General features: G+C 63.9%; 53 protein-coding genes and 2 pseudogenes (1 of these 55 only partly in view). 27 read left to right on the forward strand and 28 right to left on the reverse strand.

Going from position 1 to position 56,235, the window contains the following annotated elements; all coding sequences use genetic code 11:
* Positions 1-182 (reverse strand): annotated as a pseudogene (locus O7A60_RS09760) (adenosine kinase); the annotation flags it as partial.
* Between the two features lie 276 nt (positions 183-458).
* Here O7A60_RS09760 and O7A60_RS09765 point away from each other — a divergent pair.
* Positions 459-1,361, forward strand: a complete 903-nt coding sequence (locus O7A60_RS09765; protein ID WP_337106064.1) for an EamA family transporter — start codon at positions 459-461, stop codon at positions 1,359-1,361.
* A gap of 120 nt (positions 1,362-1,481) precedes the next feature.
* On the forward strand, positions 1,482-2,192 hold the full coding sequence (locus O7A60_RS09770; protein WP_337106065.1) for a sulfate transporter family protein: 711 nt from the start codon (positions 1,482-1,484) through the stop codon (positions 2,190-2,192).
* A gap of 4 nt (positions 2,193-2,196) precedes the next feature.
* On the opposite strand, the gene O7A60_RS09775 is transcribed toward O7A60_RS09770, so the two are convergent.
* The 6 genes from O7A60_RS09775 to O7A60_RS09800 all read right to left on the reverse strand — a co-directional run bounded on the left by O7A60_RS09775 (position 2,197) and on the right by O7A60_RS09800 (position 6,869).
* Positions 2,197-3,195: a proline racemase family protein gene (locus O7A60_RS09775; RefSeq protein ID WP_337106067.1), complete on the reverse strand. Its 999-nt coding sequence runs from the start codon at positions 3,193-3,195 to the stop codon at positions 2,197-2,199.
* Positions 3,196-3,206: 11 nt separating this feature from the next.
* Positions 3,207-4,010, reverse strand: coding sequence for an isocitrate lyase/PEP mutase family protein (locus O7A60_RS09780; RefSeq protein WP_337106068.1), 804 nt, complete (start codon positions 4,008-4,010; stop codon positions 3,207-3,209).
* A gap of 75 nt (positions 4,011-4,085) precedes the next feature.
* A complete protein-coding gene (locus O7A60_RS09785; protein WP_337106069.1) occupies positions 4,086-4,937 on the reverse strand; it encodes a hypothetical protein in 852 nt (283 codons plus the stop codon).
* Positions 4,938-5,091: 154 nt separating this feature from the next.
* Positions 5,092-5,667, reverse strand: coding sequence for an HAD family hydrolase (locus O7A60_RS09790; protein ID WP_337106070.1), 576 nt, complete (start codon positions 5,665-5,667; stop codon positions 5,092-5,094).
* Positions 5,668-5,816: 149 nt separating this feature from the next.
* Complete coding sequence (gene dut, locus O7A60_RS09795) at positions 5,817-6,302, reverse strand: dUTP diphosphatase (RefSeq protein ID WP_140760788.1); 486 nt, start codon at positions 6,300-6,302, stop codon at positions 5,817-5,819.
* A gap of 96 nt (positions 6,303-6,398) precedes the next feature.
* Complete coding sequence (locus O7A60_RS09800; protein ID WP_337106072.1) at positions 6,399-6,869, reverse strand: Lrp/AsnC family transcriptional regulator; 471 nt, start codon at positions 6,867-6,869, stop codon at positions 6,399-6,401.
* 113 nt (positions 6,870-6,982) lie between these two features.
* Here O7A60_RS09800 and O7A60_RS09805 point away from each other — a divergent pair, with 113 nt between their 5' ends.
* The 3 genes and pseudogenes from O7A60_RS09805 to O7A60_RS09815 all read left to right on the forward strand — a co-directional run bounded on the left by O7A60_RS09805 (position 6,983) and on the right by O7A60_RS09815 (position 9,604).
* On the forward strand, positions 6,983-7,231 hold the full coding sequence (locus O7A60_RS09805; protein ID WP_337106073.1) for a DUF6356 family protein: 249 nt from the start codon (positions 6,983-6,985) through the stop codon (positions 7,229-7,231).
* A gap of 15 nt (positions 7,232-7,246) precedes the next feature.
* Positions 7,247-8,048: pseudogene (locus O7A60_RS09810) on the forward strand (class II glutamine amidotransferase).
* A gap of 182 nt (positions 8,049-8,230) precedes the next feature.
* Positions 8,231-9,604, forward strand: a complete 1,374-nt coding sequence (locus tag O7A60_RS09815) for an amidase (protein ID WP_337106074.1) — start codon at positions 8,231-8,233, stop codon at positions 9,602-9,604.
* Here O7A60_RS09815 and O7A60_RS09820 read toward each other — a convergent pair.
* Complete coding sequence (locus tag O7A60_RS09820; protein WP_337106076.1) at positions 9,598-10,671, reverse strand: NAD(P)/FAD-dependent oxidoreductase; 1,074 nt, start codon at positions 10,669-10,671, stop codon at positions 9,598-9,600. The two genes, O7A60_RS09815 and O7A60_RS09820, sit on opposite strands and share 7 nt — an antisense overlap.
* A 119-nt stretch (positions 10,672-10,790) precedes the next feature.
* Here O7A60_RS09820 and O7A60_RS09825 point away from each other — a divergent pair, with 119 nt between their 5' ends.
* The 3 genes from O7A60_RS09825 (at position 10,791) to O7A60_RS09835 (ending at position 14,006) form a co-directional block, all read left to right on the forward strand.
* Complete coding sequence (locus O7A60_RS09825; protein WP_337106077.1) at positions 10,791-11,387, forward strand: TetR/AcrR family transcriptional regulator; 597 nt, start codon at positions 10,791-10,793, stop codon at positions 11,385-11,387.
* On the forward strand, positions 11,384-12,313 hold the full coding sequence (locus tag O7A60_RS09830) for a haloalkane dehalogenase (protein WP_337106078.1): 930 nt from the start codon (positions 11,384-11,386) through the stop codon (positions 12,311-12,313). The genes O7A60_RS09825 and O7A60_RS09830 overlap by 4 nt, the downstream gene beginning before the upstream one ends.
* Positions 12,314-12,413: 100 nt before the next feature.
* The gene (locus O7A60_RS09835; protein ID WP_337106079.1) at positions 12,414-14,006 is read left to right on the forward strand and encodes a peptide chain release factor 3; all 1,593 of its coding nucleotides are present in this window, start codon (positions 12,414-12,416) and stop codon (positions 14,004-14,006) included.
* Positions 14,007-14,054: 48 nt separating this feature from the next.
* Here the strand turns inward: O7A60_RS09835 and O7A60_RS09840 are convergent, their stop codons facing one another.
* Complete coding sequence (locus O7A60_RS09840) at positions 14,055-14,525, reverse strand: VOC family protein (protein WP_027142181.1); 471 nt, start codon at positions 14,523-14,525, stop codon at positions 14,055-14,057.
* Between the two features lie 247 nt (positions 14,526-14,772).
* Here O7A60_RS09840 and ilvD point away from each other — a divergent pair, with 247 nt between their 5' ends.
* A complete protein-coding gene (gene ilvD / locus O7A60_RS09845) occupies positions 14,773-16,617 on the forward strand; it encodes a dihydroxy-acid dehydratase (protein ID WP_337106080.1) in 1,845 nt (614 codons plus the stop codon).
* Positions 16,618-16,774: 157 nt separating this feature from the next.
* On the opposite strand, the gene O7A60_RS09850 is transcribed toward ilvD, so the two are convergent.
* A complete protein-coding gene (locus O7A60_RS09850) occupies positions 16,775-18,529 on the reverse strand; it encodes an ABC transporter ATP-binding protein (protein ID WP_337106081.1) in 1,755 nt (584 codons plus the stop codon).
* A 150-nt stretch (positions 18,530-18,679) separates the two neighbouring features.
* On the opposite strand from O7A60_RS09850, the gene O7A60_RS09855 reads away from it, so the two are divergent.
* Together O7A60_RS09855 and O7A60_RS09860 are read left to right on the forward strand one after the other, a co-directional pair.
* On the forward strand, positions 18,680-19,960 hold the full coding sequence (locus tag O7A60_RS09855) for an amidohydrolase family protein (RefSeq protein ID WP_337106082.1): 1,281 nt from the start codon (positions 18,680-18,682) through the stop codon (positions 19,958-19,960).
* Between the two features lie 82 nt (positions 19,961-20,042).
* A complete protein-coding gene (locus O7A60_RS09860) occupies positions 20,043-20,966 on the forward strand; it encodes a DMT family transporter (protein ID WP_337106083.1) in 924 nt (307 codons plus the stop codon).
* A gap of 135 nt (positions 20,967-21,101) precedes the next feature.
* Here the strand turns inward: O7A60_RS09860 and O7A60_RS09865 are convergent, their stop codons facing one another.
* Complete coding sequence (locus tag O7A60_RS09865) at positions 21,102-22,004, reverse strand: phosphotransferase family protein (RefSeq protein ID WP_337106084.1); 903 nt, start codon at positions 22,002-22,004, stop codon at positions 21,102-21,104.
* A gap of 93 nt (positions 22,005-22,097) precedes the next feature.
* Here O7A60_RS09865 and O7A60_RS09870 point away from each other — a divergent pair, with 93 nt between their 5' ends.
* Positions 22,098-22,730 carry a class I SAM-dependent DNA methyltransferase gene (locus tag O7A60_RS09870; protein WP_337106085.1) on the forward strand — a complete coding sequence of 211 codons (633 nt, stop codon included), beginning with the start codon at positions 22,098-22,100 and terminating at the stop codon, positions 22,728-22,730.
* Here O7A60_RS09870 and O7A60_RS09875 read toward each other — a convergent pair.
* Complete coding sequence (locus O7A60_RS09875) at positions 22,727-25,180, reverse strand: GcvT family protein (RefSeq protein ID WP_337106086.1); 2,454 nt, start codon at positions 25,178-25,180, stop codon at positions 22,727-22,729. The genes O7A60_RS09870 and O7A60_RS09875 overlap by 4 nt on opposite strands.
* Positions 25,177-26,064 (reverse strand): phosphotransferase family protein, encoded by an 888-nt coding sequence (locus tag O7A60_RS09880; RefSeq protein WP_337106087.1) that lies wholly within the window; start codon positions 26,062-26,064, stop codon positions 25,177-25,179. The genes O7A60_RS09875 and O7A60_RS09880 overlap by 4 nt, the downstream gene beginning before the upstream one ends.
* Before the next feature lie 419 nt (positions 26,065-26,483).
* On the opposite strand from O7A60_RS09880, the gene O7A60_RS09885 reads away from it, so the two are divergent.
* A complete protein-coding gene (locus tag O7A60_RS09885) occupies positions 26,484-27,260 on the forward strand; it encodes a DeoR/GlpR family DNA-binding transcription regulator (protein ID WP_337106088.1) in 777 nt (258 codons plus the stop codon).
* Between the two features lie 122 nt (positions 27,261-27,382).
* Here O7A60_RS09885 and O7A60_RS09890 read toward each other — a convergent pair whose 3' ends face one another.
* Positions 27,383-28,744 carry a sensor histidine kinase gene (locus tag O7A60_RS09890; protein ID WP_337106089.1) on the reverse strand — a complete coding sequence of 454 codons (1,362 nt, stop codon included), beginning with the start codon at positions 28,742-28,744 and terminating at the stop codon, positions 27,383-27,385.
* A 10-nt stretch (positions 28,745-28,754) separates the two neighbouring features.
* Complete coding sequence (locus O7A60_RS09895) at positions 28,755-29,435, reverse strand: response regulator transcription factor (RefSeq protein ID WP_337106090.1); 681 nt, start codon at positions 29,433-29,435, stop codon at positions 28,755-28,757.
* A 493-nt stretch (positions 29,436-29,928) separates the two neighbouring features.
* Here O7A60_RS09895 and O7A60_RS09900 point away from each other — a divergent pair, with 493 nt between their 5' ends.
* The 8 genes from O7A60_RS09900 (at position 29,929) to O7A60_RS09935 (ending at position 37,891) form a co-directional block, all read left to right on the forward strand.
* Positions 29,929-30,324 carry a class I SAM-dependent methyltransferase gene (locus tag O7A60_RS09900; protein WP_337106091.1) on the forward strand — a complete coding sequence of 132 codons (396 nt, stop codon included), beginning with the start codon at positions 29,929-29,931 and terminating at the stop codon, positions 30,322-30,324.
* Positions 30,321-30,938: a DedA family protein gene (locus O7A60_RS09905; RefSeq protein ID WP_337106092.1), complete on the forward strand. Its 618-nt coding sequence runs from the start codon at positions 30,321-30,323 to the stop codon at positions 30,936-30,938. Before O7A60_RS09900 ends, O7A60_RS09905 begins: the two co-directional genes overlap by 4 nt.
* 81 nt (positions 30,939-31,019) lie before the next feature.
* Positions 31,020-31,931: a LysR family transcriptional regulator gene (locus tag O7A60_RS09910; RefSeq protein ID WP_027142168.1), complete on the forward strand. Its 912-nt coding sequence runs from the start codon at positions 31,020-31,022 to the stop codon at positions 31,929-31,931.
* A gap of 206 nt (positions 31,932-32,137) precedes the next feature.
* A complete protein-coding gene (locus O7A60_RS09915) occupies positions 32,138-33,292 on the forward strand; it encodes an ABC transporter substrate-binding protein (protein ID WP_337106093.1) in 1,155 nt (384 codons plus the stop codon).
* Positions 33,293-33,489: 197 nt separating this feature from the next.
* On the forward strand, positions 33,490-34,488 hold the full coding sequence (locus O7A60_RS09920; RefSeq protein WP_337106094.1) for an ABC transporter ATP-binding protein: 999 nt from the start codon (positions 33,490-33,492) through the stop codon (positions 34,486-34,488).
* Between the two features lie 100 nt (positions 34,489-34,588).
* Positions 34,589-35,554, forward strand: coding sequence for an ABC transporter permease (locus O7A60_RS09925; protein WP_415926813.1), 966 nt, complete (start codon positions 34,589-34,591; stop codon positions 35,552-35,554).
* Positions 35,544-36,359 (forward strand): ABC transporter permease, encoded by an 816-nt coding sequence (locus O7A60_RS09930; RefSeq protein ID WP_337106095.1) that lies wholly within the window; start codon positions 35,544-35,546, stop codon positions 36,357-36,359. The genes O7A60_RS09925 and O7A60_RS09930 overlap by 11 nt, the downstream gene beginning before the upstream one ends.
* Positions 36,360-36,463: 104 nt before the next feature.
* Positions 36,464-37,891: a gamma-aminobutyraldehyde dehydrogenase gene (locus tag O7A60_RS09935; protein WP_140746290.1), complete on the forward strand. Its 1,428-nt coding sequence runs from the start codon at positions 36,464-36,466 to the stop codon at positions 37,889-37,891.
* 151 nt (positions 37,892-38,042) lie between these two features.
* Here the strand turns inward: O7A60_RS09935 and O7A60_RS09940 are convergent, their stop codons facing one another.
* From O7A60_RS09940 to O7A60_RS09990, 11 genes are all read right to left on the reverse strand, one after another.
* Positions 38,043-38,357, reverse strand: a complete 315-nt coding sequence (locus O7A60_RS09940; RefSeq protein ID WP_337106096.1) for a hypothetical protein — start codon at positions 38,355-38,357, stop codon at positions 38,043-38,045.
* Positions 38,358-38,399: 42 nt separating this feature from the next.
* Entirely contained in the window at positions 38,400-38,762 is a 363-nt protein-coding gene (locus tag O7A60_RS09945; protein ID WP_135862229.1) for a nuclear transport factor 2 family protein, read from the reverse strand.
* An 83-nt stretch (positions 38,763-38,845) separates the two neighbouring features.
* Complete coding sequence (locus O7A60_RS09950) at positions 38,846-39,325, reverse strand: carboxymuconolactone decarboxylase family protein (protein ID WP_140716557.1); 480 nt, start codon at positions 39,323-39,325, stop codon at positions 38,846-38,848.
* A gap of 109 nt (positions 39,326-39,434) precedes the next feature.
* Positions 39,435-40,988, reverse strand: coding sequence for an alpha/beta fold hydrolase (locus tag O7A60_RS09955; protein ID WP_337106097.1), 1,554 nt, complete (start codon positions 40,986-40,988; stop codon positions 39,435-39,437).
* A gap of 105 nt (positions 40,989-41,093) precedes the next feature.
* Positions 41,094-41,405 carry a formate dehydrogenase subunit delta gene (locus O7A60_RS09960; protein WP_027142158.1) on the reverse strand — a complete coding sequence of 104 codons (312 nt, stop codon included), beginning with the start codon at positions 41,403-41,405 and terminating at the stop codon, positions 41,094-41,096.
* Entirely contained in the window at positions 41,395-42,225 is an 831-nt protein-coding gene (gene fdhD, locus O7A60_RS09965) for a formate dehydrogenase accessory sulfurtransferase FdhD (RefSeq protein ID WP_337106098.1), read from the reverse strand. The genes O7A60_RS09960 and fdhD overlap by 11 nt, the downstream gene beginning before the upstream one ends.
* Before the next feature lie 3 nt (positions 42,226-42,228).
* On the reverse strand, positions 42,229-45,141 hold the full coding sequence (gene fdhF / locus O7A60_RS09970; RefSeq protein WP_337106099.1) for a formate dehydrogenase subunit alpha: 2,913 nt from the start codon (positions 45,139-45,141) through the stop codon (positions 42,229-42,231).
* A 10-nt stretch (positions 45,142-45,151) separates the two neighbouring features.
* The gene (locus O7A60_RS09975) at positions 45,152-46,708 is read right to left on the reverse strand and encodes a formate dehydrogenase beta subunit (RefSeq protein WP_027142155.1); all 1,557 of its coding nucleotides are present in this window, start codon (positions 46,706-46,708) and stop codon (positions 45,152-45,154) included.
* Entirely contained in the window at positions 46,705-47,184 is a 480-nt protein-coding gene (locus tag O7A60_RS09980) for a formate dehydrogenase subunit gamma (RefSeq protein ID WP_337106100.1), read from the reverse strand. The genes O7A60_RS09975 and O7A60_RS09980 overlap by 4 nt, the downstream gene beginning before the upstream one ends.
* Positions 47,185-47,316: 132 nt before the next feature.
* Entirely contained in the window at positions 47,317-48,216 is a 900-nt protein-coding gene (locus O7A60_RS09985) for a LysR family transcriptional regulator (RefSeq protein WP_337106101.1), read from the reverse strand.
* Between the two features lie 94 nt (positions 48,217-48,310).
* On the reverse strand, positions 48,311-48,688 hold the full coding sequence (locus O7A60_RS09990) for a VOC family protein (RefSeq protein WP_337106102.1): 378 nt from the start codon (positions 48,686-48,688) through the stop codon (positions 48,311-48,313).
* A gap of 226 nt (positions 48,689-48,914) precedes the next feature.
* Between O7A60_RS09990 and O7A60_RS09995 the strand changes: the two genes are divergently transcribed.
* From O7A60_RS09995 to O7A60_RS10005, 3 genes are all read left to right on the forward strand, one after another.
* Positions 48,915-49,556: a DUF47 domain-containing protein gene (locus O7A60_RS09995; RefSeq protein ID WP_027142151.1), complete on the forward strand. Its 642-nt coding sequence runs from the start codon at positions 48,915-48,917 to the stop codon at positions 49,554-49,556.
* A gap of 3 nt (positions 49,557-49,559) precedes the next feature.
* Positions 49,560-50,564 carry an inorganic phosphate transporter gene (locus O7A60_RS10000; protein ID WP_337106103.1) on the forward strand — a complete coding sequence of 335 codons (1,005 nt, stop codon included), beginning with the start codon at positions 49,560-49,562 and terminating at the stop codon, positions 50,562-50,564.
* A 75-nt stretch (positions 50,565-50,639) separates the two neighbouring features.
* Positions 50,640-51,809, forward strand: coding sequence for an Mrp/NBP35 family ATP-binding protein (locus O7A60_RS10005; protein ID WP_337106104.1), 1,170 nt, complete (start codon positions 50,640-50,642; stop codon positions 51,807-51,809).
* An 11-nt stretch (positions 51,810-51,820) separates the two neighbouring features.
* Here O7A60_RS10005 and O7A60_RS10010 read toward each other — a convergent pair whose 3' ends face one another.
* Entirely contained in the window at positions 51,821-52,270 is a 450-nt protein-coding gene (locus tag O7A60_RS10010) for an SRPBCC family protein (RefSeq protein WP_027142148.1), read from the reverse strand.
* A gap of 150 nt (positions 52,271-52,420) precedes the next feature.
* Here O7A60_RS10010 and O7A60_RS10015 point away from each other — a divergent pair, with 150 nt between their 5' ends.
* Entirely contained in the window at positions 52,421-54,226 is a 1,806-nt protein-coding gene (locus O7A60_RS10015) for an IlvD/Edd family dehydratase (protein ID WP_337106106.1), read from the forward strand.
* A gap of 22 nt (positions 54,227-54,248) precedes the next feature.
* Here O7A60_RS10015 and O7A60_RS10020 read toward each other — a convergent pair whose 3' ends face one another.
* Positions 54,249-54,401: a hypothetical protein gene (locus O7A60_RS10020; RefSeq protein ID WP_337106107.1), complete on the reverse strand. Its 153-nt coding sequence runs from the start codon at positions 54,399-54,401 to the stop codon at positions 54,249-54,251.
* Positions 54,402-54,483: 82 nt separating this feature from the next.
* Between O7A60_RS10020 and O7A60_RS10025 the strand changes: the two genes are divergently transcribed.
* Both O7A60_RS10025 and chrA read left to right on the forward strand, forming a co-directional pair.
* A complete protein-coding gene (locus tag O7A60_RS10025; RefSeq protein WP_337106278.1) occupies positions 54,484-55,302 on the forward strand; it encodes a sulfurtransferase/chromate resistance protein in 819 nt (272 codons plus the stop codon).
* On the forward strand, positions 55,299-56,235 hold the 5' portion of the coding sequence (gene chrA / locus O7A60_RS10030) for a chromate efflux transporter (protein ID WP_337106108.1). Its footprint extends 455 nt past the window's final position; the window shows 937 of its 1,392 coding nt (coding positions 1-937); it begins with the start codon at positions 55,299-55,301; its stop codon lies off the right edge, out of view. Before O7A60_RS10025 ends, chrA begins: the two co-directional genes overlap by 4 nt.

A 56,235-nucleotide genomic window follows, 5' to 3' on the forward strand; every position in this document is an offset into this window, starting at 1 on the left:
GCACTGCCGCCGGAGGCCTCGATCGCCGGGCCCATGCGGCTGTAGAGCAATTCGGCGCGGTGGGTGTCGATAAGGTTCATCGCGCCCTTGATGATGCCGTTGGTCTCGAGGAAGTCCTCCTCGCACTGGGCGATGATGTCGACAATCGCATTGCCGATGCAAAGCACGTCATAATCCGGCATCAATGTCTCCGCCAAAAACCCGAGCCGGCTTCTCGCCATGCCCGCGCGGGTCTACAGCATGACCCTGAAAACTGGCAACCGATTTTCTGTCGTTGCCGGCATAGCGGCGAGGCCCGTCCTTTGCCGAAGAAGCCCGCGACTGCGCGCCTGCATGACAGTTCTGCAGTTGGTTTTCGTTGTACCCAGGCGTTACGACAATTCGATCGTGGCCGAAGCATTTCGCCGTGACGTTGCCTAAAAGGGCTTGTTCAATCCCGATCCGAAGGCGGCAAGCCCATGTTTGCAAAGAGCGATACGACCACCGACCTGGCGTTGCTCGGCGTGCTGGCGGTGCTGTGGGGCGCGTCCTACACCTTCATCAAGATCGGCGTCGAGACCATCCCGCCCATCACCTTCATCGCCGCCCGCACCCTGATCGCGGGCGCCATCCTGTTCGCCATCATCCGCTGGCGCGGGCTTGCCATGCCGGGCGACGCGGCAAGCTGGCGCCGCTTCGCCTTCCAGGCCTGCCTCAACAGCGTCGTCCCGTTCACGCTGATCGCCGCCGCCGAGCGTTCGGTCGACGCCGGCCTTGCCACCATCCTCAACGCCACCTCGCCGATCTTCACCTTCCTGCTGACCGCGCTCATCACCCGCCATGAGCCGGTGACGGCGCGCAAGCTGGTCGGCGTCGGCGCAGGCATTGCCGGCATCTGCCTGATCGTCGGCACGCAGGCGCTTGGCGGCATCGGCCACCAGCTCTGGGCACAGCTAGCCATCGTCGCGGCGACCGTGTGCTATGCGGGCGCCGCGATCTTCGGCCGTGGCTTCAAGGGCCTCGATCCGATGCTTCCCGCCGCCGGTTCGATGCTGTGTGGCGCCGTCATGCTGGTGCCGCTCAGCCTGGCGGTCGACCAGCCGTGGACGCTGGCGCCTTCGGCGGCTTCCATCCTCGCTTTGCTCGGCCTGTCCGTGTTTTCGACGGCACTGGCTTTCGTCATCTATTTCCGTCTGATCCACACGCTGGGGTCGGTCGGCACGACGTCTCAGGCCTATCTGCGCGTGCCGATCGGCGTCGGCATCGGTGCCGTGTTCCTCGGTGAAAGCCTGGGCCCCACGGCCTGGCTCGGCATGGGTTTTGTCGTTGTCGGCGTGGCTGCCATGACCATACCGGTCCGCAAGCCAGGCTTTGCCCGATAGGCAGATCTTTGGAGCATACGATGGCCGGCAACGGCCCGCGCTTGTGCTCGCGGGCCGCACTGCCTATCTCGGGAACGTCCTGCCTTGTGGCTGTGTCCGCTGACCTTGGGGTGAAGCACGGTGATTTTCGACGCTGCCCGCACCGCGGCCCTGGAGTTGCTCTCGCCTCCGTTTCGCTCCGTGTTCATCAAGACGCTTGGCCTGACCCTGCTGGCGCTGGTCGCCCTGTGGTTCGGCCTGACCAGCCTTGTCGAATGGCTGGCCCTGCCGTGGCTCCAGACATCGTTGCCCGGCATACCGTCCTGGGCCGGGTGGCTGGGCGGACTAATCGCCGCCATCGCGTTGGCCTTCGGCATGGCGCTGCTGGTCGCGCCGGTCACGGCCGTCATCGCCGGCCTGTTCCTCGACGATGTCGCCGAAGTGGTCGAGCGCACCGACTACCCCGGCGACCCGGCCGGACGCGCCATGCCGGCATTGCGATCGCTGGTGCTGGCGATAAAATTCTTTGGCGTCGTCATCCTGGGCAACATCGTCGCCTTGCTGCTTCTGCTGGTGCCGGGCATCAACATCGCCGCCTTCTTCATCGTCAACGGCTACCTGCTCGGACGCGAATTCTTCGAATTCGCCGCCATGCGCTTTCGCCCGGAGGAAGATGCGAGGGCCCTGCGCAGGCGGTATGCCGGCACGGTGTTTCTCTCCGGGCTGGTTATCGCGGCCTTCCTCGCCGTGCCGCTGCTCAACCTGCTGACGCCGCTCTTCGCCGCCGCCATGATGGTGCATCTGCACAAGGCGGTCTCGGCACGGGAAGCGGCCCGTCCCGCACGCGGTTGAGCCTTCAGCGCAAGAGAAAGCCGCGCCCCAGCTCGTCGTCCGGTTCGACAATGAATTCGGCTCGTCCGGAATAATAGGCGCGGCCGCCGACGCGGGCGACAATCGCTTCGTGCGGGCCGGCCTTCTCCGTTCGCGCCACGGCCCCGGAAAAGCGCGAGCCGGCGATGCTTTCGAAAATGCGCATCTGCCCGATGGCGATCTCGCCCTTGGCGTGCATGGCTGCCAGCCGGGCGGTGACGCCGGAACCGGTCGGCGAACGGTCGACCTCCGCCTCGGCGAAGACGCAGACATTCCTGGTGACTTCCCCGGAAAAGGCGTCCTTTCCATCGGTCAGGATGGTGCCATAGAGGAAGGCAAGGTCATCATGATCGGGATGCGACAGCGGAAACACGGCCTTGAGCCGGTTCGTCAGCGCGGTTGCCGCGTCGACGAAATCGCGTACGCGATCGCGGCCGAACTCCAGCCCGAACTGATGACAGTCGGCCAGTGCGTAAAAGGCGCCGCCATAGGCGACATCGAAACCGATCTTGCCATATTCCGTCAGCTCGATCTGTTGATCGCCAGCAAACAGGAAGGCCGGCACGCTCTCGAACGACACCGAACCGGCCTTGCCGTCGCTGACCGCGACCGAGGCGACGACCAGGCCGCACGGCGCCTCGATGTTCACGGTGGTGAACGGCTCCTGTTTCGCCACCAGCCCTTGATCGATCGCGTAGCGGCCAAGCGCGACGATGGCGTGGCCGCACATGGTCGAATAACCTTCATTGTGCATGAACAGCACGGCGAGGTCGGCGCCGGGCAAATCGGGCTCGACCAGCAGGGCGCCATACATGTCGTAATGGCCGCGCGGTTCGAAGATCAGCAGTTTGCGCAAATGATCGAGATGATCGCGCACATAGGCGCGCTTCTCCAGGATGGTGCCCTTGGGAATACTGGGATAGCCGCCCGTGACGATTCGAAGCGGCTCGCCGCCCGTATGCATGTCGACGACAGTAAGGTTCATCCGGGCCCGTCCTAGCCCTGGGGTTGGCCGTACAGCGCCTGCAGCTTGCCGAACGGCATGGCGGCGCGGGTGAAGCCGAACGTGCCGTCCTGCTGGATTTCGCGCGCCGCCGTCTCCAGCATGCCGTAGGCGAAATTGGTCAGCCACGGCCCAAGCGAGATTCGTTTCGCGCCGGCCACGGCTAGGTCGGCCATGGTAAAGCCGGGCCTCGCCATGACATTGACCGGCTTGCCGACCGCCGAGCAGATCGTGCGCACCATCTCGACGTCGCCGACGCCCGGCGCATAGAGCACGTCGGCGCCGGCCTTTTCGAAAGCCTGCAGCCGCTTGATCGTGTCGTCGAGGTCGGACTTGCCCCAGAGGAAATTCTCGGCTCGCGCCGTGAACACGAAATCGCGCTTCAGCGCCCGCGCCGCCTCCACCGCGGCGGCGACACGTTCGACCGCGTGCGAAAATTCATAGATGGGCTTGTCCGGATCGCCGGTGTGGTCCTCGATCGAGCAGCCGGCAAGCCCGGCGGCTTCCGCCGCGAAAATGGTCTCGGCGGCCTGTTCGGGGCTGTCGCCCTTGCCCTTCTCGAGATCGGCCGAAACCGGCAGTTCGGTCGCGGCCGTCACCTCGCGGCAATGATGGATCATCTGGTCGAAGCTCACGGCCCCGTCCGGCAGGCCGCGCGAAAAGGCAAAGCCGGCGCTGGTCGTGGCCAGCGCCTTGAAGCCGAAGGAGCCAAGCAGCTTCGTCGTGCCCGGATCCCAGGGATTGGGCATGACGAAGGTCGAGGCATGCAGGTCGCGAAAAATCTTGCCCTTGTCCATGAATGCTCCCCCATGACGAGTGTCGGGGCGGATGCTACCGCGCTGTTCGTGGCCGGGCAAACGAATGCGGTTGGTTCAGAAGCGTTTCTCGTTGTCTGCTGCCAATTTCTCGAAAGCGTCGGAATCGGCGACATAGCGCGCCGTTTTCTTGTCCCAGCGGTAGGTTACGGAAATGTCGTTCGAGACGGCCTTCTGGGCCGGTTCGTCGCAAGTCTCTTCGCCAGGCACTGTCTTGTCGGTTATCGTCGCCTTGATCGCTGCGTAGGGCGAGCCATCGCTCAAAGCCTGGAAGGTCAGGTCCTGGGAGCGCCGGTAGGAACAGACATTTTCGTCGAACGTGTTGATGAGGTCGATCAGCTCAAAACGGTCGTCTCGCACCAGGATAAGCGGCGTCGACATGTAGCCCTGGTTCGAATTGAAATGCGTGCTGGAGATCATCAGCGCATCGTCACTGGCGCCGAGCGAAAGTTTGCCGGGGTGGCGAAAGAAGGTGAAACGGTCGGTCGCCACATTGACGGCATCGAGCAGCTTCGGTTTGCCGGTGAGGTCATAAAGCGCCAGCACCGCATAGCCCTCCGTGCTGTCGGGCGACTCGCCGAGGTCGAACAGCATGGCCAGCCGGTCCTTGCCGCCGGCTTTGATGCCAAGCACGCCGGCGCTGAAAACGCTCGGTGCGTCTGGTGGCGAGCTGTCATTGTCGGGACCGGCAATGTGCCGCATCTCGATCGGCGAGGAGCCGACATAATAATCGCCCTTCGCCGTCAGATCCGGAACGACCATCCTGATGAGATCGGCATAGGTCGTATCGGCGTGGCCGGCGATGGGTTTGCCGAGGTCCGGGCTGGCGGCATCCTGGGCGCCGGCCGCGCCGCACAGCAATGGCAGCAACAGGCAGGCAAGGACGAGCCGATGCAAAAATCCTGACATGCTTGATATCGTCCCCTCACCCCAAGCGCCGCGAAGCTAACATGACTTGCCGGGCCGCGCAGCTACAGCATGTCGCGGCGAATAGGATTCGCCCGACCTGCTGTAAGCTTCTGATTTTATGCATGTCGTCATCCCGGCCTACACGGCCGGCGAATCAGTGGATCGGCACCAGCCCGGCGAGTTCGCGCACATCATCGAACAGGATACCGCCGGCCTGGATCAGGCCGTCGCGGTCGGTATAGGGGTCGCCATGATAGGAAAACACCCGCATGCCTGCGGCGATGCCGGCCTGTGTGCCGGCGACGCTGTCCTCGATGACGATGCAGTCGGCGGGCGCGAAGCCCATGGTCCTGGCGGCGTGCAGGAACAGGTCGGGGAACGGCTTGCCGCGCGATACCATGGTGGCGCTGAACATGGCATGTTCGAACAGCGGCAACAGCCCGGTCTGGCCAAGGGTTATGTGCATCTTGGAGATCCTTGCCGAGGTGGCGACGCAATAGGCGATGCCGGCCGCGCGGACCGCCTCGATGAACTCCCGGACATAAGGGATCGCCTCGACGCCATGGCGAACAGATCCGGCAGGCCGGCATTCCAGCGCTCGACGAAATCGGCGCCGAGCCTGACGTTGGTCGTCTCTTCGATCTCTTTCTGCACTGACACCATGCTGCGGCCGGAGAAGTTCTTGCGGCAATATTCGAAGGTCGCGGGATAGCCGGTCGCGCTTAGCCATTCGGCAAGGCGCCGGTTGGCGAGGTTCTCGGTATCGACCAGGATCCCGTCGCAGTCGAAGATGACGAGCTTTGGCAGCGGCCGTGTTTCAGTCATATTGGATCAGTCTACGCGACAAATCGGTTCGATATGCCGAAACACAGCCATGCATCAGGCGGTGCCGGTCGATCCGAATCCGCCCGAGCCGCGCGCCGTGCCGCCGGCCAGCGAACGCTCTTCCACCGCCACCTGCGTCACGGCGGCGAAAACGATTTGGGCGATCCGCATGCCGCGCGTCACGGCGAAGTCCTCGTCGCCGAGATTGACCAGCAGCACCTTCACTTCGCCGCGATAGTCGCTGTCGACCGTGCCCGGTGAATTGAGGACGGTAAGGCCATGTTTGAAGGCAAGGCCGGAGCGTGGTCGCACCTGGCCTTCCATGCCCTCGGGAATTTCCAGGATCAGCCCGGTCGGCACCAAGGCGCGTTTGCCCGGCAGGATCAGAAGCGGCCGGTCTTCGGGCACCGCCGCGCGCAAATCCATGCCGGCGGCACCGGCGCTTTCATAAGCGGGAAGCGGAAGACCCTCACCATGCGGCAACCTGACGAAGCCGACGGTCGGACCGATGACGGAAGGTGTTTGAAGGGCTGCGCGCATAAAATCGATCCTATCGGCGCGATTGCCGATTCGGTCAACTCGACCGCAGGGCTATCAACGGCTTTCTTTCGGGCATCACTGTGGCCTGACGACGGTTCAACGCACTTCCATCGGAACCACCGTCGTCTCCTTGATCTCCTCCATGACGAAGGAGGCGGAAACATCCGACAAGGCCACCTTGGCGATCAGCCGCTGGTAGAGCCGGTCATAGGCTTTCACGTCGGCGACGCGGGCGCGCAGCACATAGTCGAGATCGCCGGACATGCGGTAGACGCCGATGATCTCGGGCAAGCCCGCCACCGCGGCGCGGAATTTCTGCAGCCAGTCCGGGTCGTGGTTGGATGTGCGGATCAGGATGAACACCGAAAGGCCAAGTCCGAGCTTCTCGGCATCGACCAGCGCCACGCGGCCGGTGATGACGCCAGCTTCCTCCAGCCGCTTGACGCGCCGCCAGCAGGCATTGCGCGACAAGGCCGCCCGCTCCGACAACTGGTCGACCGACAAGGTGCCGTCGCGTTGCAGTTCGGCGAGCAATTTCCGATCAATTTCGTCGATTGCCAGTGTCATGTGGGATATTTGTCCCATGAAGTCGCAAAATACAAGGATATTTTGGGACCAATGAACCGGTGAGGCGTGTCAGGATACTCATATCGGAACGCAAGCGCTGAAGGGGAACCAGCATGTCGGTCGCAAGGATTTTCACCGCTCATCCGGCCAAGGTCGGCGAAACCTATTTCGGCCATATGGCCTTCGCCGCATGGTTTTCGTCGCGCCTGCTGATGGCGGCGGCAGCAGCATTTGTTCACGCTTTCTTGCCATTTCTCTTTGAGACTACCGCCAGCCGAATCATTCGCGAGCTCTACGAGCGGACGCACAACAGAGGCACACACGCGATCAACGAGCCCGCTGCTCTTCCGGATCGCGCCTAAAGGAAGACGGAAGCGATGTGCCGGTGGGCGGCCTATCTCGGTGAAGCGGTCTTTCTCGAAGACATCCTCACGGCGCCCTGTCACTCGCTGATCGCCCAGAGCCACTGCGCCCAGGAAGCGAAGTCGCCGACCAATGGCGATGGTTTCGGCCTTGCCTGGTACGGCGACCGGCCGGAGCCCGGTCTCTACCGCGACATCCTGCCAGCGTGGTCCGATCCCAACCTGAAGAGCCTGTGCCGGCAGATCAAATCCGGCCTGTTTCTCGCCCATGTGCGCGCCTCGACCGGCGGCGCCACCAGCCGCATGAATTGCCATCCGTTCATCTCCGGCCGCTGGTCGTTCATGCACAACGGCCAGATCGGCGGTTTTGAGAGGATTCGCCGCGCGCTGGAGAACTCGCTGTCCGACGCCGTCTTCGACCAGCGCGAAGGCACCACCGATTCCGAACTGTTTTTTCTCCTCATGATCGACGAAGGATTGGCCGCTGATCCGCAAGGCGCCGTCTCGCGCGCCACCTCCCGCGTGCTCGAAGCCTCGCGCCGCGCTGGTCTCGAGCCGGCGCTGAAATTGACCGCCGCCTTCTCCGACGGGACAGGCGCTGTATGCGGTACGCTATGCCACTGACGTCCAGGCGCCGACGCTCTACACGTCCATCTTCCGCAAGGGCGCTGGCCGCAGCATCGTTTCCGAACCCTTCGATCGAGAGGGCGGCGACTGGCAGGCGATCCCGCCATCGAGCTTCGTCACCATGACAAGGGACGGCATCGACATTCGTCCGTTCGCTCCGGTCGCGGCGAAGCTGGCGCTGGTTGGGTAAGTCTTCTTCGCCGATGTCTCAAATCGGCAATGCTGGCAGGACAGAGGGGGGCGCCGTAGAGTGCCGACCTCAACGCAATCCCAATCAAGCGCCCACCTCCAATGAATGCTCAACTCCGCTTGAAGCCGCGCCGCTATCCGCCATTTGATGAGGCAGGCGGCAAGCAAGCCGGAGCCTTGATCATGAACCTTGCCTTTTCCACAGCCACCGATCTCGCCGCCGCCATCGCCGCGCGCAAGATCTCCGCCGTCGAAGCGCTCGACGCCCACTTCGCGCAGATCGACAGGCACAATCCTGCCGTCAACGCTGTCATCTCGCTCGACAGGGAAGGGGCTCGCGAGCGTGCCGGGAAGGCCGACGCGGCACTGGCGCGCGGTGCCACACCTGGGCCGCTGCACGGCGTCCCCTTCACGCTGAAGGACATGCACGAGACATCTGGGATGAAAACCACGGTAGGCTTCCCGCCCTTCGCCAACTATGTGGCGAAAGAGGACAGCCCGGTCGTTAACAGGTTGAAGGCAGCCGGCGGTGTGCTGATGGCCAAGACCAATGTCGCCACCATGCTCTCCGACTGGCAATCGGACAATCCGCTGTTCGGCCGCACCAGCAATCCCTGGAATCTCCAGCGCACCTCGGGCGGATCCAGCGGCGGCGCCGCTGCCGCCGTCTGCACAGGCATGACACCGTTCGACATCGGCACCGACATGCAGGACTCGATCCGCCTTCCCGCGGCGTTCTGCGGCGTCTACGGCCTGAAGCCGACGGAACATCGCGTTTCGCTGGCCGGCGCCTTTCCGGATCCAGGCGGTGCGGCGCGAAGCGTGCGGCTGATGTCCTGTCTCGGCCCACTGGCGCGCAGCATCGACGATTTGGCGTTGATCTATCGGATCATCGCCGGCCCGGACGACCGCGACACCGACCTTGCGCCGGTGCCGGTCGAGGCCATGCCGAAGCTCGACCTCCAAACTTTGCGCATCGCTTTCGCGCCCTCCTTTCCCGGGTTCCCAGTGGCCGGCGGCATCAGTGCAGCGGTCGAAAATCTCGCAAGACGACTGCAAGACGCCGGCGCCATCATCGAGGAAGCGAAACTGCCCAAGCTCGACCTGCACGACGATCTCGCCCAGGGCGGCGCGCTGATCGGCATGATGATGGAGGCGGCGCAGCAGGAACCGCCGGAGGAGCCGGCATCGGTCTCGCGCTGGTTTGAGGCACTGGCCCGCCGCGACAAATCCATTCTCGCCTGGGACCGTTTTTTCGAGGATTGGGACGCGCTGCTCTGCCCGGTCGCCATGACCACGGCATTCCCGCATTGTGCGCCGGGCACTGCGATCAAAATCGACGGCAAGGACCAGAGCTACTGGATGTTGCCGGCCTACGGAGCCGTCTTCAACTACAGCGGCCACCCGGCGCTTTCGATACCTTGCGGGCAGGACAGCGACGGCCTGCCGATCGGCCTGCAGCTTGTCGGCGGACGCTGGTCGGAGGCGCGGCTGCTCGCCATGGGCAAGGGGATGGCGCCCTTGACCGGCGGCTTCAGTCGTCCGCCCGGCTATTGAGCGAAGCGCGACAGTCCGTAAGGCGCCAGCAGCGGGTCGCGCTCGCCGCCAAGGATTTCGCGCGTGGCGAACAGGCCGACGACCGGCGCCAGCGTGATGCCGGAATGCATGACCGCGATGTAGACGCCATCCATGCCCTCGGCGCGGCCGATGATCGGAAAGCCGTCGATCGGTGTCGGCCGGTAGCCGACCGTGTGGAAATCCAGCTCAAGTCCGTCGCTGTCGCGCAACATGGCTTTCGTGGCCGCGAACAACGCGCTGGCGGTGGCTTTGGCATCCATCCCCGGATCGGCGCCGCCGAAGTCCGAGCCGGCGATGATACGGCCTTCCGCCGTCTGGCGCATGTGCAGCCGCTCGGCCAGCACCAGCCCGTTGAGCAGCTTCTTGTATGGCCGCGAATGGACGATCAGGCCGGGCGGGGTCTCGATCGGCAGGTTGATGCCGGCGGTCGCGGCAATGTCCGGCGAGCCGACGCCTGCCGCGATCACCACCTCGTCGGCGGCAATCAGCCCATGCGATGTGCCCACGCCGGTTATCCTGCCATTGGTCTGGATCAGCGCCATGACCGTACTGGAACGGATGCGCGCGCCGCGCTGTTCGGCATCGGCCAGCAGGGCCTTGGTGGCTGCGACCGGCTCGGCAACACCTTCTTCGGCGACATGCAAAGCGAAATCCGGCGGTTCGGCGAGATTCGGCTCGATACGCGCCGCGCTGGCACGATCGACGCGCTCGATGCCGTAGCCCCAGGCTGAATGCTCCGCGGCATAGGTTTCCATATCCGCCGCCGAAAGATCCCAGCACAGGCCGCCGCACCAGTTGAGCGGCAGGCCGGGCAGGTCTCTCGCCAACCGAGACCATTCGGCCATGGCGCGGCTGCGCAGCCGGAAATAAGGCTCCGGATTGCCCCAGCTGGCATTGATCCAGGCAAAGGAATTGGGCGTCGCGACACCCCCGGCCTCGCTGTCGGCGACGACCGTTACTTGGGCGCCCGCTTTGGTCAGGTGCCAGGCAATCGACGCACCGATGATGCCCAAGCCGATGACGATCACTTGTTTGCCGGCGCTCATGTTCGCTCCTGATCCAAGGGTGACATGTCATCCAAGTGCCATCCTGTCCGCCGTTTGCCAACATCGAATGCCGTAAAAAGGCAGCTTGACATAAATACGTACGTACGTATTATATGGCCATGGCTAGGCAATCACTCCGCGAAAAACTCCTCGATGCCGGTTTCCAGACCATCTGGGGCTCGGGCTATGCCGCCGCCGGCGTGCGCGACATCGTCGCCGCGGCTGACGCCCGGCCGGGCTCCTTCACAAACCATTTTGCCTCCAAGGAGCAATTTGTTGGCGAAGTGGTCGACCGCTATTTCGCCTACGTCAGCGGACTGGTCGAAACAGCGCTGGCGCAGGATGGGACCCCGCCTGTCGGCAGGCTGCGCCGTTATCTCGATCTCATCACCTCGAAGCTTGAGGCGCATGATTGGGCGCGCGGCTGCATGATCGGCAATCTCAGTCTTGAGACCGCCGTGCACAGCGAACCGCTGCGCCTGCGGCTGGTCGCTATCTTCGAGCGCTGGCGTCAGCCCTTCGCGGCCTGCATCGCCGAAGGCCAGGCGACCGGTGACATCACGAGAGCCTTCGACGCCGAGGACCTTGCCGACTTCCTGCTGTCGTCCTGGCAAGGCGCCATGCTGCGTATGAAGGTCGAGCGTAGCCCCGAGCCGCTCGAGCGGTTCAAGAAGATCATCTTCAGCACAGTCTTTGGAAAGGAGCCGATCCCATGACTTCGAAAGCCGACCTGCCTCAGGCGGGCCTCGCCGCACCGAGACGTTCGCAAATCGCCGTCCTCGATTCGACCATGTCCTTTGTCGAGGCCGGCGCGTCCGGTCCGACCGTGCTGTTCCTGCATGGCAATCCGACCTCGTCGCATATCTGGCGCAACATCATCCCGCACGTGGCGCCGTTCGGGCGCTGCATCGCGCCCGACCTGATCGGCTATGGCCAATCCGGCAAGCCCGATATCGACTATCGCTTCTTCGACCATGTCCGCTACCTCGACGCCTTTCTCGACGCGCTCGACATCAGGGACATGGTTCTGGTCGCCCAGGATTGGGGTACTGCCCTGGCCTTCCATCTTGCGGCGCGGTGGCCGCGCCGCGTTCTCGGCCTCGCCTTCATGGAGTTCATCCGGCCCTTCGAGCGTTGGGAGGACTTTCACCAGCGTCCGCAAGCTCGCGAAATGTTCAAGGCGTTGCGTACACCCGATATCGGCGAGAAGCTGGTCCTGGAAGACAATGTCTTCGTCGAAAAATTGCTGCCGGCCTCGGTGCTGCGCACAATGAGCGACGAAGAGATGGCCGTCTACCGGGCGCCGTTCCCGACGCCGCGATCGCGCAGGCCGGTGCTGCGTCTGCCCCGGGAATTGCCGATCGAGGGCCAGCCCGCCGACGTCGCCGCCATCAGGGAACACGACCATCGGGCGCTGCGGCTGTCCACCTATCCGAAATTGCTGTTCGCCGGCGATCCAGGCGCGCTTATCTCACCGCAGGCCGCACGCGAATTCGCGGCCAACTTGAAGAACTGCCGTTTCATCGATCTCGGGCCTGGCGCGCACTACCTGCAGGAGGATCATGCCGACACGATCGGCAGCGCCATTGCCGGCTGGCTTCCGGGGGTCGTTCAGGCGGGCCGCATGAACGAACCCGCCTGAAGCAAGCCATGCAACCGGCGGCGTTCACGCCGCCGGACCGGTCGACAGCCCGGCGCTGCGCTGCTAGAAGCCCGGCCTGTCACACGGAAATCCCAAGAGAATGCCCGAAATTATTCCAGAGGAAGTAGCGCGCCGCCGCACTTTCGCGATCATCGCCCACCCCGACGCGGGCAAGACGACGCTGACCGAAAAGCTGCTGCTGTTCGGCGGCGCCATCCAGCTTGCCGGCGAGGTCAAGGCCAAGAAGGACCGCATCCAGACGCGTTCCGACTGGATGAAGATCGAGCGCGAGCGCGGCATTTCTGTCGTCACCTCGGTGATGACGTTCGAATATGAGGACAACGTCTTCAACCTGCTCGACACGCCGGGCCACGAGGATTTCGCCGACGACACCTATCGCACGCTGTCGGCGGTCGACTCAGCCGTCATGGTCATTGACGCCGCCAAGGGCATCGAGCCGCGCACGCTGAAGCTGTTCGAGGTCTGCAGGCTGCGCGACATCCCGATCATCACCTTCGTCAACAAGATGGACCGTGAAAGCCGCGATCCGTTCGAGATTTTGGACGAGATCGAGCAGAAGTTGGCGCTGGACACCGCGCCCATCACCTGGCCGATCGGCCGTGGCAAGACTTTTTCCGGCACCTATCACCTGGCGCTGAACGCCGTGCGCAAGGGCGACGACGAGAAGGAACGCACGCCGGTCAAGGGTCCCGATTCCAACCGCGTTGCCGGCCTGCTGCCGGAAAACGAGCGCGAGGCTTTCATCGAGGAACTGGAGCTCGCGCGCGAAGCCTGCCGCCCGCTCGACATCGACGCTTTTCGCGAGGGCCATCTGACGCCGGTCTATTTCGGCTCGGCGCTGCGCAATTATGGCGTGCGCGACCTGATCGAGGCGCTTGGCGCCTTTGGTCCGCCACCGCGCGCGCAGGAGGCCGACACCCGCACCATCGAGGCGACGGAGGAGAAAATGACCTCCTTCGTCTTCAAGATCCAGGCCAACATGGATCCCAACCACCGCGACCGCATCGCCTTCGTGCGCGTCTGCTCGGGCAAGCTCGAGCGCGGCATGAAGGCCAAGCTGGTGCGCACGGGAAAGCCGATGAGCCTCTCGGCGCCGCAATTCTTCTTCGCCCGTACCCGTGTCACCGCCGACGAAGCCTTCGCCGGCGATGTCGTCGGCATCCCCAACCACGGCACGCTGCGCATCGGCGACACGCTGACCGAGGGCGAGGAAATCCTGTTTCGCGGCGTGCCGAATTTCGCCCCGGAAATCCTGCGTCGTGTCCGCCTCGGCGACGCGATGAAAGCGAAAAAACTCAAGGAAGCGCTGCACCAGATGGCCGAGGAAGGCGTCGTTCAGCTGTTCTCGCCAGAGGACGGCTCACCGGCCATCGTCGGCGTCGTCGGCGCACTGCAGCTCGATGTGCTGAAAGAGCGTCTGAATTTCGAATACACGCTGCCCGTCGAATTCGAAATGTCGCGCTTTTCGGTCTGCCGCTGGATCTCGGCCGATGACAAGGCCGAGGTGCTTCGCTTCATCGAGGCGCATCGCGGCGACATCGCCCGCGACCTCGACAACGACCCGGTGTTCTTGGCCCAGCACGCCTTCTCGCTGAACTACGAAGCCGAGCGCTGGAAAGCGATCCGCTTCGCCACGATCAAGGATTATCAGGTTCGCGACAAAGCGGCGTGATTCTAGTGAGTAGTGAGTAGTGATCCATTACTCACTACTCACTTACGATCACCCTTTCGCCGCCGCCTCCAATTTGGCGATATCGATCTTGCCCATCTGCATCATCGCTGACATCACCCGGCCGGCCTTGGCCCTGTCAGGGTCCTGAAGCAGTCGCGGCAATTGCTCCGGCACGACCTGCCAGGAAACGCCGAACTTGTCCTTCAGCCAGCTGCATCGGCCGGGTTCGCCGCCGCCTTCGGTGAGTTTGCTCCAGAAATGATCGACCTCGTCCTGCGTCTTGCAGTCGATCGAGAGGGACATGGCCTCCGTGAACTTGTATTGCGGGCCGCCATTGAGCGCCTGGAACTGCACGCCGTCGAGCTCGAACGATGCCACCAGCACTTTGCCTTCCGAAGCATGGCCCTGCGGCCAGCGCGTGACGCTCAGCACCTTCGAATTCTTGAAGATGGATACGTAATGGTTCATGGCCTCTTCGGCCTGGTCGTCGAACCACAGGAAGGTGGTGATCTTTTGCATGTCGTGCTCCTCGGTTGCTTCTTGCTGCCACAATGAAACGGCTGGCTCCCGGAATGGCGCCATTTATTGCCGTCCGCCCAAGGACGGCCATGAGACGCCCGATCCGACAATGGCATCGAATTTTCCTGGAGAATCTGGCGCATTGCAAAATTGTGGCCAGACCATAGTTGCGCGTCTATAACCCCTGCGATCAAAATTCAGCGCCGCCGCGCCATTCTCGGCCGCGGCCAGCCACCAAGGAAAAAACATGCCCGCCTACCGTTCCCGCACCACCACCCATGGCCGCAACATGGCCGGCGCCCGCGGCCTGTGGCGCGCCACAGGCATGAAGGATAGTGATTTCGGCAAGCCGATCATCGCGGTGGTCAATTCCTTCACCCAGTTCGTGCCCGGCCATGTTCATCTGAAGGACCTCGGCCAGCTGGTCGCGCGCGAGATCGAGAAGGCCGGCGGTGTCGCTAAGGAATTCAACACCATCGCGGTCGACGATGGCATCGCCATGGGCCATGACGGCATGCTCTATTCGCTGCCGTCGCGCGAGCTGATCGCCGATTCCGTCGAATACATGGTCAATGCGCACTGCGCCGACGCCATGGTCTGCATCTCCAACTGCGACAAGATCACCCCCGGCATGCTGATGGCCTCGCTGCGCCTCAACATCCCGACCGTGTTCGTCTCCGGCGGGCCGATGGAAGCCGGCAAGGTCGTGCTGGCCGGCAAGACGCAGGCGCTCGACCTGGTCGACGCCATGGTGGCCGCTGCCGACGACAAGATCTCCGACGAGGACGTCAAGGTCATCGAGCGCTCGGCCTGCCCGACCTGCGGCTCCTGCTCGGGCATGTTCACCGCCAACTCGATGAACTGCCTGACCGAGGCACTCGGCCTGTCGCTGCCCGGCAACGGCTCGACGCTGGCCACACATGCCGACCGCAAGCGTCTGTTCGTCGAGGCCGGCCATCTCGTCGTCGATCTCGCCCAGCGCTACTACGAGCAGGATGACGAGAGTGCATTGCCGCGCAGCATCGCTTCCAAGGGTGCGTTCGAGAACGCCATGACGCTCGACATCGCCATGGGCGGCTCGACCAACACCGTGCTGCACATCCTGGCCGCCGCCCATGAGGGCGAGGTCGACTTCACCATGGAGGACATCGACCGGCTGTCGCGGCGGGTGCCTGTCCTTTGCAAGGTGGCGCCGGCCAAGTCCGACGTGCACATGGAAGACGTCCATCGCGCCGGCGGCATCATGGCCATCCTCGGCCAGCTCGACGAGGCCGGACTGCTCAATCGCGATCTGCCGACGGTGCATACCGCCAGCCTCGGCGAAGCGCTTGACCATTGGGATATTTCGCGCACCTCGAGCCAGAATGTGCGCGACTTTTTCCTCGCCGCTCCCGGCGGCGTGCCGACACAGGTCGCCTTCAGCCAGGACCGCCGCTGGGACGAGCTCGACACGAACCGCGAAACCGGCGTCATCCGCTCGGCGAAGACGCCTTTCTCGAAAGATGGCGGCCTTGCCGTGCTGAAAGGCAATCTGGCGCTCGACGGCTGCATCGTGAAGACGGCCGGCGTCGACGAGTCGATCCTGAAATTCACCGGTCCGGCGCGCGTCTTCGAGAGCCAGGACGCTTCGGTCAAGGCGATCCTTGCCAATGAGATCAAGGCCGGCGATGTCGTCGTCATCCGCTATGAGGGACCGCGCGGCGGCCCCGGCATGCAGGAAATGCTCTATCCGACCAGCTATCTGAAGTCGAAGGGCCTGGGCAAGGCCTGCGCGCTGGTCACCGATGGCCGCTTCTCCGGCGGCACCTCGGGCCTGTCCATCGGCCATGCTTCCCCTGAAGCGGCGGAAGGCGGGCTGATCGGGCTGGTGCAGGAGGGCGATACGATCGAGATCGATATCCCGAACCGCACCATCCGCCTCGCCGTGGACGACGCGGAACTCGATGCGCGCCGCGCCGCCATGGAGGCCAAGGGCGCGGACGCCTGGAAGCCGCAGGAAAAGCGCAAGCGCAAGGTGACGACCGCGCTGCGCGCCTACGCTGCCTTCGCCACCAGTGCCGACAAGGGGGCCGTGAGGCACGTGCCGGAGTAAGGGCGGTTCTTTCTTCTCCCCTTGTTGTGGGAGAAGGTGGCCTCGCGAAGCGAGGTCGGATGAGGGGTGCTCCGACGGCACTCCGTCACCCATCCCTCAACCGTCTCGGCGCTGCGCGCCGATCCACCTTCTCCCACAAGGGGAGAAGGAAAAAACCTCACGGCATCAGCTGATACTCATAAAGCTTCTGGTAAAGCCCGCCTTGCCCCAGCAGGGTCTTGTGCGGGCCGCTTTCCACCACCTTGCCGGCTTCCAGCACTACGATCGTGTCGGCCTGGTGCACGGTCGACAAGCGGTGGGCGATGACGATCGTGGTGCGCCCCTCCGTCAGCTGTTGCAGCGCATCGCGGAACAGCGCCTCGGATTCGGCGTCGAGCGCGCTCGTCGCTTCGTCCAGCAGCAGGATTTCGGCATTGCGCAGCATGGCGCGGGCGATCGAGATGCGCTGGCGCTGGCCGCCCGACAAAAGGCCGCCATTCTCGCCGACATCCGTCTCGTAGCCTTTCGCCTGCGCGATGATGAAGTCATGCGCGTTGGCCGCCTTGGCCGCCGCGATCACCTCGTCGTCGGTCGCATCCTGCCGCCCAAGCCGGATATTGTGCATGATCGTGCCGGCAAACAGGAACGTGTCCTGGCTGACATAGGCGATCTTTTCCCTAAGCGAGGCGAGCGTGGCATAGGAAATGTCCTGTCCGTCAAGCAGCACCCTGCCGCTCTTCGGGTCATATAGGCGCATGATGAGGTTCAGGATCGTCGACTTGCCGCCGCCGGAGGGGCCGACCAGCGCCGTCATCTTGCCGGCCGCAAGAGTCATGTCGAACCGGTCAAGCACTGGCGGGCCATTCTGATAGGCGAAGCTGACGGCGTCGAACCGGATCTCGCCAGGTCCGGCATGAAGCGGCCTTGCATCCGGCTTCTCGGCCAATGTCAGAGGCTCGTCGGCCAACTGGAACATCATGCGCACGCCGACAATGCCGCTTTCCAGGGAGATACGGACACGTGCGAGGCGCTTTGCCGGTTCATAGGCAAGCAGCAGCGCCGCGATGAAGGCCATGATGTTGCCAGGCATCTGGCCGCCCTTCAGAACCAGTAAGCCGCTGACCATGACGGCGCCGGCGATCGCCAGGCCGGCCAGCGTTTCCATCACCGGATTGGTCACCGCTTCCAGCGCGGCGATGTTGTTGGCCCGGTCCTCGACGTCGGACACCGCCCTGTACATGCGCTTGCGCATCAAGCCTTCGAGGTTGAAGGATTTGACCACGCGCACGCCGATCGCGGTTTCCTGCATCACCTGGACGATCTGACCGACCGAGCGGAACTCCATGGCGGCGAACTTGCGCACACGCTTCAGGATGAGGTTGACGCCATAGATGGCCAGCGGACCGACGACGAAGCAGATCAGCGACAGCGCCGGCTGCTGCCAGACCATGACCCCAATCAAGGCAGCGAGCGTCACCAGGTCGCGCACATAGGAGGTGACGATGAGGTCAAGCACGTTGCGCGCCGCCTGGGCATTGTTGGTCATGCGGGTGATCAGGTCGGACGACGAGGTCGAGTGGTAGAATTCGATGCCTTGCGCCAGGATGCGGTCGTAGATCTTGCGCTGCCGTTCGGCGATGATGGCGTTGCCGACCCGGCTCATGAAGTAGGCCTGGACGAAGTTGGCGATGCCCTTGACGATGAAGATCGCGGCGACCGCCACGGCAATCATGTTGACGCGATCGACCCTTTTGTCGATCACGAATTCATTGGTTATTTCGCGCAGTATCCAGGCGCTGGCGGCCGTCATACCGGCCACCACCAGCATCGACAGGATGGCGGCGGCGTAGCCGGCCCTGTGCTGCCGGAACGATTCCCTGAGCAGTCTTGCGACGAGGCGCTGGTTTTCCGTCGAGCGGAAGAAGCGAAACAACGGCTGATCCTTGATGCCGGGACGACGAAGGCGGCTTATAGAGGGAGTTGCCGCCGGAGGGAACCTTTGCCGCCATGGAAAGAAACCGCTGCGGCAGGCTATCTTTTGAGACACGATGCAACTGTGATTCTTCAAGCGGGATGATGAGAGATGGATTTCGACCTAATCGTTCGTGGCGGCACACTGCCGGATGGCGGCATTGCCGACATCGGCATCAGCGGCGAGACGATCGCGGCGATCGAGCCGAAGCTCGAGGGTTCCGCGCGGACCGAGGTCGACGCCCGTGGCAATCTGGTGTCGCCGCCCTTCGTCGATCCGCATTTCCATATGGACGCCACGCTGTCCTACGGCATTCCGCGCATCAACGCGTCGGGCACGCTGCTCGAGGGCATTGCGCTGTGGGGCGAACTGAAGCCGCTCTTGACGCACGAAGCTGTGCGCGATCGGGCGCTCGCCTATTGCGACTGGGCGGTGTCGATGGGGCTGCTGGCCATCCGCACCCATGTCGATGTCTGCGACGACAGGCTGCTGGCGGTCGAGGCGCTGCTGGAGGTCAAGAAGGCCGTCGCCCCTTATATCGATCTGCAACTGGTGGCCTTCCCGCAGGACGGGTTCTATCGCTCGCCGACGGCGCGCCAAAATACCATTCGCGCGCTGGACATGGGGGTCGACATCGTCGGCGGCATTCCGCATTTCGAGCGCACCATGGCCGACGGCAGGCGCTCGGTGACCGAATTGTGCGAGATCGCGGCAAAACGCGGCCTCATGGTCGACCTGCATTGCGACGAGACAGATGACCCGCTGTCGCGTCACATCGAGCAATTGGCCTATGAAACGCAGCGCCTCGGCCTGCAGGGCAGGGTGGCCGGTTCGCACCTCACCTCCATGCATTCGATGGACAATTACTACGTCTCGAAACTGTTGCCGCTGATCGCCGAGGCCGGGGTTTCGGCGATACCCAACCCGCTGATCAACATCATGCTGCAGGGCCGTCACGACACGTTCCCGAAGCGGCGTGGCATGACGCGGGTCAAGGAAATGCAGGCGCTGGGCATCCGTGTCGGCTGGGGCCAGGATTGCGTGCTCGATCCCTGGTATTCGCTGGGCACCGCCGACATGCTCGACGTCGCCTTCATGGGCCTGCATGTCGCCCAGATGTCGAGCCCCGCCGACATGGCGCGCTGCTTCGACATGGTCACCAACGTCAACGCCGCGATCATGGGCCTTGATCATCTTGGCCTGGCTGTCGGCAAGCGCGCCAGCCTGGTGATCCTCGATGCCGGCAATCCGATCGAGGCCCTGCGCCTGCGCGCCGAGCGCATCTGCGTCATCGCCAGGGGCAAGGTGGTGGCGGAGCGGACAAGGCAGGATACCAGGCTTTCGATCTCCGGCAGGCCGTCGCAGGTGAACCGGCGGCACAAATCCGGGTAGATACAGCCGATTCCCGCGGCTGGTCTTACCGTTTCTTCGATTCCCACTCGTCAAAGTTGGCGCTTGAGTCTAGGAGCCGGGCATGGTTGAGCCCGTCGCCCGGAATTCGATGGTCAGGAATGTGCTTCTGGCCGGCATCCTGCTGATGCTGGCGGGCGACTTTCTGTTCGCACTGAACGACGCGATGGGCAAATGGCTGGTCACCAGCTTTTCCGTCGGCCAGGTGGTGCTGATCCGCTCTATCGGCGCCTTCATCGTGCTCGGCCCGATGATCGCCAACCAGGGCGCTGGCAGACTGTTCCAGATGGAACGGCCCGGGCTGCAGGTCCTGCGCGTGGTGGCGACGACGCTGGACACCGCTTTGTTCTACGCCGCCGTCGTCTTTCTGCCGCTTGCCGATGTGATGAGCTTCTACATGGCCGGCCCGATCTATGTGGCGGCGCTATCGCATTTCCTGCTTGGCGAAAAGGTCGGCTGGCGCCGCTGGGTGGCGATCCTGCTTGGCTTCTGCGGCGTGGTGATCATGCTGAAACCGTCCTCTGCCGCGTTTTCACTGTCGTCGGGTTTCGCGCTTGTCGGCAGCCTTGCCTTCGCATTCGCCATCATCCTCAACCGGCGCCTGCGCGGCACCAGCGACACCAATCTGGTGACATGGCAGACGATCGGCACGCTGTTGGTTGGCGGCGTGCTGACCATCGGTGCCTGGCAGACGCCGTCGGCGCTCGATCTCGGCGCCATGCTGCTGCTCGGCATCGTCTCCTGCGGTGCGCATCTGATGATCACGCGGGCGCTGAAACTGGCGCCGGCCTCGACACTGGCGCCGCTGCACTACACGCTGCTCCTGTGGGCGGTGGTGTTCGGGCTGGTGTTCTTCGGCGACGTTCCCGGCCCGCGCATCCTGATCGGCTCCGGCATCATCGTTCTGGCCGGCCTGTTCATCTTCCATCGCCAGAAAGTGGTCGACATCACGGTGCCGCCGGAGAACGTGCCGAAGGGTGTGAACTAATGCATGTCGCCCGGAAGTGTACTCGGTTCCGGGACAACGACATGCATAAAATCAGAAGCTTACAGCATGTCGCGGCGAATCCTGTTCGCCGCGACATGCTGTAGGGCCCGGATTTCGGGTGTCCAAAGCCGCGCTTTAGCCCTGGCGTACCGCAGCAAGGTGCCGCAAAAATTCCTCTGTCTCCATGAGTGCCTTGCAGCGTGCGAAGCGGCCGTCGGCATAGGCGCGGAAATCGTCGGCCGGATTGTTGTTGGCGAGCTGGATCAGCCCCCACAGCGTCCACAACAGGTCGCACATCGCCTTGTAGATGACGACGCGGCCGCGCTCCGCCGGCTTCGCCTCGCCACCGAAATAGGCGCGCATCAACTCCTCGTCCTGGGCCGCGTCGAACTTGCCTTCGACGCTGAGATCGCCGAGGTCCCAGAGGGGGTCGTTCATCCCGGAATATTCCCAGTCGACGATCCACATCCGCTCGCCCGTATCGAGAAAATTTTCGCACAGCGGATCGCAATGGCAGGCGACGAGGGGCAAGGCATGGACGGCCAGGGCCGAGCGCACGCTGCCGGCCGCGCGCACCACGTCATGATAGCCGGCGGGCAGGGCGACATCCCTGGTCGACAGCACCTTGAGATAGTCGTCGATCATCGAAAACAGCTCGAAGCGGAACGGGAATACCGCGCCGGACGCGTGCAGCTTGTGGAAGGCCTCGGCCGCCCGGGCCGGACTGCCCTGCCGCTCCCTGAATTTCTCCGGCGACATCGTCTCGGCATCGGCGATGTAGCGCGTCACCATCAGGCCCGTGGCGGCATCGGCATGCAGCACCTCGGGACTGACGCCGGCCTTCGCCGCCTCGCGCGCCGCCACCGCTTCGTTGGCGCGGTTGATGTATTCCTCGGTGCCTTTGCCCGGAATGCGCAGGCAGTAATCGCCGGCCTTGAAGACGAGGTTGGTGAGGCCGCCAAGCCGTTCCAGCGGCCCGGTGTAGCCAGCCAGCACCGGAATGGCGGCAAGTCTTGCCCGCGCCTCGTCTGTCACCATGCCTGCGTCCCCACGCGCTATTTCTTTGCGACAACGGTTCCACAATTTTCGCCGTTTGGCTATCATCCGGCAAGACAGGGAGTTTGTGGACACGTGACGGACGGCAAACATCAAGGCGCGCTCGGCGAGGCCTACGCGGCCAAGCGCCCGGAAGAGGTAGCGGCACTCTATGACAGGTGGTCGCAAACTTATGACGCCGATATGTCGGCCGCCGGCTACCGCCACCCGACGATCTGCCTTGCCTTGCTGGCCCGCCATCTGCCGCGCGGTTCAGCCCCGCTGCTCGACGCCGGGGCAGGTACCGGGCTGATCGGCGAATGGCTCGACATTGCCGGCTATCCCCAGGTCGAGGCGCTCGACATCTCACAGGGCATGCTGGATCAGGCCGCGCGCAAGGGCGTCTATTCGGCGCTGCATTGCCTGGCACTCGGCGGTGACCTGCCTTTTGCCAACGACACCTATGCCGGCATCATCTCGGCCGGTGTGTTCACCTCGGGTCATGTCGGCGCCGACGGTTTGGACGAACTGATCCGCATCTGCCGGCCGGGCGGAGTGATCGTGCTGACGGTCAAGAACACGTTGTGGGATCAGGGCTTTGCCGCGCGCATCGCCGAACTCGAGGCGCAAGGCCTAGCCGTCCGCATTGAGGAAACACGTCCCTACGTCTCGATGCCTGGCGAGGCCGATACCGTCCCCAGCCGTGGCCTCGCTTTGCGCGTGAGTTAAGCCTTCACGCGCTCCATTGCCGGGTCGTATAGCGGCTCAAGACAGATTTGAGCCGGCGTCCGCTGCATCGCGACCACCAGTTCATAGCTGCCCGAGGCGAGGAAATCATCGTTCACCCCCTCGGCGTTGCGCACATAGCCGTAACCGATGTTCTTGCCGACCGTGTAGCCGTAGCCGCCGCTGGTCAAATAGCCGACCGGCTCGCCATTGCGCAGTATGGTCTCGCGGCCGAGCAGCACGATCTCCGGATCGTCGACCGTAAAGCCGGCAAAGCGCTTCGTCAGGGACGCGCCGCCAACTTTCTCAAGTGCGCGTCGTCCGACGAAGTCGGTGTTCTTACGCAGCTTTACGGCCCAGCCCAGCCCGGCCTCCAGCGGTGTGTCATTGGGCGTGATGTCGGAGCCCCAGGCGCGATAGCCCTTCTCCAGCCGCAGCGATTCCAGCGCGCGGTAGGCGATCGGCCGGATGTCGTGCTTCCCGCCGGCCGCCATCAGCGCGTCGAAGACTTCGCCGGTGGCGGCGATCGGCACATGCAGCTCCCAGCCCAGTTCGCCGACATAGGTGACACGCAGCGCCCGGACCGTGTGACCCGCGACGACGATTTCCCGCACATGGCCGAACGGGAAGCCGGCATTCGACACATCAGCATTGGTCACGGCCGAAAGCACATCGCGGGCGCGCGGCCCCATCAGCGACAGCGTGCCGAAATCCTCGGTGACATCGGCGAGCTGGGCATCGAGGCCTCCGCCAATATGGTCGCTGATCCACGAGGCGTCATGGGTGCGGAAACCGGTGCCGGTGACGATGTAGAATTTTTCCTCGGCCAGCCGCGACACGGTCAGGTCGGCCTCGATGCCGCCGCGCGTATTGAGGAGTTGCGTGTAGGTCAGCCGGCCGACCGGCTTGCTGACGTCGTTGGCGCAGATCCAGTCAAGGGCCTTGGCCGCGTCGGGGCCGCTCAGCTCATATTTGGCGAAGGACGACTGGTCGAAGATGCCGACATGCTCGCGCACGTGCCGGTGCTCGTCGCCGACGGCGGCGAACCAGTTCTGCCGGCCCATCGAATAGAGGTCCTTTGGCTCGACGCCCTTCGGCGCGAACCAGTTCGGCCGCTCCCAACCGAGCTTCGAGCCGAACACGGCGCGTTGCTGCTTCAACCGCTCATACAGCGGCGAGACGATGCGCGGCCGGCCGCTGACGTACTCTTCGTGCGGGAAGCCGATCGTGTAGTGCTTACCGTAGGCTTCCAGCGTGCGCTCGCACACCCATTGCCGGTCGCGGTGCAGGTTGGAAAAGCGCCTGATGTCGACCACCCACAGGTCGAGCGGCGCCTCGCCGTCGACCACCCATTGCGCCAGCACCCAGCCGGCGCCGCCGCCCGAGGCGATACCGAAAGCGTTGAAGCCGGCACCGACGAACATGTTGGCGCATTCGGGCGCCACGCCGAGGATGAAATTGCCGTCGGGCGTGAAGCTTTCCGGCCCGTTGATCATCTGCTTGACGCCGACCGTCTCCAGCGCCGGCACGCGCGCGATCGCCTGAGCCATGTGCTGCTCGAAATGATCGTAATCGTCGTCGAACAGCCGGAACTCCCAGTCGTCGGGCACGTCGCCTCCGGGGAGACCGGTTGTCCAGGCCTGCGGGTTCGGCTCATAGCCGCCCATCACCAGCCCGCCGACCTCTTCCTTGAAATAGGTGCGCCGATCGGGGTCGCGCAGCGTCGGCGCGTCAGTCGCCAGCCCCGCGATTTTCTCGGTGATGATGTACTGGTGCTTCACCGGCTGCAGCGGCACGTTGATGCCGGCCATGGCGCCGACCTGCCGCGCCCATTGCCCAGCGCAGTTCACCACCTTGTCGCAGGCAATGTCGCCTTGATTGGTCTTCACCGCCGCGATGCGGTCGCCCTTCATCTCGAAGCCGGTGACACGCACCCCCTCGTAGAGCTTGGCGCGATGCATGCGCGCGCCCTTGGCCAGCGACTGCGTGATGTCGGAAGGACTCGCCTGGCCGTCGGTCGGCAGCCAGGACGCGCCCACCAGATCGCCGGTCTCCATCAGCGGCCACATCGCCTTGACCTCCGCGGGCGACAGAAGCTGCATGTCCATGCCGAAGCTTCTCGCCGTCGTCGCCAGCCTTTTGTACTCGGTCCAGCGGTCGGCATTGGTGGCGAGCCTGAGGCAGCCGGTCATTTTCCAGCCGGTGGCGAGCCCGGTCTCGGCTTCCAGCCCCTTGTAGAGGTCGACGGAGTATTTCAGTACCCGCGTGATCGAGGCCGACGAGCGCAATTGCCCGACCAGTCCGGCGGCATGCCAGGTCGAGCCCGAGGTCAGCTTGCCCTGTTCGAGCAGCACCACGTCGGCCTTGTGGTCGCGCGCCAGATGATAGGCCGTCGAACAGCCGATGATGCCGCCGCCGATGACGACGATCGCGGCCTGGCTAGGCAAGGTCATGATTTCAGGATCCCGTATTTTGTCCGGTAGCTTTCCAGCGCCGCGTCGAGCCTCACCAGGTTTTCCTCGGTGTAGGCGACGTAGTCGATGCCGGGCGCGTCGAGATAGAGTTCCGACACCATGCTCCACATCGCTTCGCGCAGCAGCGAGGCGCATTGCATGGCGGCGTGCGAGCGGCGGATCGCCTCATCCGGTTCCTTCATGAAATAGGCGGTCAGGAAGGCGAAGGATTCCTCATCGCTCATGCCGGCGTTCGAAGCGACGCCGGCGAGGTCGAACATCGCCGTGTTGAAGCCGGCATATTCGAAATCAATCAGCCACAGCCTGCTGCCGTCGTCGAGAATATTGGCAGGCAGAAGATCATTGTGGCCAAAGACGATCGGCAGCAATTTCTGGGCGCGCTCCAGTTCGTCGGCCAGCGCCAGGAAGCGCGGCAGGTCACCGCGCTTGCGGCTGTCGCCTTCTTCAAGCGTGCGCGCATAGTCGCGGATGACGTGGAACACCCAGAACATGAAGCCCGCGCCGGAGATATGGTTGGGCATCTCCCGGTGGAAGCCGCGCATCAGCGCCGCGACGCGGCCGAGATTGGCGCGCACGTCCTCGGCCAGATAGGTTTTGGCGCCAAGAAACGCCGTCACCAGGATTCCTGGTTCGGCATAATGGACCGCCGGCGCGAACCCGGCGGCGTGAGCCGCCCGCGCGGTCATCACCTCGCGTTCGCGGAAGACATGGTGGAACGGATAATCCTGGCCGAAGCGCACGACATGTTTGCCGGCCGTGTCGGTGACCACATAATTCGCGTTGCTCAAGCCGCCGGGCAGCGGCGCGATCTCGATGGCGCCTGTCCAGCAGGGCAGGGCGCGGATGCGGTCTTCGGCAATCACGGGATCATCCCTGGTTTGCTGGGCTGGTTTGCCGGGTTTCGCCAAGGCGCCACGGGCAGCGCAACGACGGCTGGGAGAGACGCAAACGATCTCGTCGGTGCGGGACGCCAGGATCGGTATCCCGCACCGCACCGACGAGCCCCTTGGCCAGGTTTTTGAGCCCGGCATCCGCCCCCGCGGATCTGAAAATTCCTTGCGCCAGACACGTTGCAGGCTGCCTGGTCAATGAGTTGCGGCTCTGCCAATCACCCTCCCGCTGCAGCTCCGAACCCCTGTTGACGTTGGATTTCACGCCAGGGTTGCTCTTCTGTCAATAAAAAGATGTGACTTCTTTTGGGTATTTTGCCCGAAAGCATGGGCAATTCCTTTAAAAGCGTTAGGAATGCCTTGGAAACGGGCAAATTCCGGGACGCGCGCATATGATCCACTCGAAACGGCATAGCGAGATCCTGCGGCTGCTGCAGGAAGAGGGAACCGTCACCATCGCCAGCCTGGCCGACCGGTTGGGCGTTTCCCTCGAAACCGTGCGGCGGGACGTCAAGCCGCTCACCGGCGACGGCTCGGTTCTGAAGATGCATGGCGCCATTGGCCTGCCGTCGATGATCGGCGAAGCGCCGTTCGAACGGCGCATGCGCGAGCATGCCGATGCCAAGCGGGTCATCGCACGCATGGTTGCCGCCACCATCCGCGACGGCGAATCGATCATGCTCGACACCGGCACCACGACTTCGTTCCTGGCGCGCGAACTGCTCGGCCACCGGCGCCTGACGGTCGTCACCAACTCGTCTGATATTGCCCGCACGCTGGCCACCATCAACGGCAACAAGGTCTATATGGCCGGCGGCGAGCTGCGCAGCGATTCAGGAGCCGCGTTCGGGACGTCGGCGATCGAGTTCGTCAGCCGCTTCTCGGTCAGCCACGCCATCATTTCCACCGGCGCCGTGGATGCGGTGACGGGTGTCATGGACTTTGATCTGGACGAGGCGGAATTCGCCCGCATGGTGCTGTCGCGCGGCCAGCGCTCGCTCGTCGTCACCGACCACACGAAGTTCGGCCGCCAGGGCCTGGTTCAGGTCTGCGGCTTCGACGGCTTTTCCGAACTCGCCACCGATCGCGCGCCGCCGCATGACATTGCCGCCGCCCTCGCACAGGCCGGCGCGCGGCTCAGCATCGCCGGCGGCGACGCGGGAATTTAGCCAAAGGCGATGGTGTGCATCAGGCGTGCCGCGTCTCCGGCGGCATAGACGCCGGAATTCGTTGTCTGCTGTCTGTCATCGACTGATGTCGTCGCGGGCGTCCGTGTGAACTCGCGGCGACGCTATGCCGCCAACGCGCGAAAACTCATCCTGAAGCAGGCGCGGCTGGGCTTGCCGTCGAGGATTTCGATGCGCCCGCCATGGAGATGCATGGTCTCCTGCACGAGGTTGAGGCCGAGTCCGGCGCCATGGTCCTGCGGGCGCAATCGGTAGAAGGGTTCGAAGATGCGCTCCCGCTCCCCCGGCGGCACGCCGTCGCCTTCGTCCCGCACCTCGATGATGGCGGGCGTTGTGACGCTGACGGTGATCTTGCCGGCGCGGCCGCCATGCTCGATGGCGTTCTGCACGATGTTGGTCACCGCACGTTCGATCGCGGTGCGGTCGCCGGTGGCAAAAAGCGTGTCCCTCTCCGGCTCGAACGACATCTCGTATCCGGCCGAGAATGCCATCGGCGCGAGGTCGACGATGACGCCTCGCGCAATCGCCACGAGATCGACCCTTTCGAAAGGCGATGTCTGCCGGTCGAGACGCTGCAGGTCGAGCAACTGGTCGGTCAGCGTCGAGAGCCGTGCTGCATCCTGCAGCAGCCGTGCCCGTTCCGGTGTCGCCGGCAGCGAGGCGAGGCGCGTGTTGAGGATGGCGACCGGTGTCCTGAGCTCATGAGCGGCGTCGGTGAGAAAACGTTTGTGGCGCTCATAGCCCCTGTCGAGCCGTGCAAGGGCCGCATTCACCGCCTTGACCAGCGGTGTCACCTCTGTCGGTACGTCCTTCAGCGGCAGCTGGACACCGCGTTGGTCGATGTCGATGCGTTCAGCCTCAGCGGCTGCATGGCCCAGGCCCGAAAGGGCGCCACGCACCACCCAGGGCGTCGCGAACAGCGTGGCCAGCGCCATCAGCCCGGCGAGCGGCAATATGCCTTGCAGGAAGAATTGCGGCGCCTGGTCGAGCAGGCGCAACAGCGAAAGCCCGCCCTTGGTGCCGGTGAAGATCTGGACATTGCCGGCCGCCGTATCGGTCCAGCGAATCTTCCCCTCCGGCGGCGCGGTTTGCCCGATTGCGTGGTCGATACGGGCGTCGTTGATAGTGTCCAGCAATCCGGCGAAAGGCTGGAAGATGGGCGGCATGGTGCCCTCCTGCAGCCGCTGGCCCTGCTTGTCTCGGATGATGAACCAGAGATCGGGGACCTCGGATCGCAGCTTCGTCAGGTCCGAGGTCTCGCGCAGGATGAGCTTCCCGCCTGCGTCACGCGCCACCGCATCCGCCAGCACGTCCATTGTGCCGTCCTCATAATCGTGCGGAATGAGCCCGGTGGCGAGCAATGCGACGAGAATGCCGACGATGATCAGCGTCAGCATCGCGCATTGCAGCAAGGCGATGCGCAGCACCAGGCTCCATTTCAGCGAACGCGGGCGCTTGAGGCTCATGGCATGGCGCTCATGTCGTCTCGCGCAGGAGATAGCCGACGCCGCGAATGCCGTTGATCGTCACGCCGGCATCGGCATCGGCATCGGCGAGCTTGCGGCGCAGGCGCGAGACATGGGTGTCGAGGGCGTTGGACTGGATCTCGTCGTCGAGGCCGAACACCGCCTCCATCAGCGCCTCGCGTTGCACCATGCGGCCGGTGCGCCGCATCAGCGCCTCCAGCACCAGGAGTTCGCGGCGCGGCAGGCTGAGCGGTTCGGCACGGATCGACGCTTCGCGATGCCCGACATCGAGCACCAGACCGCCGGCACGGATGAATTGCGACCGCATCGGTGCCGGGCGCCTGAGCAGCGCGCGCAGGCGAGCCAGCAGTTCCTCGAAGGCGAATGGTTTCGCCAGATAGTCGTCCGCGCCCATGTCCAGCCCATCGACCTTGTCCGACGTGTCGCCTCTCGCCGTCAGCATCAGCACTGGCGTGGTGTTCTTGGCCGAACGCAATCTGGGCACCAGCGACAACCCGTCGCCATCCGGCAACTGGCGGTCGAGCAGGATCGCGTCGTAGCTGTCGGCGGCAACGAAGCCTTCCGCCTCGTTGAGCGAACCGGCGTGATCGACCACCATGTCGTGGCGCTTCAGCGCGGCACGCAAGGCAGAGACCATTTCAGGCTCGTCCTCGACCAGCAAGATTCGCATCGACAATTCTCCAGCAGCAGCTTCGGGCGCTACCGCGCCAACATTGCGCAAACATGGCAAAGCCGAACGGGCCCGGGTCGACAAACGCTTTCTTTGCCTTCGAGATCGCGCAATGTCTATGCAACCCAGTCGCGGCAAACAGCACCGGTCGGCACGAATCGCCCATGCCGGCGTGAAGGCGTCGGGCCCGAATATGCAACAGGTCGGGCCCGACGTTGAAACGAAATGGCGCTGAAACGAATCAGTTGGCCACACAATCTGGCGTGCTGTTGTCCGGGATTGCGGTTACCATGCCTGCAAATGATGCTCTGTCTTTCCTCGTGGCGTGGACCGTGGCGCCGTTCAGGGTCGGCTCCGTCACGCCGTCCAGCTCCAGCCTGGCGGCATTGATGACGCGCGACATCGGACCCGAGACGGGTCCCGTGTTGGAGCTCGGTCCAGGAACCGGCCGTTCACGCGAGCGCTGCTGTCGCGCGGGGTTAAGGAGGAAGATTTGACGCTGATCGAATCCGATCCGGATTTTGCCGCACTGCTCAAGCGTCGCTTTCCGGCCGCCCGGATATTCGAGATGGATGCTGTCGGTCTGCGCCATCTGTCGCTCTCTCACCGGCCGGTGATTGGTGCTGCCGTCAGCGGCTTGCCTTTCCGGCTGATCTCGCCGCGCAGGACGCTCGCCATTCTCGAAGGTGTTTTCGCCAACCTTCGCCCAGGCGGAGCGCTCTATCAGTTCACGCTTGGACGGCGCTGCCCGTTCGACCAGTCGCTGCTCGACAGGCTCGATCTCGAGGTCACGCGGGTTGGCCATACCTTTCGCAACTTCCCGCCGGCGACGGTCTATCGCATCGCCAGGATCAAGACGTCAGAAACATACGACTGGCGCTTCGCATGACGGGACCGTTGTCGGCCATTCTCGGCTTCGGCCTGTTCGGCGTCTTCTGCCTCGCCTTCACCGAAAAGATCCTGCCGATTCCGCCCTCGCATGTGTTGCTGCTGTTCCTCGGTATGACGGCGGCGCCTGACCATGCGACGCTGGCGATCCTGCTGGCGGTGACGACTTCCGCCTCCTTCGCCGGCTGCCTTGTCTGGTATGCGGTCGGCCGCCGGATCGGCTTCGACCGTGCCGACAGGCTGATCGGACGAGCCGGCAGATATGTCTTCCTGCGCCCCGAAACCTATCGCAAGCTTGGCCAGGCCTATCGCCGCAATCATGTCAGGGTGTCCTTGCTGGCACAGTTCATCCCGACGGTGCGCAATTACCTGCCGATCGCTGCTGGCGCGCTTTGTCTGCCTGCCTTGCCTTTCGCGGCTGCGACACTGCTTGGCGCCACCATATGGAATGCGGCCTTTCTCCTGACCGGTTACCTCATGCGCGGCAGTGGCCAGGATTCCTTCGCGATTGGCCTGCGCATCATCGTCATCGTCGTGGCGCTTGAGACGGCCTTCATGCTTGCGTTGCGCTATGGCCCGACATGGCGACGCCGCATCAGGCTGATGCTCGGCTGACCGCGCTGCACTAATCTCCGGTCACGGGATAAGCTCCGCAGCCGGCTTTCCTTCGCTTGCCTGCCGGTGTTTAGTCCGGCCATGGCCTTCACCATTCGACAGTTGCAGTTCTTCATCGCCGTTGCCGAGCAAGGTACGGTGTCGCGCGCGGCGCAAAACCTCTCCATTTCGCAATCGTCGGTCACCGAGGCGATCAAGGAACTTGAAAGCGATCTTGGCGTCGAATTGTTCGAGCGCCATCCGCGCGGCCTCAACATCACCCACAAGGGCCACCAGTTCCTGCGTCACGCGACAAAGATTCTCGCTGACGTGTCCGACGCGCGCCGCTCTTTTTCCGGCGAACAGGCCGTGGCGGGCGGGCGGCTGCAACTCGGCGTCACCTCGCTGGTCGCCGGCTATGTGCTGTCGGATCTGCTTTCACGCTACCGCCGCGCCTATCCGGGCGTCGAGGTCTCGGCCATAGAGGACAATGGCGACTACCTCGAACACCTGCTGATCGGTGGCAAGCTCGACATTGCCGTCATGGTCACCTCCAATTTGCGCGACCGCACTGCCCTGCAATCGGAAATCCTCGAAGTCTCGGCCTATCGGCTGTGGCTGCCGCTCGGCCATCCCTTGGCTGGCGCCGACATTATCGGCATCGGCGATATCGCCTCCGAACCGCTGATCATGCTGACCGTCGACGAGATCGAGGAGAACACCGGCAAGCTGCTGACGGCGATCGGCGCCAGGCCGCATGTCGCCTTCCGCACCCGTTCCGTGGAAGCCGTGCGCAGCCTGGTCGCCACCGGCGCCGGCGTGGCACTGCTCCCTGACCTTGTCTACCGGCCCTGGTCGCTGGAAGGCGACCGCATCGAATCGCGCGACATTTCGGGTTCCTTGCCGGTGGTGCAGGTTGGCATGGTCTGGCGGCGAGGCTCCGGCCTGGCCGCCGCGGCGCGCGACTTCATCGGCCTTGCCCAGTCGCAGCGGATGGTGCGCCAGCGTCTGTGATAGAGCTATCGGAAAAACCGATATCGGCCTTCTGATAAATGAATTTGCGAAACCGGAATTTTCAAAGCACCTTCCGTTTCAGGGACACAAGCTGCCATCAGAGCGGCGTCAAGTCCAACGGACGAGCTGACAAGTTTTTCAGTCCGCGCGTGATCCTGCGAAAACCGGAGCGGTTTCTGGATCACGCGCCAAAATGGGAGTCGATAATGAATTCATTCCTGAAGTCGTGCACTGCTTTGACGGTCGCGCTGACCCTCTCCGGTCAGGCCATCGCCCAGGTCAAGGAACTCGGCAAGGGCGAGGGCGAGGTCAACATCGTCGCCTGGCCGGGCTATATCGAGCGCGGCGAGACCGACAAGGGCTATGACTGGGTCACCGCCTTCGAGAAGGACAGCGGCTGCAAGGTCAACGTCAAGACCGCCAACACCTCGGATGAGATGGTCTCGCTGATGAACGAGGGCGGCTTCGACCTCGTCACCGCGTCGGGCGATGCCTCGCTGCGCCTCGTCGCTGGCAAGCGCGTGCAGCCGATCAACACCGATCTCATCCCGGGCTGGAAAACGGTCGACGACCGGCTGAAGGACGCGCCCTGGTTTACTGTCGGCGGCGTTCATTACGGCGTGCCCTATCAGTGGGGACTGAACATCCTGATGTACAACACCGAGGTGTTCAAGGAAGCGCCGAAGAGCTGGAACGTCGTCTTCGAGGAGATGAAGCTGCCGGACGGCAAGTCCAACAAGGGTCGCGTCCAGGCCTATGACGGACCGATCCACATCGCCGACGCCGCCAATTACCTGATGTTCCACAAGCCGGAACTCGGCATCAAGGACCCATACGAATTGAACGAGGACCAGTACAAGGCGGCGCTCGAATTGCTGCGCGTCCAGCGCACGCTGGTTGGCCGCTACTGGCATGATGCCGCCATCCAGGTCGACGATTTCCAGAATGAAGGCGTGGTTGCTTCGGGCTCGTGGCCCTATCAGGTCAACACGCTGGTCGCCGCCAAGAAGCCGGTCGCCTCGACCGTACCGGAAGAAGGCGTCACCGGCTGGGCCGACACCACCATGATGGAAGCCGACGCGGCGCACCCGAACTGCGCCTACATGTGGCTCGAGCATTCGCTGGCGCCGAAGGTGCAGGGCGATGTCTCCGCCTGGTTCGGCTCGCTGCCGGTCGTGCCCGCCGCCTGCAAGGGCAACGAGTTGCTCGGCGAGGAAGGCTGCAAGACCAACGGCTACGACAATTTCGACAAGATCAAGTTCTGGAAGACGCCGGTCTCGAAATGCGTCACCCAGAACGACCAGTGCGTGCCCTACTATCGCTGGGTGTCGGATTATATCGGCGTCATCGGCGGACGGTAATTTTCGCCTCGCTTCGCCGATAGCTCGGCGCCGCCCCTTCACCCTTCCCCTCTCCCCGTCAAGAACGGGGAGAGGGGATCGTCAGCGTTGAAGCACGTCCCTTCTCCTCGTCTCTATACGGGGAGAAGGTGCCGGCAGGCGGATGAGGGGCAGCGCCAACGCCCGAGATTTTGACGAGCCTAACAGATCGGGATCCCATGACCCCAGCCGTTTCCTTTCAAAGAGTCTCGCGCCATTTCGGCAGCGTTCGCGCCGTCGACGCGGTCGACCTCGACATCGTGCCGGGCGAATTCTTCGCCATGCTCGGGCCGTCCGGGTCCGGCAAGACCACGTGTCTGCGCCTGATCGCCGGCTTCGAGCAGCCGACGGCGGGTTCGATCTCGATCTTCGGCGAGCGTGCCGAAGGCGTGCCGCCCTACCGCCGGAACGTCAACACCGTGTTCCAGGACTACGCGCTGTTCCCGCATCTCAATGTGCTCGACAACGTCGCCTACGGGCTGATGGTCAAGCGCGTGAGCAAGGCCGAGCGGCACAAGGCGGCGGAAGAAGCGCTCTCGCTGGTGCGACTGCCCGGCTACGGCGCCCGGCGGCCCGGCCAGCTCTCCGGCGGCCAGCGCCAGCGTGTCGCGCTCGCCCGCGCGCTGGTCAACCAGCCCAAGGTGCTGCTGCTCGACGAGCCGCTCGGCGCGCTCGACCTCAAGCTGCGTGAAAACATGCAGGAGGAGCTGAAATCGCTGCAGAAGGCGCTCGGCATCACCTTCGTCTTCGTTACCCATGACCAGGGCGAGGCGCTGTCGATGGCCGACCGCGTCGCCGTCTTCAACGATGGCAAGATCATGCAGATCGGCACGCCGGAGGACATCTATCAGCGGCCGAGCACGCGCTTTGTCGCTGATTTCGTCGGTTCCTCGAACGTGCTGCCGCCGGATTTCGTCCAGCGTTATTCCGGCCAGCACCGCTGGGGCAGCCTGCGGCCTGAATCCATTCGCGTCGGCCGTGCCGCGAGCGGCGAGGGCGTCGCCGCGCGTCTCGTCTCGACCAATTATCTCGGTGCCACCACCCGGCTGGCGCTCGATGCCGAGGGGTTGAAACTGCACGCCGTGGTGCCGGCCGGCACTGCCCTGCCGGCGGAGGGCGAGGCGGTGGTGCTGACGTTCAATCGCGAGCACCTGCATCTTATGGACGAGCCGGCATGATTGACGTTTGCGTGAAGCACCCCCCTCTGTCCGGCAGGACAGAGGGGGGTGTGAAGGCTCTCGGCCTTGCCGCCATTGATCTAATCGACAGGGTGGCGCCGTGACCATCGTCGCCCTCAACGCCAACCCTCCACCCGCCATCCTGCCCGGCAGCGGCGGTCCGCGCGGTGCGCTCTCCGACCTTTTCTGGCGCCAGCCAAAAGTCCTGCTGCTCCTTATGCTGCTGCCGCCGGTGCTGTGGCTCGGCATCGTCTATATCGGCTCGCTGTTCGCGCTTTTGGCGCAGAGCTTTTTCTCCATCGACGAGTTCTCCGGCCTCATCAACCGCCAGTTCACGCTGAAGACCTATGGCGACCTGTTACAGGCCGCCAATCTCGACATCATCCTGCGTACGGTGACGATGGCGGCCCTGGTCACGCTGGCTTCGGCCATCGTCGCCTTCCCGATTGCCTACTACGCGGCGCGCTATGCACGCGGCCGCTGGAAGGCACTGTTCTATCTCGGCGTCATGCTGCCTCTGTGGTCGAGCTATCTGGTCAAGATCTATGCCTGGAAGCTGATCCTGGCCAAGGAAGGCATTTTGACCTGGCTGCTCACCAAGCTGTACTTGTTGTGGCTGCTCGACGCCTGGCTATCGCTGCCCGTGGTCGGTGGCAATTCGCTGTCGGTATCGTTCACCGGCACTTTCATCGTCTTCGTCTATGTCTGGCTGCCTTTCATGATCCTGCCCGTTCAGGCGGCCCTCGAGCGCGTGCCCGGCAATCTGGTCGAGGCGTCGTCCGATCTCGGCGCCTCGCCCGGCCAGACCTTCCGCAACGTGCTGTTTCCGCTGGCGCTGCCTGGCATCGTCGCCGGCTCGATCTTCACCTTCTCGCTGACATTGGGCGATTACATCATCCCGCAGATCATCGGGACGTCGCGCCTGTTCATCGGCCAGGCCGTCTATTCGCAGCAAGGCACGGCCGGCAACATTCCGCTGGCCGCCGCCTTCACCGTGGTGCCCATCGTCATCATGGGCTTCTATCTCTGGGGCGCCAAGCGCATGGGGGCCTTCGATGCGCTCTGACCCTGGTCAATCCGCTCCGCTCGGCCTGAAGGCCGCCGCTGCCTGCGGCCTGCTCTTCCTGCATTTGCCGATCCTGCTGATCTTCGTCTACGCCTTCACCACCGAGGAGAAGAGTTTCGTCTGGCCGCCGCCCGGGCTGACCACGCAATGGTTCGCCGTCACCTGGAACCGGCCCGATGTCTGGGAAGCGCTGTCGCTGTCGATCCGCGTCGCCGCCATCTCGACCACGATTGCACTGGTGCTCGGCACGCTGTGCGCCGCCGCCGTGTCGCGGACGAAATTCTTCGGCCGCGAAACCATCTCGCTGCTGGTCATCCTGCCGATCGCGCTGCCCGGCATCATCACCGGCATCGCGCTGCGTTCGGCCTTCGCGCTGGCAGACATCCCGTTCTCGTTCTGGACGATCGTGCTTGGCCACGCCACTTTCTGCGTGGTCGTGGTCTACAACAACGCCGTCGCTCGTTTCCGCCGCACCTCGGGCTCGATGATCGAGGCCTCGATGGATCTCGGCGCCGACGGCTTCCAGACCTTTCGCCATGTCGTGCTGCCCAATATCGCCACCGCATTGCTCGCCGGCGGCATGCTGGCCTTTGCCCTTTCCTTCGACGAGGTCATCGTCACCACCTTCACCGCCGGCCAGCAGCAGACGGTGCCGATCTGGATGCTGGAGGAACTGATCCGTCCGCGCCAGCGTCCGGTCACCAACGTCGTGGCCATGGTCGTCGTCCTGGTGACGCTGCTGCCGATCCTGTTTGCCTATTACCTGACCCGCGACGGCGACCAGATCGCCGGCAGCGGGAAATGAAAAACAGCGAATAGGGAGTAGCGAGTAGCGAATAGGGAAAATCGACAGCCAAACCCTACTCGCTATTCGCTACTCACTATTCGCTCCTTTCAAGGGAGACCCCAATGGACACCCAGATGCTGATCGGCTCCAAATTCGAGAAGGGCGCCGAGACCGAGGAGCCGATCCTCAATCCGAAGACCGGGGCGACCATTCTCAACCTGCCCGAAGCCAGTCAGGCACAGATCGAGGCCGCCGTGGCGGCAGCGGGACAAGCGTTCGTCTTGTGGTCTCGCACCACGCCGGCGCAGCGCTCCGGCTACCTGCTCAAAATTGCCGACCGCATCGAGGCCGAGGCCAAGGAATTTGCCACGCTCGAGGCGCTGAACTGCGGCAAGCCGATCAACGCCGTGCTCAATGACGAAATCCCGGCCATCGTCGACTGCTACCGCTTCTTCGCCGGCGCGGTCCGCTCCATGCCGGGTGTGGTCGCGGGCGAATACCTGCCCGGCCACACCTCGATGGTGCGGCGCGATCCGATCGGCATCGTCGCTTCGATCGCGCCATGGAATTATCCGCTGATGATGATGGCCTGGAAGCTGGCGCCGGCGATCGCCGGCGGCAACACCGTCGTCTTCAAGCCGTCGGAGCAGACGCCGCTGACGGCGCTGAAGCTGGCAAGGATTCTGGCCGAAGTGCTGCCCGAGGGCGTCGTCAATGTCGTGCTTGGCCGGGGCGACAGCGTCGGCAACACGCTGATCAACCATCCCAAGGTCAATATGATCTCGATCACCGGTGACGTCGCCACCGGCAAGAAGGTGCTGCAGGCCGCCGCCAAATCGGTCAAGCGCACGCATCTCGAACTTGGTGGCAAGGCGCCGGTCATCGTCTTCGACGACGCCGATCTCGGCGCCGTCGTCAAGGGCTTGCGCGCCTTCGGCTACTACAATGCCGGCCAGGACTGCACCGCCGCCTGCCGCATCTATGCCGGCAAGAAGATCTACGACAAGCTGGTCGCCGATCTGTCCTCCGCCGTCTCGACCATCAAATACAACCAACCCGACGACACCGAGAACGAAATCGGGCCATTGATCTCGCGCCGCCAGCGCGATCGCGTCTCGAGCTTTGTCGAGCGTGCCTCGGAGCTGAAGCACATCGAGATCACCACCGGCGGCAAGCCGGGCGAGGGCACCGGCTTCTACTACCAGCCGACCGTCGTCGCCGGTGCGCTGCAGGAGGACGAGATCGTGCGCCGCGAAGTGTTCGGCCCGGTCGTCTCGATCACTCGTTTCACGGAAGTCGACGAGGCGGTGAGCTGGGCCAACGACAGCGACTACGGCCTGGCGTCATCGGTGTGGACCCGAGACGTCTCACGCGCCATGGCGACCGCCGCCCGCCTGCAATATGGTTGCACCTGGATCAACACCCACTTCATGCTAACCAACGAGATGCCGCATGGCGGGCTGAAACAGTCCGGCTACGGCAAGGACATGTCGCTCTACGCGCTGGAGGACTATACCGCCGTGCGCCACGTGATGGTTGCGCATGGGTGAGAAGCGGTGCGCGAAGCGGACGAGAAGCCAATTGCTTGGCTTTTCGAGCTTCTAACGCCCTCAGCCTGCGAAGAGCCGGGACGCCGCCCGTCCTTCTCCCCTTGTGGGCCCGAAGGGCGGGCCACAAGGGGAGAGGTAAGTTGCACAGCCGCTACTCCACGATGCGATAGATGTTCCACAGGCTGGTGCCCGACACGACATAGGGCTCCATCTCCTTACCCCATTTGGCGTGCGCGTCGATGTTGCCGATCTTGGCAAACATCGCCTCCAACTGTGCCAGGCTTTCTACCTCGTGATGCGACTCGACTGTCGCTTCACGGGCCCCGATCGATCCGGTCATGATCTGGAATTTGAGGTCGGCGAGGCCGACCTGAGAGCCGATCTCGCGTTCCCATTTCCGCATCAGCTCGAGCACGGTCTGCTTGTGCCCGAACCTGGCGTCGATCTGCCATCTGGCGCTGAACATGTCGGTTCTCCTCCATTACTTGCGGTTGAGCCCGCGGTTGATCTACTCGTCCCAGGCCTGCACGACGGTCTGTCGTGCAATCTGCCCGTTCTTCAGCTCCAGCATTGCCGCGGCGAACACTTTCGTGCCGTCCGGATAGGCGCAGGCTTGGGTGAAGGCGAGGCTGTCGCCATTGGCGATGGTGGTGTCGACCTTGTGGGTCATCGCCCGGCTGCAGATATCGTCCCAGAACGTCGTGATCGCCGCGCGCCCGCGGATTTCGCGTGGCTTGCTCGGCGGGTTGTTGCGGTCGATCACCCGCACCAGCGCATCGTCGGCATAGAAGCTCGACAGCATCTTTCCATCACGCCCTTCGATCGCCTTCTTGATCGCCGCGCCGTCCACTGTTTGGGTCTTGGTCAGCATTTTATCCTCCATATGCCCGTCTTCACGATCGGGCGGTTGATGCTTTGTGGTGTCGCCCGGCACTCATCGCCGGGCCGGGGTCTTCACTGCGACTTCGCCTTTACGGCAGCGAATACGCCGTCGGTCTGTTTCTTGAAGGTCGCGAGATCGACCTGGCTGCCGTTGAGGATCGTCGACCAATGGCGAACGATTGCCGCCATCGCGATCGTCTCCTTGATCTCCTCGTCGCTCGCGCCGTTGAGCTTGGCGGCCTCGGTGTGGAAATAGATGCAATACTGGCACGGGATCTGTGACGCGACCGCGAGCCCCATCAACTCCTTGGTCTTGCCGTCAAGCGCGGTCTTGGGGTTGAGCTGGACGCCCTTGATCTCGGCCCAGGCGCCGGCGATGGCGACGTCAGGCAGTGTCTTGAACATATCCGGCACGGAGCCGAGCGTCGCCTCGATGTCCTTGTAGGCCGCTGTCGCCGACGCATCCTCGGCCTTCGCCGGAGTGATCGTGAACAGCGCGCCAATGCCCGCCGCGATCATAAGTGACCTGACATTCAGTTTTGACTTGGGCATTTCATCCTCCGTTCGCAGCGCCTTTCCCGGCGATATCCGCCTTGGCCTGCATGGGGAATTGATACCGCCTACATCGGTGCCCCCGCTTCGCCCGAAAGCGCCATGGCTCTCATGGCCCGTCCGGGCCAGTCTGCCTGGCGGAAAATGCCGCCGCCGCCGCTCGCGATGGCAGGTCGAGCTTGAGCAGTATGTTGGCGACGTGGCGCTTGACCGTGTGCTCGCTCAGCCTGAGTTCCGCGGCGATCGCCGCATTGCTCTTGCCATCGGCGATCAAATTCACGACTTCGCTCTCGCGCGTTGTCAGGCAGGCCGGTTCGGTCGCCCTGGTCTTGGGCCGGCAAGCCGGTTCCAGGTGCTGTTCGGACATCGCAAGCACAAGCGCCAGCGGCTCGTCCAGCTCGTCGATGGCGATACGCCCGCGATCGACGAAATGAAGTCCCGAGCCGACTGCCAGATCGGCGACCAGCCTCGATGCCAGTATCTCGCCGCGCCCGGCGAGAGCGGCGAGTTGTATCGTCACGCGGCTCGTCAATCCTGCAGGGGGCCCGCGCAACTCGATCTCGCCGACATGCGCCCCTTGCGCGCTTGCCACCCCGATTTGCTGCGCCGCGTCGCGCAACGCCGCCGCGCAGCGTAAGGCCCGTCCCGGGCCGTCGAAACGCGAAATCATCATTTCGCCATGCATATCCGCGCAGCGCCCGCCATGGCGCACCACAAGTGTCCGCCATGTTTCGTGGAAATGCTCGCTGCGTTCGCTCCACATCCTGTCGCCAAGCCGTGCCGTGTCGTAGATGCGTGTCACCAGAAGTGCCGCCAGAATGCGTTCGGCTTCCGCCACGGCGCGCTCGCCGGTCAGGAATTCCTCGATCAGGTCGGCCACCCGGTCGACATCGCCGGTCCAGATCGGATGGTCGCGCCCCGGGATTTCGACCAGCCGCGCGTTGGGAATCTTCCTGGCCAGAAAGCGGCTGGCGTCGGGATCGACCCGCACGTCGTTGCGGCGATGGATCAGCAGCGTCGGCGCGTCGATCGCCGCCAGGATACCGCGTACGTCGATCTCCGCGTTCATCCGCGCCAGCGCCGCCGCTGCCGTCGGGCTGGCCGAGAGCCGTTCGAACCGCGCCCACCAGGTTGAAAATCGGGCGTCATCGACCCTGCCCGGCGCGAAATTGGGCAAGGTGGCGCCTGTCCCCCAGGCCGTCTCGGCCGTCGCGATGAAGGCTTCCAGACGCTCCGGCGGCATCACCCATTTGTGGAAATGGGCATAGCCGCCATAGAGCGCCAGCGCCCGCGCGCGCTCCGGATAGGTGGCGGCGAACAGCATCGCCATCGGCGCGCCTTCGGAAGCGCCAAGCAGGGCGGCACGGCCGCTGCCGGCCGCATCCATCACCGCGCGCACATCGTCCATGCGGGTCTCGAGGCTGGGCAGGTGATGGACGTCGACGCGGTCGGAGAGACCCGTGCCGCGCTTGTCGAACAGGATCAGCCGTGAGAACGCCGAAAGCCGCCTCAGGAGTCTGGTATAGCCCTCGTCTTCCCAGTGCAGGTCGAGATTGGAGATGAAGCCCGGCACGAAGACGAGATCGAACGATCCCTGGCCGATCACCTGATAGGCGATCCGCACCTCGCCGCTAAGGGCGTATCGGGTCTCGATCGGCCTCACGAGGGTATCCGCCCGGCCTGACGATTTCTGATCGCCAACCATAGCAGAGCCGCGCCGGCTGCGGCAGTTTATATTTTAGCGGAAGTGAATGTGCGGCCGCCGCAGCTATTCTTGCGGTGCCGCGACGTCACCCGGAAAAGCCTCGAGCCCAAGCTTGAGATCGGCCTCCGCCGGCGTGATCGGCCGCTTGATCCTGGCCGAAGCGACCACAACCAGTTCGTCGAAGCCTTCGCCGCCGCTGTCCAGCATCTCGAAAAACTGGCGCCGCATCCTCGGCTCCCAGAACTTGTTGATATGCTCGGCGACGCCGGCAACGCCTTCCTCGCGTGGTCTGGAGTGGAAAAAGGCGGCGATCTGGTTGGCCATGCGCACCAGCTTTTCCCGTGTGCTCATGATGTGCTCTTCGTCATGCGACATGCTGGGTAACTCCGAAGATCACCCGGTCAGGGTGCGTAAAAACATCGAAATCATCGCCGCGCACCAACGCCACCAGCGTCATGCCGGCTTCCTGCGCCGTGCGGACGGCAAGGGCGGTGGGAGCGGAAACGGCGATGATGAAGGCCGAACCGATCGCTGCCGTCTTCTGCACCATCTCGACCGAAACACGGCTGGTCACCACGACCGCGCCCGATGCGCCATCGATATTGGCCTTGGCCAGCGCCCCCGCCAGCTTGTCGAGCGCATTGTGGCGGCCGACATCCTCGCGCGCCATGACGACGCCCTTGCCAGGCACGTAGAAGCCGGCGGCATGCACGGCGCCCGTCTCGGTATGCAGCGGCTGCACCTTCGACAGCAACTTGACCGAGCGGATGATGTCGTCGGCCTCAAGCGTACGTTTCGACGCACCGACCGCATCGACCGAGCGCATCGCTTCCTCGATGGATTCGATGCCGCAGAGCCCGCAGCCGACCGGTCCGGCGAGCCGCCGCCGCCGCGCCTCGAAGCGCGTATTGGCCTGGTCCTTCAGCCGGATCTGAATATCGATGCCGGCGCCATGATCTTCCACTTCGATGGCTTCGATCTCGTCAGGCGCGGCGATGATGCCTTCGGTCAGCGAGAAGCCGAGCGCGAAATCCTCGAAATCGGCGGGGCTCGCCATCATCACCGCGTGCGTGGTGCCGGCAAAGGAGAACGCCACCGGCGTCTCCTCCGGAACCATACGGTCGGCCGCAGCCGTGCCGCCGGCGCGGTGCGCCAGCCGCGATATCTGCGTCGTCGCTTTGCGGCGCGCGGCCAAGAGCTACTCCGCCGCCTGCAGCGGGGCGATGCGACGGCTCTGCTTGGCCTGCTCGTCATAGTCGCGCTGCCATTCCGACGGGCCGTTGGAAGCGCCGACCTGCACCGCGGTCACCTTGTATTCAGGACAATTGGTCGCCCAGTCGGAGAAGTCGGTGGTGATGACGTTGGCCTGCGTGTCGGGATGGTGGAAGGTGGTGTAGACCACGCCCGGCGACACCCGGTCGGTGATCAGCGCGCGCAGCGTCGTCTCGCCCGAACGGCTGGTCAGCCGGACCCAGTCGCCATCGCGCAGGCCACGGTTTTCGGCGTCATGCGGATGGATTTCCAGCCGGTCCTCGGAGTGCCACATGACATTTTCGGTACGCCGTGTCTGCGCGCCGACATTGTATTGGCTGAGGATACGGCCGGTGGTCAGCAGCAGCGGGAAGCGCGGTCCGGTCCTTTCGTCCGTCGCCACATATTCGGTGCGGATGAACTTGCCCTTGCCGCGCACGAAGCCGTCGACATGCATGATCGGCGTGCCGAGCGGTGCCTTGTCGTTGCAGGGCCATTGCACGGAACCGACGCGGTCGAGCAGGTCGAAGGAGACGTTGGCGAAGCTTGGCGTCGTCTTGGCGATCTCGTCCATGATTTCGGACGGATGCGTATAGTTCCAGTCGAGCCCGATGGCGCGGGCAAGCTCCTGCGTTGCCTCCCAATCGGCGTAGCGCGCCTTCGGTTCCAGCACCTTGCGCACCATGTTGATGCGGCGCTCGGCATTGGTGAAGGTGCCGTCCTTCTCGAGGAAGGTCGAGCCGGGCAGGAAGACATGCGCGTAGTTCGCCGTCTCGTTGAGGAAAAGGTCGTGCACGACCACGCATTCCATCGCGGCAAGGCCGGCGGCGACATGCTTGGTGTCGGGATCGGACTGCAGGATGTCCTCGCCCTGGATGTAGATGCCCTTGAACGATCCGTCGACGGCGGCATCCAGCATGTTGGGGATGCGCAGGCCGGGCTCGTCGTCCAGCTTCACACCCCACAGGCTCTCATAGATGTCGCGCACCGCGTCGCCCGAAATGTGCCGGTAGCCCGGCAGTTCATGCGGGAACGAGCCCATGTCGCACGAGCCCTGCACGTTGTTCTGGCCGCGCAGCGGGTTCACGCCGACGCCCGGGCGGCCGATATTGCCGGTGGCCATTGCGAGGTTGGCGATCGCCATCACCGTGGTCGAGCCCTGGCTGTGCTCGGTGACGCCGAGGCCGTAGTAGATCGCGCCATTGCCGCCCTTGGCGTAGAGGCGCGCGGCACCGCGGATCAGCTCGGGATCGACGCCGGACAGCTTGCCCACGGTTTCGGGGCTGTTTTCCGGCAGGGCGACGAAGGACGCCCAGTCCTGGAATTCCGCCCAGTCGCAGCGCTCACGGATAAAGGCTTCGTCGAAAAGGCCCTCGGTGACGATGACATGCGCCAGCGACGTCAGCACGGCGACATTGGTGCCGGGCTTCAGCGGCAGGTGGTAGTCCGCCTCGACATGGGCCGACTTGACCATCTCCGTGCGGCGCGGATCGAGCACGATCAGCTTGGCACCCTGGCGCAGCCGCTTCTTCAGCCGCGAGGCGAACACCGGGTGCGCGGACGCCGGATTGGCGCCGATGATGACGGCGACGTCGGTGAATTCGACGGAATCGAAATCCTGCGTGCCGGCCGAGGTGCCGTAGGTCTGGCCGAGCCCATAGCCGGTCGGCGAATGGCAGACGCGCGCGCAGGTGTCGACATTGTTGTTGCGGAAGCCCTGCCGCACCAGCTTCTGGACGAGATAGGTCTCCTCATTCGTGCAGCGCGAGGAGGTGATGCCGCCGATGGCGGTGCGGCCGTACTGGTACTGGATACGGCGGAATTCCTTGGCCGTATGGGCGATCGCCTCTTCCCAGCTCACCTCGCGCCAGGGATCGCTGACCTTTTCGCGGATCATCGGCGACAGGATGCGGTCCTTGTGGGTGGCGTAGCCATAGGCGAAGCGGCCCTTCACGCAGGAATGGCCGTGGTTGGCCATACCCTCCTTGTAGGGCATCATGCGGATGACCTCGTCGCCCTTCACTTCGGCCTTGAACGAGCAGCCGACGCCGCAATAGGCGCAGGTGGTGACGGCCGAGCGCTCCGGCAGGCCCTTTTCGAGCACGGTCTTCTCGCGCAGCGCATCGGTCGGGCAGGCCTGCACGCAGGCGCCGCAGGACACGCATTCGGAAGCGATGAAATCCTCGTGCATGCCGGCGACCATGCGCGATTCGAAGCCGCGGCCCTCGATGGTCAGCGCAAAAGTGCCTTGCACCTCCTCGCAGGCGCGCACGCAGCGCGAGCAGACGATGCACTGCGCCGGATCGTAGGTGAAATAGGGGTTGGATTCATCACGCGCGATGTAGTCGACCGCGAGCGAGCCATGGCCCGGCGCGACGCCGCCTTCTTCCTTGACGTGGTTGCGGCCCTCGACGCCGTAGCGATTTTCGGTCAGGCCGACGGACTTCGCCACCACATCGAACTCGCTGGCGCCGGTTCCGGCCTTCTCGTTCCAGCCGGTCGGATGGTCGGAGACGTAGAGTTCCATGACGCCGCGGCGGATGGCATCGAGCCTGTCCGACTGCGTGCGCACCACCATGCCTTCGCCGACCGGCGTCGTGCAGGAGGCCGGCGTGCCGCCGCGCCCTTCGATCTCGACGAGGCAGACGCGGCAGGAACCGAAGGAGTCCAGCATGTCGGTGGCGCAGAGTTTCGGGATTTCGACTCCGCCTTCCATCGCCGCACGCATGATCGACGTGCCTTCCGGCACGCTGATGCTGCGGCCATCGACGGTCAGCGTGACCTGCTTCTCAGCCTTCGATTGCGGAGTCCCGTAATCGAGTTCTTCGATGAGCGTCGGGAAGTCGGCCTTGATGTTCATCTGCCAGCTCCTATTCAGCAGCCACGCGCGCTGGCGCGGGCTTGAAATCCTCGGGGAAATGCGTGATCGAGCTCATCACCGGGTAGGGCGTGAAGCCGCCCAGCGCGCAGAGCGAACCGAATTTCATCGTGTTGCAGAGGTCCGTGACCAGAGCGAGGTTCTTCTCCGGCTCGATGCCGGCGGCGAGCCTGTCGATGGTTTCCACGCCCCGCGTCGAGCCGATGCGGCAAGGCGTGCACTTGCCGCAGCTTTCGATGGCGCAGAACTCCATGGCGAAGCGTGCCTGCTTCAGCATGTCGGCGGTGTCGTCGAAAACCGTGATGCCGGCGTGGCCGATCAGTCCATCGCGCTTGGCGAATTCTTCATAGTCGAACGGCGTGTCGAACAGCGCGCGCGGGAAATAGGCGCCGAGCGGGCCGCCGACCTGCACCGCCTTCACCGGGCGTCCGGTGGACGTGCCGCCGCCGATCTCATCGACGATCTCGCCCAGCGTCAGGCCGAAAGCGGTTTCGAACAGGCCGCCTTGCTTGACGTTGCCGGCGATCTGGATCGGGATCGTGCCGCGTGAGCGGCCCATGCCGAAATCCTTGTAGAAGGCGGCACCCTTGTCCATGATAACTGGAACGGAAGCCAGCGAGATGACGTTGTTGATCACCGTCGGCTTGCCGAACAACCCTTGTATCGCGGGCAGCGGCGGCTTGGCGCGCACCACCCCGCGCTTGCCTTCCAGGCTGTTGAGCAACGAGGTTTCCTCGCCGCAGACATAGGCACCGGCACCGACGCGGATTTCCATGTCGAAGGCGTTGGGCGAACCCAGCACATTGACGCCGAGCACACCGGCCTTGCGAGCGATCTCGACGGCCTTGTTCATGACAGCCACCGCGTGCGGATATTCCGAGCGGATGTAGACAAAACCCTTGGTCGCGCCGGTGGCGATGCCGGCGATTGCCATCCCTTCGATGAGCACGAAGGGGTCGCCTTCCATGATCATGCGGTCGGCGAAGGTGGCGCTGTCGCCCTCATCGGCGTTGCAGACGATGTATTTGCGCTCCGATGTCGTATCGAGCACCGTCTTCCATTTGATGCCGGTCGGAAAGCCCGCGCCGCCACGGCCGCGCAGGCCGGATTCGGTCACCTGCTTGACGATGTCGGCGGGCGCCATGGCCACCGCATTCTGCAGGCCCTTCAATCCGCCGAGCGATTTGTAGGCGTCGAGCGACAGCGGGTCGTTGATGCCGCAGCGCGCGAAGGTCAGCCGTGTCTGCTTGGCGAGGAACGGGATCTTGTCGGGCGCGCCGAGCCAGCGCTTGTGATGCCCGCCCTTGAGGAAGCCGCTGTCGAACAGGCTCTTCACGTCCGACGGCTTCACCGGCCCGTAGGCGACGCGGCCATTGGCTGTCGCCACTTCGACCATCGGTTCGAGGAAATAGGCGCCGCGCGAGCCGTTGCGCACGATCTTGGCCTCGATGCCGCGCTCGGCAAGTTCATTTGCGATCGCTTTGGCGACCTTTTCCGCGCCCAGCGCCAGCGCGCCGGAATCGCCGGGAATGTAGATGCGGGGGGTCATGAGCGCACCTCGGCGACGAGCTCGTGGATCTTGTCATCATCGAGCCGTCCGATCACCTCGCCGTCCAGCATCGCCGACGGCGAACAGGCGCACAGGCCGAGACAATAGACTGGCTCAAGCGTAACCGATCCGTCACGCGTGGTCTCATGGAAATCGATGCCGAGCAACTGCTTGACCCTGGCGGCGACCGCGTCCGAACCCATCGACTGGCAGGCTTCCGCCTGGCAGAGCTTGAGCACGCGCCGGCCGGCCGGCCGGGCACGGAAATCATGATAGAAGGTGACGACACCGTGCACCTCGGCCCTGGAGAGGTTCAGCCCATCGGCGATGACCGGCACGGCGTCCTGCGGGACGTGGCCGAATTCTTCCTGGATACCGTGGAGGATCGGCAGCAGCGGACCTTCGAGATCCTTCAACTCCTGGACAATCGCCGCCGTGCGGGATGCGATCTCGGTACTTGCTGGCTGCATCGTCACGCAGCGCCCTCCCTGGTCGATGGCTTTATCGCTAAGTCTTTACAAAATCAGAGGAAACCCCTGAAATCAATAAAGCTGATCCGTTGCTCGATAGAAATTTTCTATCAAGCTCTTCCGCCTCAATTCTCTAACCTAGCGGTGCGCGCGGAAATCGTCTGCCAGCGCCATCGCCTCGTCCAGCAGCGCCTGCACCAGCGGCGTATGCGGCTCACGCGGCGCGGCGACCAGCCCTACCGTGTGGCTGGCATCGGGCTCGACGATCGGAATGGCACGGATCGGTTCGGAAAAACCGAATGTTTCCGCAAGGTTGAGCGGCATGATCGACGACCATTTGCCGGTCCGGATGTGCGAGAACAGCACGATCATCGAGTTCGATTCCAGCGTCGGCCGCACCTGCACGCCGGCTTCCGCCAGGTGCTGGTCGATGATGCGGCGGTTCTGCATGTCCGGCGTCAACAGGCACAGCGGCAAATGACTGATCTCCGCCCATGTCACTTTGTCGCGGTCCGAATAGGGAGTGCCGATAGCGGTGATCAACTGGTAGCGCTCGTCATAAAGCGGCACGCTGGTCACCCGCCCGAGCGGCTCGTTGTCAAGATAGGTGATGCCGGCATCGACATCGAAATTGCCGAGCAGCGACAGCACTTCGATCGAGGTTCGCGACAGCACCGAAAAGGTGACACCGGGGTGCTTGTCTCGAAAGGGTGTCGTCAATCGGGCCACCATGGCCAACGCTGTCGGGATGGCGGCAATGCGGATGCGGCCGGAAAGGCCGTGGCGGGCGGCACGCATCTCCTCGCGCATGGTCCTGGAGTCGCCGACGATGCGGCGCGCCCAGACCAACACCTGCTTGCCCTCCGGCGTCAGCCCCTGAAAGCGCGAGCCGCGATTGACCAGCATGACGCCGAGCTGGCCCTCGAGCTGTTTGATCCCGGCCGACAGGGTCGGCTGCGTAACCCCGCACGCTTCAGCCGCCCGGCCGAAATGCTCCTCCTTGGCCAGTGCGATGAAGAATTCCAGCTTGTCGATCATAGGTGAAGCTAACCGGCGCAGCCGCACCGCGCCAGATGGTTGCTGCTACAGCTGACAATCGTGCCGCCCCCAACCGTTGCGCAATCGCAAAAAACTACCTGTCGACGAGATTCAGGATGTTGCCGTCCGGATCCTTGAACCAAGCGACCTTCATGCCCTGCCCGACATGGACATCGCCTTCCAGCGTCAAACCGGGCATCTCGTAGTGTTCAAAGACGACGCCCTTCGATTTCAGCGCGGCGACGACGGTGCCGATCGCGTCTCCGACCGTCCACGTCACCGCTGTCGCCTTGTTGGTTCCGGCGAACTGGGAGCGATAGACATTGACGGTGGTGTTGCCGCTTTTGTACACGATCAGTTCGCCGCCCTCATCGTGCACCTGTTTCAGGCCGAGCGTCCCCGCATAGAAAGCCTTTGCCTTGGCCAGGTCCCTGACCGCGAGATTGGCCGTTGCGTTGCTGTTTTCAAGCATGATCGTCTCCTTCCCTGATTGTTCCCTCGTCAGTGAACCTGTCCGCGTCGAACGTGCCATTGCTGAAGTAGGGCCGGCCAGCCGCTTGACGAGCGTCAAGGACATGCGCCTTGCTGCAAGTTGTGCCTTCAAACGGCGCCGATCCACATCTTTCAGCCGGCTTACTGTTTCCTGCGGGCCCGTGCGGCGCTATGTGGATGCAACTGGTGCGCAGGGAGGGACGAACATGCTGGGCTGGTTCCGCAAGCTGTTGCCGCGCGAAGATCGCTTCTTCGACCTGTTCGAACAGCATTCCCGTACCGTGGTCGCCGGCGCCGAGGCACTCCAGCTGCTTCTCCAGGGCAAGGATATCGAACGCAGGTGCCGGGAGATCATCGATCTCGAAAACGAGGCGGACGACATAACCGCGCAGGTGCTGCTTGCGGTGCGGCGGTCTTTCATCACGCCTTTCGACCGCGGCGACATCAAGGATCTGATCCAGTCGATGGATGATGCCATCGACACGATGCACAAGACCGTCAAGACGGTGCGGCTGTTCGAAAAGCACGAATTCGATCCGCTGATGCAGGAAATGGGTGGCGTCATCGTCGACGCTGCCAAGCTGGTCGCGGAGGCGATCCCGCTGCTCGCCAAGGTCGGCGCCAACAGCGCACGCCTCAATGAACTCGCCGAGGAGGTCATGCGTGCCGAGGGCCGGGCCGACGACCTGCATGAGCAGGGTTTGAAGGACCTGTTCAAGCGCCACAATGGCGGTGACGCGATGGCCTATTTGATCGGCTCGGAGATATATGGCCAGCTCGAGAAGGTGGTCGACCGTTTCGAGGACGTCGCCAACGAGATCAGCGGCATCGTCATCGAGAACGTCTAGGCGATGGAAGCGACCATCGCCTTTCCCCTGCTCGCCGGCCTCGTTGCCGTGGCGCTGTTCTTCGATTTTCTCAATGGCCTGCACGACGCCGCCAACTCCATCGCCACCATCGTCTCCACGCGGGTGCTGCGGCCGCATTATGCGGTGCTGTGGGCGGCCTTCTTCAATTTCATCGCCTTCCTGTTCTTCGGCCTTCATGTCGCCGAGACCGTCGGCAAGGGCATCGTCGACGTCGGCGTCGTCACCCCGGCGGTGATCTTCTCGGCGCTGGTCGGCGCCATTGTCTGGAACATCGTAACCTGGATCGCCGGTATTCCGTCGAGTAGCTCGCACGCGCTGATCGGCGGGTTGGTCGGGGCCGGGGTCGCCAAGGCGGGCTTCGGCGCCATCGTCTGGTCGGGCCTCGGCAAGACGGTCGCCGCGATCGTGCTGTCGCCGGCAACCGGTTTCGTCCTGGCGCTTCTCCTGGTCCTGGTGGTTTCATGGCTGTTCGTGCGCCAGACGCCATTCGCCGTCGACAGCACGTTTCGCGTCCTGCAGTTCTTTTCGGCCTCGCTCTATTCGCTCGGCCATGGCGGCAACGACGCCCAGAAAACCATGGGCATCATTGCCGTGCTGCTCTATTCGCAAGGCATGCTCGGCACCTCGTTCTATGTGCCGCTGTGGGTCGTCCTCACCTGCCAGTCGGCGCTGGCGCTGGGCACGCTTTTGGGCGGCTGGCGCATCGTCCACACAATGGGCTCGAAGATCACGCGCCTCAATCCGATGCAGGGCTTCTGCGCCGAGACCGGCGGCGCGATCACCCTGTTCGCAGCCACCTTGCTCGGCGTCCCGGTCTCGACCACGCACACCATCACCGGTGCCATTATCGGTGTCGGCGCGGCCCGGCGTGTCTCGGCGGTGCGCTGGGGCATCGCCGGCAACATCGTCGTCGCCTGGGTCGTGACCTTGCCGGCGACGGCGGCGATTTCCGCTCTCACCTACCTGGCGCTCAGCCTGGCCCGGTGATGTCGCGGCGTGGCGCTTGGACCAGCCGCCGATCTGCACTATGTGAGCAGCACCTTAAGCCGAGGAAGAATTGTTATGGCCGTCACCAAGGAAACCGTCGTCGAGCGCCTGAAGACCGTCAACGGGCCCGATTTCACCGGCAACATCGTCGATCTCGGCATGGTTTCGGAGATTTTCATCGCCGATTCGAAAGTCTTCTTCTCGATCACCGTTCCCGCCGCGCGGGCCCAGGAGATGGAGCCGTTGCGCGCCGCCGCCGAGCGGGTGGTGAAGGCCATTCCCGGCGTCGCCGGTGCGGTCGTCGCGCTGACGGCGGAAAAGAAAGGCGGCGGCATGGAGGCGCCGGTTCCATCGCGTCCCGCACCCAGGCCGGCTCCGCCCGCCGCCGCACCTCGGGCGGCTCCGCATGCTCCTGCTTCTCAGAGCCATGGCAAGCGCGGCGTCCCCGGCATCGAGGCGATCATCGCGGTTGCTTCGGGCAAGGGCGGCGTCGGCAAGTCGACCACGGCCGTCAATCTGGCGCTCGGCCTTGCCGCCAACGGCTTGCGGGTCGGCGTGCTCGATGCCGACATCTATGGCCCGTCGATGCCCAGGCTGCTCAACATCCATGGCCGGCCGCAGACGGTCGACGGCAAGATCCTGAAACCCATGGAGAATTACGGCCTCAAGGTGATGTCGATGGGGTTCCTCGTCGATGAGGAAACACCGATGATCTGGCGCGGGCCGATGGTTATGTCGGCGCTCACCCAGATGCTGCGCGAAGTCGAATGGGGGCGGCTCGACGTGCTTGTCGTCGACATGCCGCCCGGCACCGGCGATGCCCAGCTCACCATGGCCCAGCAGGTGCCGCTGGCCGGCGCGGTCATCGTCTCGACGCCACAGGACCTGGCGCTGATCGACGCCCGCAAAGGTCTCAATATGTTCAAAAAAGTCGATGTGCCGCTGCTCGGCATTGTCGAGAACATGAGCTACTTCCTCGCCCCTGACACCGGCAAGCGCTACGATATTTTCGGCCATGGCGGCGCGCGCCGCGAGGCCGAGAGGCTGGGCGTCACCTTCCTCGGCGAGGTGCCGCTGGAAATGGGCATTCGCGAAAGCTCGGACGCCGGCACGCCGGTGGTCGTCTCGAAACCGGATGGCGCCGAAGCGAAAATCTATCGCGATATCGCTTCCAAGGTTTGGTACAGGGTCAATGAGGAACGCGGCGCGGCCGAAGCGGCGGTGCCAAACATCGTGTTTGAGTGACCCCTCAAGGATCAGCCGCCCACTTTCTCGCCGAATGCCGAAAAGAACTGTCCGGCCAGTTTCTTCGAGGTCGATTCGATCAGCCGGCTGCCGAGCTGCGCGATCTTGCCGCCGACTTCTGCCTTGGCCGCGTATTTGAGGACCGTCGCGTCCGGCCCGTCGGCGGTGAGGGTGACGTCGGCACCGCCCTTGGCGAAGCCGGCAATGCCACCCTTGCCTTCGCCCTGGATGGTGTAGGCATGCGGCGGCTTGAGATTCCTGAGCGTCACTTCGCCGTTGAAGGTCGCCTTGATCGGACCGATCTTCAGCACCACCGTTGCCGCCATCTCGGTCGCCGATTTCATTTCCAGGCTCTGACAGCCCGGAATGGCGTCCTTCAGGACGATTGGGTCATTCAGCGCTTCCCACACTTTCTTCACGGGTGCGGCGATACGTTCCTCGCCCTCGATCACCAAAGCCATTTAAACCTCCCCATCGCCAATGTCGGATTGGTCGTAGCGCGCGGTTCGATAGCTGTCTATCGCACCAAAGTCCGGATTCAGATCACGCGTGCCCCTTGCCTGCATCGGCGCGTTGTCATATCGATTTGTCATACAAATACGGAGACCATGATGGCCGGCGCCCCCACGAAAAAGAAAAAGTTCCGCTCGCAGGAGTGGTTCGACAATCCCGACAATCCGGGAATGACGGCGCTCTATCTCGAGCGTTACCTGAATTACGGGCTGACACGCGCCGAGCTGACGTCGGGCAAACCGCTGATCGGCATCGCCCAGACCGGCTCTGATCTCTCGCCTTGCAACCGGCACCACATCGAGCTCGCCAAGCGCGTGCGCGAAGGCATCGTCTCGATGGGCGGCATTCCTTTCGAATTCCCCTGTCACCCGATCCAGGAGACCGGCAAGCGGCCGACCGCGGCCCTTGACCGCAACCTCGCCTATCTCGGCCTTGTCGAAGTGCTCTACGGCTATCCGCTCGACGGCGTCGTGCTGACCATCGGCTGCGACAAGACCACGCCTGCCTTGCTGATGGCGGCGGCGACCGTCAACATCCCGGCCATCGCGCTGTCGGTCGGCCCGATGCTCAATGGCTGGCATAAGGGCAAGCGCACGGGCTCGGGAACCATCGTCTGGGAATCGCGCCAGCGCCTGTCGGCCGGCGAGATCGACTATGACGAGTTCATGGACATTGTCGCCTCCTCGGCGCCGTCCACGGGCTACTGCAACACGATGGGCACCGCCACGACGATGAATTCGCTGGCGGAGGCGCTCGGCATGCAGCTGCCCGGTTCGGCCGCCATCCCGGCGCCGTACCGCGAGCGCGGCCAGATCGCCTATGAGACGGGAAAGCGCATCGTCGACATGGTGCACGAGGACCTGAAACCGTCCGACATCATGACCCGCGCGGCCTTCGAAAACGCCATCGTCGTCAATTCGGCGATCGGCGGCTCCACCAACGCGCCGATCCACCTCAACGCCATCGCCCGCCATCTCGGCGTACCGCTCGACAATGACGATTGGCAGAAGGTCGGCCTCAACGTGCCGCTCATCGTCAACCTGCAGCCGTCGGGCGAATATCTCGGCGAAGACTATCACCGCGCCGGTGGCGTGCCGGCGGTCGTGGCCGAACTGATGAAGGCCGGAATGCTGCCGCATCCCGATGCCCTGACCGTCAACGGCAAGTCGATCGGCGCCAACTGTGAGGGCGTCGCCAACGAGAACACCGATGTCATCCGCACCGTGGCCGAGCCGCTGAAGGCCAATGCCGGCTTCATCAACTTCAAGGGCAATCTGTTCGATTCGGCGATCATGAAGATGAGCGGCATCTCGCCGGAATTCCGCGAGCGCTATCTGTCCAATCCGAACGATCCGGAGGCCTTCGAGGGCAACGCCATGGTCTTCGATGGCCCGGAGGATTACCACGCCCGCATCGACGACCCGGCGCAAGGCATCGACGAGCACACCATCCTGTTCATGCGCGGCGCCGGTCCCGTCGGCTATCCCGGCGGCGCCGAGGTCGTCAACATGCAGCCGCCGGCCTACCTTATCAAGAAGGGTATCCACGCGCTCGCCTGCATCGGCGACGGTCGCCAGTCCGGCACGTCGGGCTCGCCGTCGATCCTGAACGCCTCGCCGGAAGCCGCCGTCGGCGGCGGTTTGGCGTTGCTCAAGACCGGCGACCGCGTCCGCATCGACCTGCGGAAAGGCACCGCGAACATCCTCGTCAGCGACGACGAGATCACGCGGCGGCGCGCTGAACTGCAGAAAGATGGCGGCTATCATTATCCCCAGCACCAGACGCCATGGCAGGAAATCCAGCGCGGTATGGTCGACCAGTTCTCGGCCGGCATGGTGCTGAAGCCGGCGGTAAAATACCAGGATGTCGCGCACACCATGGGCGTGCCTCGCGACAATCACTGATTATTCCCGGAATAGTCATCGATTATTCCTGGGAATAGTCATCGATTATTCCTGGCTGGTCACGGATGATGGATTGACGACGACCGGCGGCCTGATCGATCAGGCCGCCATTCCCACGGCCATAGGCCGGGAACGAACCGTCCTTGACAAGCCTGCCCAACAATTCCACCATCATGCCAAGGGGTGCATCGCGACGACCCCGTGAGGCGTCAGCCCAATGTTCGCGTCCAGGCTTCTCTGTTCAGGAGGTGGACGCGATGCCGTCAACAACCGCTATCACCGTACTGCAACTATCCCGTCTGATTGGTCTGCCCGGCGCACCTGTGATCGTCGATGTCCGCATCGATGACGATTACGACGCCGATCCGCGCCTGCTGCCGGCCTCGCACCGGCGCAACTTCAAAACCGTCTCGGCCTGGGCAAACGACCTTGCCGGCAGCCAAGTGGCCGTCGTCTGCCAGAAAGGGCAAAAGCTCTCTCAAGGCGTGGCCGCCTGGCTGCGACACCAAGGCGTTGCCGCCGAATCCCTCGAAGGCGGTTTCGAGGCCTGGCGCGATGTCGGCGGCCTTCTGGTTCGCGCCGACAAGATACCGTCCCGCGATGAAAAGGGCCGCACCGTCTGGGTGACGCGGGCTCGCCCCAAGATTGATCGCATCGCCTGCCCCTGGCTGATCCGGCGTTTCATCGATCCGCACGCGGTCTTTCTCTTTGTCGACGCGGCCGAAGTGCCTGCCGTCGCCGACCGCTTCCAAGCCGTGCCCTTCGACATCGACAATGTGTTCTGGAGCCATCGCGGCGAGCGCTGCACCTTCGACACGGTGATCGAGGAGTTCGGGTTGGAATCCCAGGCGCTCGATCGCCTTGCCACGATCGTGCGCGCGGCCGACACCGCACGGCTTGACCTGGCTCCCCAGGCCGCCGGATTTCTCGCCGCCTCGCTCGGCCTGGCCCGCATGTTCCGCGACGATCTGGAGCAGCTGGAGGCGGGAATGCTGCTCTATGACGCGTTCTTCCGGTGGTGCCGCGACGCCACCGACGAGACGCACAACTGGCCGAGCGGGGTGAAACCGTCATGAGCAGCCTCATTTCGGGGAAAGATCCCGACATCGTCGTGGCGCCGGCGGTTCCGAGCTTCCGCGAGGCTACAAAACTCTGGGCGAAGATCGGATTGCTGAGCTTCGGCGGGCCGGCGGGGCAGATTGCGCTCATGCACAAGGAGCTGGTCGAGGAGAGGCGGTGGATTGGCGAACAGCGTTTCCTGCATGCCTTGAATTACTGCATGCTGCTGCCCGGTCCCGAGGCCCAGCAGCTCGCCATCTATATCGGCTGGCTGCTGCACAGGACGATCGGCGGCCTTGTCGCCGGTGTCCTGTTCGTGGTGCCCGGCGCACTCGTCATGCTCACCTTGAGCATCTTCTATGCGCTCTATGGCGATGTGCCGCTCGTCGCGGCGCTGTTCTTCGGTGTCAAGGCGGCAGTGCTCGCCGTTGTCGTGGAGGCGGTGATCCGCATCGGCCGCCGTGCCTTGAAGAACCGGGTGATGGTGGCGATCGCGGTTTGCGCTTTTCTCGGCATCTATGTGCTCAGCATCCCGTTCCCACTCATCGTCCTGATCGCGGGATTGGTGGGATCGGTCGGAAACCGCGTCGCGCCAGCCTTGTTTTCCGGCGCGGCGCACGGCAAGAACGACGCTCCCGATATCAGGGGCGCGGTCGACCTGATGTTCGAACGCGGCGAACTGGCCCACACCAGGCCGACACGATGGCATGCGCCGCGCACCGTCGCGATCTGGCTGCCGATCTGGCTCGGGCCGGTTCTGTTGCTCTGGGCGCTCACCGGTACAAGCAGCGTGTGGACGCAGATCGGCGGGTTCTTCAGCGTCATGGCGGTCGTCACCTTCGGCGGCGCCTACGCGGTCCTTGCCTATGTTGCGCAGGCGGCCGTGCAGTCTTTCGGCTGGCTCACCCCCGGTGAAATGGTCGATGGCCTCGGGCTTGCCGAGACCACGC

It is taken from the genome of Mesorhizobium salmacidum (SeqCode) (assembly GCF_037179605.1).
GTDB classification, from domain to species: Bacteria; Pseudomonadota; Alphaproteobacteria; order Rhizobiales; family Rhizobiaceae; genus Mesorhizobium; species Mesorhizobium salmacidum.

What these genes read in the sequence shown, in the direction of transcription:
- O7A60_RS09765 (WP_337106064.1), top strand. Translation starts at nt 459, where the DNA reads ATGTTTGCAAAGAGCGATACGACCACCGACCTGGCGTTGCTCGGCGTG.
- O7A60_RS09775 (WP_337106067.1), bottom strand. Translation starts at nt 3,195, where the DNA reads ATGAACCTTACTGTCGTCGACATGCATACGGGCGGCGAGCCGCTTCGA.
- O7A60_RS09780 (WP_337106068.1), bottom strand. Translation starts at nt 4,010, where the DNA reads ATGGACAAGGGCAAGATTTTTCGCGACCTGCATGCCTCGACCTTCGTC.
- O7A60_RS09785 (WP_337106069.1), bottom strand. Translation starts at nt 4,937, where the DNA reads ATGTCAGGATTTTTGCATCGGCTCGTCCTTGCCTGCCTGTTGCTGCCA.
- O7A60_RS09790 (WP_337106070.1), bottom strand. Translation starts at nt 5,667, where the DNA reads ATGGCTAAGCGCGACCGGCTATCCCGCGACCTTCGAATATTGCCGCAA.
- dut (WP_140760788.1), bottom strand. Translation starts at nt 6,302, where the DNA reads ATGCGCGCAGCCCTTCAAACACCTTCCGTCATCGGTCCGACCGTCGGC.
- O7A60_RS09800 (WP_337106072.1), bottom strand. Translation starts at nt 6,869, where the DNA reads ATGACACTGGCAATCGACGAAATTGATCGGAAATTGCTCGCCGAACTG.
- O7A60_RS09805 (WP_337106073.1), top strand. Translation starts at nt 6,983, where the DNA reads ATGTCGGTCGCAAGGATTTTCACCGCTCATCCGGCCAAGGTCGGCGAA.
- O7A60_RS09815 (WP_337106074.1), top strand. Translation starts at nt 8,231, where the DNA reads ATGAACCTTGCCTTTTCCACAGCCACCGATCTCGCCGCCGCCATCGCC.
- O7A60_RS09820 (WP_337106076.1), bottom strand. Translation starts at nt 10,671, where the DNA reads ATGAGCGCCGGCAAACAAGTGATCGTCATCGGCTTGGGCATCATCGGT.
- O7A60_RS09825 (WP_337106077.1), top strand. Translation starts at nt 10,791, where the DNA reads ATGGCTAGGCAATCACTCCGCGAAAAACTCCTCGATGCCGGTTTCCAG.
- O7A60_RS09830 (WP_337106078.1), top strand. Translation starts at nt 11,384, where the DNA reads ATGACTTCGAAAGCCGACCTGCCTCAGGCGGGCCTCGCCGCACCGAGA.
- O7A60_RS09835 (WP_337106079.1), top strand. Translation starts at nt 12,414, where the DNA reads ATGCCCGAAATTATTCCAGAGGAAGTAGCGCGCCGCCGCACTTTCGCG.
- O7A60_RS09840 (WP_027142181.1), bottom strand. Translation starts at nt 14,525, where the DNA reads ATGCAAAAGATCACCACCTTCCTGTGGTTCGACGACCAGGCCGAAGAG.
- ilvD (WP_337106080.1), top strand. Translation starts at nt 14,773, where the DNA reads ATGCCCGCCTACCGTTCCCGCACCACCACCCATGGCCGCAACATGGCC.
- O7A60_RS09855 (WP_337106082.1), top strand. Translation starts at nt 18,680, where the DNA reads ATGGATTTCGACCTAATCGTTCGTGGCGGCACACTGCCGGATGGCGGC.
- O7A60_RS09860 (WP_337106083.1), top strand. Translation starts at nt 20,043, where the DNA reads ATGGTTGAGCCCGTCGCCCGGAATTCGATGGTCAGGAATGTGCTTCTG.
- O7A60_RS09865 (WP_337106084.1), bottom strand. Translation starts at nt 22,004, where the DNA reads ATGGTGACAGACGAGGCGCGGGCAAGACTTGCCGCCATTCCGGTGCTG.
- O7A60_RS09875 (WP_337106086.1), bottom strand. Translation starts at nt 25,180, where the DNA reads ATGACCTTGCCTAGCCAGGCCGCGATCGTCGTCATCGGCGGCGGCATC.
- O7A60_RS09885 (WP_337106088.1), top strand. Translation starts at nt 26,484, where the DNA reads ATGATCCACTCGAAACGGCATAGCGAGATCCTGCGGCTGCTGCAGGAA.
- O7A60_RS09890 (WP_337106089.1), bottom strand. Translation starts at nt 28,744, where the DNA reads ATGAGCCTCAAGCGCCCGCGTTCGCTGAAATGGAGCCTGGTGCTGCGC.
- O7A60_RS09895 (WP_337106090.1), bottom strand. Translation starts at nt 29,435, where the DNA reads ATGCGAATCTTGCTGGTCGAGGACGAGCCTGAAATGGTCTCTGCCTTG.
- O7A60_RS09905 (WP_337106092.1), top strand. Translation starts at nt 30,321, where the DNA reads ATGACGGGACCGTTGTCGGCCATTCTCGGCTTCGGCCTGTTCGGCGTC.
- O7A60_RS09910 (WP_027142168.1), top strand. Translation starts at nt 31,020, where the DNA reads ATGGCCTTCACCATTCGACAGTTGCAGTTCTTCATCGCCGTTGCCGAG.
- O7A60_RS09915 (WP_337106093.1), top strand. Translation starts at nt 32,138, where the DNA reads ATGAATTCATTCCTGAAGTCGTGCACTGCTTTGACGGTCGCGCTGACC.
- O7A60_RS09920 (WP_337106094.1), top strand. Translation starts at nt 33,490, where the DNA reads ATGACCCCAGCCGTTTCCTTTCAAAGAGTCTCGCGCCATTTCGGCAGC.
- O7A60_RS09930 (WP_337106095.1), top strand. Translation starts at nt 35,544, where the DNA reads ATGCGCTCTGACCCTGGTCAATCCGCTCCGCTCGGCCTGAAGGCCGCC.
- O7A60_RS09935 (WP_140746290.1), top strand. Translation starts at nt 36,464, where the DNA reads ATGGACACCCAGATGCTGATCGGCTCCAAATTCGAGAAGGGCGCCGAG.
- O7A60_RS09940 (WP_337106096.1), bottom strand. Translation starts at nt 38,357, where the DNA reads ATGTTCAGCGCCAGATGGCAGATCGACGCCAGGTTCGGGCACAAGCAG.
- O7A60_RS09945 (WP_135862229.1), bottom strand. Translation starts at nt 38,762, where the DNA reads ATGCTGACCAAGACCCAAACAGTGGACGGCGCGGCGATCAAGAAGGCG.
- O7A60_RS09950 (WP_140716557.1), bottom strand. Translation starts at nt 39,325, where the DNA reads ATGCCCAAGTCAAAACTGAATGTCAGGTCACTTATGATCGCGGCGGGC.
- O7A60_RS09960 (WP_027142158.1), bottom strand. Translation starts at nt 41,405, where the DNA reads ATGTCGCATGACGAAGAGCACATCATGAGCACACGGGAAAAGCTGGTG.
- fdhF (WP_337106099.1), bottom strand. Translation starts at nt 45,141, where the DNA reads ATGAACATCAAGGCCGACTTCCCGACGCTCATCGAAGAACTCGATTAC.
- O7A60_RS09975 (WP_027142155.1), bottom strand. Translation starts at nt 46,708, where the DNA reads ATGACCCCCCGCATCTACATTCCCGGCGATTCCGGCGCGCTGGCGCTG.
- O7A60_RS09985 (WP_337106101.1), bottom strand. Translation starts at nt 48,216, where the DNA reads ATGATCGACAAGCTGGAATTCTTCATCGCACTGGCCAAGGAGGAGCAT.
- O7A60_RS09990 (WP_337106102.1), bottom strand. Translation starts at nt 48,688, where the DNA reads ATGCTTGAAAACAGCAACGCAACGGCCAATCTCGCGGTCAGGGACCTG.
- O7A60_RS09995 (WP_027142151.1), top strand. Translation starts at nt 48,915, where the DNA reads ATGCTGGGCTGGTTCCGCAAGCTGTTGCCGCGCGAAGATCGCTTCTTC.
- O7A60_RS10000 (WP_337106103.1), top strand. Translation starts at nt 49,560, where the DNA reads ATGGAAGCGACCATCGCCTTTCCCCTGCTCGCCGGCCTCGTTGCCGTG.
- O7A60_RS10005 (WP_337106104.1), top strand. Translation starts at nt 50,640, where the DNA reads ATGGCCGTCACCAAGGAAACCGTCGTCGAGCGCCTGAAGACCGTCAAC.
- O7A60_RS10010 (WP_027142148.1), bottom strand. Translation starts at nt 52,270, where the DNA reads ATGGCTTTGGTGATCGAGGGCGAGGAACGTATCGCCGCACCCGTGAAG.
- O7A60_RS10015 (WP_337106106.1), top strand. Translation starts at nt 52,421, where the DNA reads ATGGCCGGCGCCCCCACGAAAAAGAAAAAGTTCCGCTCGCAGGAGTGG.
- O7A60_RS10020 (WP_337106107.1), bottom strand. Translation starts at nt 54,401, where the DNA reads ATGATGGTGGAATTGTTGGGCAGGCTTGTCAAGGACGGTTCGTTCCCG.
- O7A60_RS10025 (WP_337106278.1), top strand. Translation starts at nt 54,484, where the DNA reads ATGCCGTCAACAACCGCTATCACCGTACTGCAACTATCCCGTCTGATT.